The sequence below is a fragment of the Streptomyces sp. NPDC005266 genome, assembly GCF_040607655.1.
GTDB lineage: Bacteria > Actinomycetota > Actinomycetes > Streptomycetales > Streptomycetaceae > Streptomyces.
Map to the genome: position 1 here is coordinate 1 of NZ_JBEXHC010000032.1, position 50,677 is coordinate 50,677.

The 50,677-nt window shown below is 71.7% G+C and carries 33 protein-coding genes; 24 read left to right on the top strand and 9 right to left on the bottom strand.

Annotated features, from left to right (window positions below; all coding sequences use genetic code 11):
- Nucleotides 1-75: 75 nt before the first annotated feature.
- Nucleotides 76-4,710 (top strand): amino acid adenylation domain-containing protein, encoded by a 4,635-nt coding sequence (locus tag ABZU99_RS33475; RefSeq protein WP_356049945.1) that lies wholly within the window; start codon nt 76-78, stop codon nt 4,708-4,710.
- A 110-nt stretch (nt 4,711-4,820) separates the two neighbouring features.
- Nucleotides 4,821-5,444, top strand: coding sequence for a hypothetical protein (locus ABZU99_RS33480; RefSeq protein ID WP_356049943.1), 624 nt, complete (start codon nt 4,821-4,823; stop codon nt 5,442-5,444).
- Between the two features lie 70 nt (nt 5,445-5,514).
- Here the strand turns inward: ABZU99_RS33480 and ABZU99_RS33485 are convergent, their stop codons facing one another.
- Both ABZU99_RS33485 and ABZU99_RS33490 read right to left on the bottom strand, forming a co-directional pair.
- Nucleotides 5,515-6,825, bottom strand: a complete 1,311-nt coding sequence (locus tag ABZU99_RS33485; protein ID WP_355952657.1) for a HAMP domain-containing sensor histidine kinase — start codon at nt 6,823-6,825, stop codon at nt 5,515-5,517.
- Between the two features lie 20 nt (nt 6,826-6,845).
- Nucleotides 6,846-7,499, bottom strand: a complete 654-nt coding sequence (locus tag ABZU99_RS33490) for a response regulator transcription factor (protein WP_355952654.1) — start codon at nt 7,497-7,499, stop codon at nt 6,846-6,848.
- A 331-nt stretch (nt 7,500-7,830) separates the two neighbouring features.
- Between ABZU99_RS33490 and ABZU99_RS33495 the strand changes: the two genes are divergently transcribed.
- The 5 genes from ABZU99_RS33495 (at nt 7,831) to ABZU99_RS33515 (ending at nt 13,051) form a co-directional block, all read left to right on the top strand.
- Nucleotides 7,831-8,985 carry a peptidoglycan-binding protein gene (locus ABZU99_RS33495; protein WP_356049941.1) on the top strand — a complete coding sequence of 385 codons (1,155 nt, stop codon included), beginning with the start codon at nt 7,831-7,833 and terminating at the stop codon, nt 8,983-8,985.
- A complete protein-coding gene (locus ABZU99_RS33500) occupies nt 8,982-9,767 on the top strand; it encodes an ABC transporter ATP-binding protein (protein ID WP_355952648.1) in 786 nt (261 codons plus the stop codon). The genes ABZU99_RS33495 and ABZU99_RS33500 overlap by 4 nt, the downstream gene beginning before the upstream one ends.
- On the top strand, nt 9,764-10,966 hold the full coding sequence (locus ABZU99_RS33505) for an ABC transporter permease (protein ID WP_355952645.1): 1,203 nt from the start codon (nt 9,764-9,766) through the stop codon (nt 10,964-10,966). The genes ABZU99_RS33500 and ABZU99_RS33505 overlap by 4 nt, the downstream gene beginning before the upstream one ends.
- A 374-nt stretch (nt 10,967-11,340) precedes the next feature.
- Complete coding sequence (locus tag ABZU99_RS33510) at nt 11,341-11,565, top strand: hypothetical protein (protein ID WP_355952642.1); 225 nt, start codon at nt 11,341-11,343, stop codon at nt 11,563-11,565.
- Between the two features lie 481 nt (nt 11,566-12,046).
- Nucleotides 12,047-13,051 (top strand): streptomycin biosynthesis protein, encoded by a 1,005-nt coding sequence (locus tag ABZU99_RS33515; protein ID WP_356049938.1) that lies wholly within the window; start codon nt 12,047-12,049, stop codon nt 13,049-13,051.
- Nucleotides 13,052-13,219: 168 nt separating this feature from the next.
- Here the strand turns inward: ABZU99_RS33515 and ABZU99_RS33520 are convergent, their stop codons facing one another.
- Nucleotides 13,220-14,308, bottom strand: coding sequence for an alpha-hydroxy acid oxidase (locus ABZU99_RS33520; RefSeq protein ID WP_356049949.1), 1,089 nt, complete (start codon nt 14,306-14,308; stop codon nt 13,220-13,222).
- A 79-nt stretch (nt 14,309-14,387) separates the two neighbouring features.
- Complete coding sequence (hppD, locus tag ABZU99_RS33525; RefSeq protein WP_356049936.1) at nt 14,388-15,512, bottom strand: 4-hydroxyphenylpyruvate dioxygenase; 1,125 nt, start codon at nt 15,510-15,512, stop codon at nt 14,388-14,390.
- A 234-nt stretch (nt 15,513-15,746) separates the two neighbouring features.
- Here hppD and ABZU99_RS33530 point away from each other — a divergent pair, with 234 nt between their 5' ends.
- From ABZU99_RS33530 to ABZU99_RS33565, 8 genes are all read left to right on the top strand, one after another.
- A complete protein-coding gene (locus tag ABZU99_RS33530) occupies nt 15,747-17,015 on the top strand; it encodes a prephenate dehydrogenase (RefSeq protein ID WP_356049947.1) in 1,269 nt (422 codons plus the stop codon).
- A gap of 241 nt (nt 17,016-17,256) precedes the next feature.
- A complete protein-coding gene (locus ABZU99_RS33535) occupies nt 17,257-20,151 on the top strand; it encodes an AAA family ATPase (protein ID WP_356049934.1) in 2,895 nt (964 codons plus the stop codon).
- A gap of 147 nt (nt 20,152-20,298) precedes the next feature.
- The gene (locus ABZU99_RS33540) at nt 20,299-22,581 is read left to right on the top strand and encodes an aminotransferase class I/II-fold pyridoxal phosphate-dependent enzyme (RefSeq protein ID WP_356049932.1); all 2,283 of its coding nucleotides are present in this window, start codon (nt 20,299-20,301) and stop codon (nt 22,579-22,581) included.
- Nucleotides 22,582-22,705: 124 nt separating this feature from the next.
- Nucleotides 22,706-23,884, top strand: coding sequence for a 3,5-dihydroxyphenylacetyl-CoA synthase DpgA (gene dpgA / locus ABZU99_RS33545; RefSeq protein ID WP_356049930.1), 1,179 nt, complete (start codon nt 22,706-22,708; stop codon nt 23,882-23,884).
- A 17-nt stretch (nt 23,885-23,901) separates the two neighbouring features.
- Nucleotides 23,902-24,570, top strand: a complete 669-nt coding sequence (gene dpgB, locus ABZU99_RS33550) for an enoyl-CoA-hydratase DpgB (protein ID WP_355952624.1) — start codon at nt 23,902-23,904, stop codon at nt 24,568-24,570.
- Complete coding sequence (dpgC, locus tag ABZU99_RS33555) at nt 24,567-25,874, top strand: (3,5-dihydroxyphenyl)acetyl-CoA 1,2-dioxygenase DpgC (protein WP_355952621.1); 1,308 nt, start codon at nt 24,567-24,569, stop codon at nt 25,872-25,874. The genes dpgB and dpgC overlap by 4 nt, the downstream gene beginning before the upstream one ends.
- Nucleotides 25,871-26,689 carry an enoyl-CoA-hydratase DpgD gene (gene dpgD / locus ABZU99_RS33560; protein WP_355952618.1) on the top strand — a complete coding sequence of 273 codons (819 nt, stop codon included), beginning with the start codon at nt 25,871-25,873 and terminating at the stop codon, nt 26,687-26,689. Before dpgC ends, dpgD begins: the two co-directional genes overlap by 4 nt.
- A 100-nt stretch (nt 26,690-26,789) precedes the next feature.
- Nucleotides 26,790-27,590, top strand: a complete 801-nt coding sequence (locus ABZU99_RS33565; protein ID WP_356049927.1) for an alpha/beta hydrolase — start codon at nt 26,790-26,792, stop codon at nt 27,588-27,590.
- A 191-nt stretch (nt 27,591-27,781) separates the two neighbouring features.
- Here the strand turns inward: ABZU99_RS33565 and ABZU99_RS33570 are convergent, their stop codons facing one another.
- Nucleotides 27,782-29,095 carry an MFS transporter gene (locus ABZU99_RS33570; protein ID WP_356049925.1) on the bottom strand — a complete coding sequence of 438 codons (1,314 nt, stop codon included), beginning with the start codon at nt 29,093-29,095 and terminating at the stop codon, nt 27,782-27,784.
- Nucleotides 29,096-29,487: 392 nt separating this feature from the next.
- On the opposite strand from ABZU99_RS33570, the gene ABZU99_RS33575 reads away from it, so the two are divergent.
- Nucleotides 29,488-29,937: a DoxX family protein gene (locus ABZU99_RS33575; RefSeq protein ID WP_355952611.1), complete on the top strand. Its 450-nt coding sequence runs from the start codon at nt 29,488-29,490 to the stop codon at nt 29,935-29,937.
- Between the two features lie 139 nt (nt 29,938-30,076).
- Here the strand turns inward: ABZU99_RS33575 and ABZU99_RS33580 are convergent, their stop codons facing one another.
- From ABZU99_RS33580 to ABZU99_RS33590, 3 genes are all read right to left on the bottom strand, one after another.
- The gene (locus ABZU99_RS33580) at nt 30,077-30,556 is read right to left on the bottom strand and encodes an NUDIX domain-containing protein (protein ID WP_356228127.1); all 480 of its coding nucleotides are present in this window, start codon (nt 30,554-30,556) and stop codon (nt 30,077-30,079) included.
- Nucleotides 30,531-32,972 (bottom strand): HAD-IC family P-type ATPase, encoded by a 2,442-nt coding sequence (locus tag ABZU99_RS33585; RefSeq protein ID WP_355952605.1) that lies wholly within the window; start codon nt 32,970-32,972, stop codon nt 30,531-30,533. Before ABZU99_RS33585 ends, ABZU99_RS33580 begins: the two co-directional genes overlap by 26 nt.
- Nucleotides 32,973-33,172: 200 nt before the next feature.
- On the bottom strand, nt 33,173-34,522 hold the full coding sequence (locus ABZU99_RS33590; RefSeq protein ID WP_355952602.1) for a class II 3-deoxy-7-phosphoheptulonate synthase: 1,350 nt from the start codon (nt 34,520-34,522) through the stop codon (nt 33,173-33,175).
- 435 nt (nt 34,523-34,957) lie between these two features.
- On the opposite strand from ABZU99_RS33590, the gene ABZU99_RS33595 reads away from it, so the two are divergent.
- Both ABZU99_RS33595 and ABZU99_RS33600 read left to right on the top strand, forming a co-directional pair.
- Nucleotides 34,958-36,583 (top strand): anthranilate synthase component I family protein, encoded by a 1,626-nt coding sequence (locus ABZU99_RS33595; protein WP_356049922.1) that lies wholly within the window; start codon nt 34,958-34,960, stop codon nt 36,581-36,583.
- On the top strand, nt 36,580-37,257 hold the full coding sequence (locus ABZU99_RS33600) for an aminodeoxychorismate/anthranilate synthase component II (protein ID WP_355952597.1): 678 nt from the start codon (nt 36,580-36,582) through the stop codon (nt 37,255-37,257). Before ABZU99_RS33595 ends, ABZU99_RS33600 begins: the two co-directional genes overlap by 4 nt.
- Here ABZU99_RS33600 and ABZU99_RS33605 read toward each other — a convergent pair.
- On the bottom strand, nt 37,140-38,582 hold the full coding sequence (locus ABZU99_RS33605) for a PLP-dependent aminotransferase family protein (protein WP_355952595.1): 1,443 nt from the start codon (nt 38,580-38,582) through the stop codon (nt 37,140-37,142). The genes ABZU99_RS33600 and ABZU99_RS33605 overlap by 118 nt on opposite strands.
- A gap of 178 nt (nt 38,583-38,760) precedes the next feature.
- Here ABZU99_RS33605 and trpD point away from each other — a divergent pair, with 178 nt between their 5' ends.
- From trpD to ABZU99_RS33635, 6 genes are all read left to right on the top strand, one after another.
- Entirely contained in the window at nt 38,761-39,840 is a 1,080-nt protein-coding gene (gene trpD / locus ABZU99_RS33610; RefSeq protein ID WP_355952593.1) for an anthranilate phosphoribosyltransferase, read from the top strand.
- 621 nt (nt 39,841-40,461) lie between these two features.
- Complete coding sequence (locus ABZU99_RS33615; RefSeq protein ID WP_356049919.1) at nt 40,462-42,354, top strand: BTAD domain-containing putative transcriptional regulator; 1,893 nt, start codon at nt 40,462-40,464, stop codon at nt 42,352-42,354.
- A 329-nt stretch (nt 42,355-42,683) separates the two neighbouring features.
- Complete coding sequence (locus ABZU99_RS33620; protein ID WP_356049917.1) at nt 42,684-43,643, top strand: winged helix-turn-helix domain-containing protein; 960 nt, start codon at nt 42,684-42,686, stop codon at nt 43,641-43,643.
- Nucleotides 43,644-43,871: 228 nt separating this feature from the next.
- On the top strand, nt 43,872-45,677 hold the full coding sequence (locus ABZU99_RS33625; RefSeq protein WP_356049915.1) for a fatty acyl-AMP ligase: 1,806 nt from the start codon (nt 43,872-43,874) through the stop codon (nt 45,675-45,677).
- Complete coding sequence (locus ABZU99_RS33630) at nt 45,674-45,967, top strand: acyl carrier protein (protein ID WP_355952582.1); 294 nt, start codon at nt 45,674-45,676, stop codon at nt 45,965-45,967. Before ABZU99_RS33625 ends, ABZU99_RS33630 begins: the two co-directional genes overlap by 4 nt.
- Before the next feature lie 68 nt (nt 45,968-46,035).
- Nucleotides 46,036-50,677 (top strand): amino acid adenylation domain-containing protein (locus ABZU99_RS33635; RefSeq protein ID WP_356049913.1); only part of this gene is annotated, 4,642 nt, incomplete at its 3' end.

Below are 50,677 nucleotides of genomic sequence, written 5' to 3' on the forward strand. Positions count from 1 at the left end.
GGTGAGTTGTATGTGGCGGGTGCGGGGTTGGCGCGGGGGTATGACGGCAGGGCGGGGCTGACGGCGGAGCGGTTTGTGGCGGTGCCGTTCGGTGGTGTGGGTGAGCGGATGTATCGCACGGGTGACCTGGCCCGCTGGACAGGCGAGGGTCAGTTGGTGTTCGCGGGGCGTGCGGATGATCAGGTGAAGATCCGTGGTTTCCGGATCGAGCCGGGTGAGGTGGAGGCGGTGCTGGCGGCGCATGAGAGCGTCGGTCAGGTCGCGGTGGTCGTGCGCGAGGACCAGCCGGGGGTGAAGCGGCTGGTGGCGTATGTCGTTGGGGCTCAGGAAGGCGTGGACGCGGAGGCGCTGAGGGAGTACGTGGCGGGCAAGCTGCCGGACTATATGGTTCCGTCCGCGATTCTTCCGCTGGTCACGCTGCCGGTGACGGTGAACGGCAAGCTGGATCGTGCCGCTTTGCCCGCGCCGGAGTTCGAGGCGGGGGGCCGGGCCCCGGCCACTGCGGTGGAGGAGGCTTTGTGCGGGCTGTTCGCCGAGGTGCTGGGGCTGGAGCAGGTGAGCGCGGATGGCTCGTTCTTCGACCTGAGCGGCGACTCGCTGCTGGCCATGCGTCTCATCGCCCGCATCCGCACCACCCTCGACGCCGAACTCACCATCCGGGATGTGTTCGCCGCCCCGACCGTCGCCGGTCTGGCCCGGCTGATCGAGAGCGGGCAGGGCGACGCACGGGCCCGGCTGGCCGTGCGGGAGCGTCCCGAGGTGCTGCCGCTGTCCTTCGGGCAGCAGCGCATGTGGGTCCTGAACCGGCTGGAGGAGGCCGGGGCCGGCGCCGGCTACAACGTGCCGCTGGCGCTGGGCCTGGACGGCGAACTGGACGTGCCAGCCCTCGAGGCGGCGCTGCACGACGTGGCCGACCGGCATGAGACGCTGCGCACCGTCTTCCCGGCGGTCGACGGGATCCCCCGGCAGGAGATCCGCGCGGCGGGCCCCGCCCTCACCCTGCGGAACGTCACGGCCGAGGAACTGCCCGCGGCCCTCGCGGAAGGGGCCCGCAAGGGCTTCGACCTGACCCATGACCTCCCGTGGCGCACCGAGCTGCTGACGGTCTCCCCGACCGAACACGTCCTTGCCATCGTGGCCCACCACATCGCCGTGGACGGCTGGTCGATGGGCGTCCTGCAACGGGACCTCCAGCAGGCCTATATCGCACGGCAGTCCGGCGCCGAGCCGGACTGGACGCCGCTGCCGGTGCAGTACGCGGACTACGCGCTGTGGCAGCGAGAAGTCCTCGGTGACCTGAGCGACCCCGACAGCCTGATCAGCGACCAGCTCGGCTACTGGCGGCAGGCGCTGGCCGGACTGTCCGAGGAGGTGACGCTCCCGGCCGACCGGCCCCGCCCGGCGGTCGCCTCCTTCCGTGGCGGAGACGTCCCGCTGCGGCTCGGCGCGTCGGCCCACGCCGCCCTGGCGGAGGTCGCGCGAAACGGCTCGGCCACCCTGTTCATGGTGGTGCAGGCGGCGCTGGCGATGCTGCTGGCCCGGCTGGGCGCGGGCATCGACATCCCGATCGGCACTGCGGTCGCCGGCCGCACGGACAGCGCGGTGGAGGACCTGGCCGGATTCTTCAGCAACACCCTGGTGCTGCGCACCGACGTCAGCGGCGACCCCACCTTCGAGGACCTGCTGGCCCGGGTCCGCGAAACCGACCTGGCCGCCTACGCCCACCAGGACCTGCCGTTCGAACGGCTCGTGGACGACCTCGGACACGTGCGCTCGCTGGCCCGGCAGCCGCTCTTCCAGATCATGCTGGCACTGCACTCCGGCGGCCCGGCACGGCACTCCGCCTGGCGGCTGCCCGGACTGGAGGTGGCGCAGGTGACCCCGGAGCACGAGGTGACGGCCCGCTTCGACCTCTCGGTCACGCTGGGCGAGTTCCGGGACAACAAGGGCGCGCCGGACGGCATCGGGGGCACCCTTCAGTACGCGGCCGACCTGTTCGACGAGAGCACGGCCCGGTCCCTGTCCGACCGGCTGGTCACGGTGCTGGAGCAGATCGCCGGCGACCCGCGGGTGCGCGTCAGCGACCTCGATGTCATCGCCCCCGCGGAGCAGCGGACGGTGGTCGAGGAGTGGAACGACACCGCCCGGCCGCTGACCGTCCGTACCCTCCCGGAGCTGTTCGAGCGTCAGGTCGCCCGTACCCCCGACGCGATCGCGATCACCGCCCACGACATCACCCTGACCTACGCGGAGGGGGAGGCGCTGGCCAATCGGGTCGCGCACTGGCTGATCGCCCGGGGCATCGGACCCGACGACCGGGTCGCGGTGGTCATGGACCGCTCGGCCGACCTGCTGGTGGTGCTGCTCGGCGTGGTGAAGGCGGGCGCGGTCTATGTGCCAGTCGACCCGGCCTACCCGGCCGAGCGCATCGGGTTCATGCTGGCCGACGTGCGGCCCGCCCTGGTGGTGGCCACCACGACCACCCGGCACGCCGTGCCCGACGGGTTCGAGCAGGCGGTGTGGGAGGAGGCCGTCGTCGAGATGGCACACTGCCCGGCGACCACGCCCGGCGACGCCGACCGGACGGCGGCCCTGCGCCCCGGTCATCTCGCGTATGTGATGTACACCTCCGGGTCGACCGGCACCCCCAAGGGCGTGGCCGTGACGCACCGGAACGTGGTGAGCTTCGCCGAGGACCGCAGCTGGCGCCCAGAGATCACCGAACGCGTCCTCGTCCAGGCCAACCACGCCTTCGACGCCTCCACCTACGAGATCTGGGTGACGCTGGCGCACGGCGGCCGGCTGGTCGTCATGCCATCCGGCGACGCCGGTGTCGCCGAGCGCGGTGCGATGATCGCCGCGCACGGGGTGACGAACGTGCATGCCACCGCGGGGCTGTTCAGGCTGCTGGCCGAGGAGGCGTCCGAGATCTTCGCCGGGGTCCGCGAGGTGTCGACCGGCGGTGACGTGGTCTCCGCCGCGGCGATCCGGACCCTGCTGCGGGCCCAGCCCGGGCTGACCGTCCGTACCACCTACGGGCCCACCGAGACCACGGCCTTCACCACCCAGCTCGCGTACACCGCGGGCGACACCGTCCCCGCGAACGTTCCCATCGGCCGGCCGATGGACAACAGCCGGACCTTCGTCCTGGACGAGTTCCTGCGACCGCTCCCGCCCGGAGCGATCGGAGAGCTCTACATCGCCGGTGCGGGTCTGGCGCGCGGATACGCGGGCCGGGCCGGTCTCACCGCGGAGCGGTTCATCGCCTGCCCGTTCCCCGGTGCCGGCGAACGCATGTACCGCACCGGTGACCTGGCGCGCTGGACCCGCGAGGGAGAACTGGTCTTCGCGGGCCGCGCCGACGACCAGGTGAAGATCCGCGGCTTCCGCATCGAGCCCGGCGAGGTCGAGGCGGTGCTGGCCGGCCAGGAGGGCGTGGCCCAGGCCGCGGTCGTCGTGCACGAGGACACGACGGGGACCAGGCGTCTGGTCGCCTACGTCGTCCCGGCCGACCCGGGCCTGGAAGCGGACGTGCTCCGCGCGTACGCCGTGCGGACGCTGCCCGACTACATGGTCCCGGCCGCCGTGGTGCTGCTGGAGCGTCTGCCCGTGACCGCGAACGGAAAGCTGGACCGGGCCGCGCTGCCCGCGCCCGACACGGGCGGGACGGAAGCCGGCCAGGATCCCCGCACCCCCGTGGAAGCGGTCCTGTGCGGGCTGTTCGCCGAGGTGCTGGGCGCTGACCGGGTCGGTACCGAGGACTCGTTCTTCGATCTGGGCGGCGACTCGCTGCTGGCGATGCGGCTCATCGAGCGGATCCGCACGGCGCTCGACGCCGAGATCGGCATCCGGGACCTGTTCGCCGGGCCGACGGTCTCCGCCATCGCCGCGGTGCTCGACACGGACCCCGAGGTCACGGGCGACTACGACATGCTCCTCCCGCTGCGCACCGCGGGCGACCGGGCACCGCTGTTCTGCCTGCATTCCGGAGGCGGCCTCAGCTGGCACTACGCCGCCCTGGTCAACCATCTGCCGGCCGAATACCCCCTCTACGGCCTCCAGGCGCGTGGCCTCACCGCGACCGGCGCCCTGCCGGAAAGCATCGAGGAAATGGCCGCCGACTACGCGGCACAGATCCGCTCTGTCCAACCGAGCGGCCCCTACCACCTGCTCGGGTGGTCTTTGGGTGGAGTGCTCGCGCACGCGGTCGCGGCACGATTGCAGAGCGAGGGCGACACGGTTGGCATGCTGGCCATTCTGGATGGATATCCGAACCGCGAGATAAAGGCCGACGAGACCCCCGACGGCGAATTCGCGGGATTCGGCGGAATGCGGCCCGGAGACGCACCGGTGCTGCTCATCGACGGTCAGGTGGTGGACGACACTGCCCCAGAGGCCACCATGGACTCCGTCGGCAGCACCCGGCTCGATGAGACGCTGTCGGCCGTGCGGAAGGTCGAGGACAACAATCTGCGACTTCTGCGCACGTACACTCCCGGCCGCTTCGAAGGAGATGTACTGCTTTTCGTCGCCACGCTCGGACGGCCGGAACTGCTCTCGGCACAAGCCGCCCCGGAAGCCTGGCAGCCCTATGTACGGGGCATCGAGACGCACTCCATTGAGACCGACCACCGCCGGATGATTAAGGGGGAACCGCTTGCCCGGATCGCCCGCGTGCTTTCGGAGAAGCTGGCAGACGGGCGTTCGTGAAACCGCGCCGAAACCCTCCGGTCCGTAGCCTTTGATTGAGAGTCATGGCGACCACAGCGCCCGAACGCTGGAACAGCCACCAGGAACCTCAACCAGAAACGGAGAACGACATGCAGGGTGCTTTCGGCCACGGCGGTCCGGGCAGTGGGCGTCCCCTCCGGTCACGGCGGGGAAAGCGGCTGGCCGCGTCCCTCGCCTCGGTGACGGCGATCGTGCTGTTCGCGGGCGCGTGCTCCGACAGCGGCTCGGAGAGCGAAGAGGGGGCGGGTAACAGCGGCGGTTCTGGTTCCTCCAGCAACGACCCGGGTGGGTCCGGCAAGGGCAAGAGCACGCTCGCATACGCCAAGTGCATGCGGGAGAACGGGGTGAAGAACTTCCCCGACCCCAACGCCCAGGGACTCATCGACCTCAACGGCAACCAGGTCGACATGAAGTCCTCGCAGGCCCAGGCCGCCGACAAGAAGTGCCGGTCGCTGCTGCCCCCGGCGGGCAACGGATCGGCGCCCGAAGCGGTGCGCAAGGCCTCGCTGGACTACGCCAAGTGCATGAGGAAGAACGGCGTCAAGAAGTTCCCCGACCCGAACGCCGAGGGCGGCCTCGACGTCAACGGGGAAACCCTTGGCGTCGACCCCAACGGCCAGGTCTTCAAGGACGCCGACAAGGTCTGCCAGCCCATCCTGGAGAAGGCCGCCGACGGCGCGCCCAAGGAGGTCTCCACCGGCCAGCCGAAGTGACCCTGCCCGACCGAGCGCCGTACCGTGCCACCCCGAGAAGGGGTGGCACGGTACGGCGCTTCCCGGCCCGTCATGGGGTGTGCGCCACGGTCGGCACCTGCTGTGGGGAGCGGCGCCGGGAGACCGGCGCGGGCTCGCTGACGGGAGGGAAGGTGACCGTGATGGTCAGGCCGCCCTCGGGCCGGGCGGTGGTGGACAGGGAAGCGTCGTGGGCGGCCGCGATGGCCTGCACGATGGACAGTCCCAGCCCCAGTCCGTCAGGCCGGCCGGTACGGGCGGCGGCGAGGCGCTGAAACGGCTGGAAGAGCCGTTCGACGGCGTCCGGCGGCACCACCGGACCGGTGTTGGAGACGGTGAGGACGGCGCGGCCGTCCACCGTCTTGGTGGTGACGGCCACCTCGCCGTCGGGGACGTTGTAGCGGATCGCGTTGTCCACCAGATTGACGACGAGGCGCTCCGCGAGCGGCCGGTGGCCGGACGCCATGGTATCCGGACCCGACACACTCAGGGTCACACCGCGGAACTGCGCTTCCGCCCTGCGGACGTCGACAGCTTCGTGGACCAGCCGGCCCAGGTCGAACGGCTGGCGCACCTCGATACCCGCATGGCTGCGGGTGAGGGTGAGCAGAGCCTCGATGAGCCGCTCCTGCTCGGCGCCCGCCACCAGGATCCGTTCGTGCGCCGCCCGCAGCGACTCCACCGTGGCCTCCGGGTCCGCGAGCGCGACCTGACCGAGCACCCGCTGCCGGGCCAGCGGGGTGCGCAACTCATGGGAGGCGTTGGCGACGAACTGGCGCTGGGCCTGGAAGGAGCTCTCGAGCCTGCCGAGCAGCCCATCGAAGGTATGGCCCAGCTCCTTGAGCTCGTCGTCGGGGCCGTCCAGGGCCAGGCGCTCGTGCAGATTGGTCGCCGAGATGTTCTGCGCGGCCGCCGTGATCGTCCGCAGGCGGCGCAGAATGCGTCCGGCGACGATCCAGCCGAGGACTATCGAGATCACCGACATGAGGGCGAGCGCGATGCCGGAGTTGACCAGCAACTCGTGCATCATGGTGTCGTTCTGCCGGGCGAGCGCCTTTCTCGCCTGCTCCGAGAGCGTATCCATGGACGAGACCCAGCCGCCGGGCGGGCGGGCCGGTCCCTGGGGGTCGCCCGGGGGAGCGTCGCTGCCGCTCACGGCCGGCTGGGGCAGGGAGTCGGAGACGTTGCTCCGGGGGCCGCCCCCCCAGACGGAGGACTGCACCAGCACATAGGTGATCGCCAGCAGGGCCGCGCCCGAGACGAGGAACAGTCCGCCGTACAGAAGGGTCAGCTTGGCTCGTACCGTACGGCGCGGCAGCTGCGGACGGGCGATACGGCGGGCGAGGGCGGAGATGGCCGACATGTGCCTCCTTCGGGATCCGGTCAGATCCGGTATCCCCGCTTGGCCACGGTCTCGATGATCGGCGGGTCGCCGAGCTTGGCCCGCAGGCGGCTGATCGTGATCTTCACGGCGTTGGTGAACGGATCGGTCGCCTCGTCCCACACCCGTTCGAGGAGTTCCTCGGCGGACACGGCCCGGCCGCGGGACGTCAGCAGCAGCTCCAGTACGCCGAACTCCTTGGGCGCGAGCTTCAGCGGCCGGCCGTCCCGGCTGGCCGTGCGGCGGGCGGTGTCCATCACGAGGTCGCCGTGGCGGACCACGGGCGGCACCGCCGGATGGGAACGGCGGGCCAGCGCGCTGACGCGGGCCACCAGCACCGGGAAGTCGAACGGTTTGGGGAGGTAGTCGTCGGCTCCCAGGCTGAGCCCGTCCACGAGGTCCTCCGTCGCCGCGGCCGCGGTGAGCATCAGCACCCGGCCCCGGCATCCGGAACTGATCAGTTCCGCGCACACCTCGTCGCCGTGCATCCCCGGCAGGTCCCGGTCGAGCACGATCACGTCGTAGTCGTTGCACAGCGCGCGATCGAGCCCGCCGGGCCCGTCGAACGCCACGTCCACGGCCATGTGCGACTGGCGCAGACCGGCTGCCACCGTCTCCGCCATCTCCTTGTCGTCCTCCACGACGAGAACGCGCACCGGAACCCCCTAGATGACTATGTCTCCGACACCAGCACCTTGACAACATGCGCCAGCATGTTGCACCCCCGGTTTCCTCAGCGTTTCATCCAACGCCGTCCACCCCCGGCCGCGGTGGCCATTCTAGCCGCGGCGCGGCACGAAACCTTGGCGAAACCGCTGGTCCCGTAGAAAGAGGCCATGCAGGATTTCGGCGATTAATGGAGGGGGATATGCAAAGCACCGTCGGGCGCGCTGCCGGTCCGCACACGGACGTCAATCGGGCGGCACGTCTCCGCATGAGGTTTCAGCCGCTCGTCAATGCGGCTTCTCTTCGCCCCGGGAGCGGATCGTGAGCAGCACTGCGGAGATTTCCACGGATGACGCGGACGTCACCGAGCCGGACGGGAACGGGCGGCGTCGGCGCTCCGGAGGCCGGCGCGGGCTGACGGCGGCCGTCGTCGTGACCCTGCTGGTCGTGGCCGGTGCCGGGATCGTCATCACCGACCCGTTCGGTCCCAAGGAGGACGACACACCCGCCAGGCCCAGCACCCGCACCGGAGTTGCCGAGGTGGCCCGGGGCACGCTGTCCGCCCGGACGCAGGACAACGGAACCCTGGGATATGCGGGCGACTACAAGGTGGTCAACAAGAACAGCGGCACGGTGACGAAGGCCCCGGGCGTGGGCACAGTTGTCCGCCAGGGCAAAGTGCTCTACCAGGTTGACGGCAAGCCGGTGGTCTTTCTCTACGGCGCGTATGTCCCGGCCTACCGGGCCCTGGAGTGGCGGATGAAGGGGGCCGACGTGCAGCAGCTCAACGCCGCCCTGGTCTCTCTCGGATATGCCAAGAAGAGCGAGCTCGACCCCGATTCCAACTACTTCGGCTGGGGGACGTACTACGCCCTCAGGGAGCTCCAGGACGACCTCGGTCTGAAGACGACCGGCAAACTGCCTCTCGGGCAGGCGGTGTTCCTGTCCGCCAAGGAGGTTCGGGTCACCAAGGTCGGCGCCGTGAGCGGCGCCCCGGCCCAGCCCGGCAGCGTGCTCATGGAGGTGTCCTCGACCCAGCGGCAGGTCACCGTCGCGCTCAACGCCAGTCAGCAGTCCGACGTGGCGGTCGGCGACAAGGTGACCATCACGCTGCCCAACGGCAAGACCACCCCCGGTGTCGTGACGTCGGTCGGCAAGGTGGCGACCAAGACGGACGACAGCATGACCATCGACGTACGCATCAAGCCGCTGAACGCGAAGGCGACCGGTGAGCTCGACCAGGCGCCGGTGCAGGTGTCCATCGTGACCGGCTCGGTGAAGAACGCGTTGACGGTCCCGGTGAACGCACTGCTGGCGCGGGCCGGCGGCGAGTACGCCGTCGAGGTCGTCGGGGCCGGCGGGAAGAACCGTCTGATCCGGGTGACGACCGGCCTGTTCGACGACAGCGCCGGCACGGTCGAGGTCAAGGGTGAGGGTCTGCGGGCCGGCCAGAAGATCGTGGTGCCGTCCTCATGAGCGGGGCGAACACGGACACGCACACGGACACGGTGCCTGCGCAGGCGACCGGTGCCCGGCACACCGGTGAGCCGGTCCTCCAGCTGGAGGAGGTTTCCAAGGTGTACCCCGGCGTGTCGCCCGTGGTGGCCCTGGACAAGGCCAGCTTCACCATCCACCGGGGCGAACTGGTCGCGATCGTGGGCCCGTCCGGTTCGGGGAAGTCGACGCTGCTGCAGGTGATGGGCAGTCTGGACCGGCCCACGTCGGGAACGGTACGGGTCGTCGGCGAGGACGTCGCCAAGATGTCGGACCGGGCCCTGGCCGGATTGCGGGCCACCCGGATCGGCTTTGTGTTCCAGCAGTTCTTCCTGGCACAGCACTCCACCGCCTTGGAGAACGTGGCCGACGGAATGCTGTACTCGGGCGTCAAACACCGCGCGCGGATGAAGGCGGCGGCGGTTGCCCTGCGCCGGGTCGGTCTCGCCCATCGGGCCGATCACCGGGCCCCCGAACTCTCGGGTGGCGAACGGCAGCGGGTCGCGATCGCCCGTGCGCTCGCCAACAACCCGGCGATCGTGCTCGCCGACGAGCCCACCGGCAACCTCGACAGCGTCAACGGTGCCGCGATCTTCAAGCTGCTCCAGGAGCTCAACGCCGAGGGCACCACCATCGTCATGATCACTCACGACCGGGAACTGGCCGCTCAACTGCCCCGCCGCATCGAGGTTCTCGACGGCCGTATCGTCGCCGACGTCGACGCGGAGGAGCAGCCGCTGCCCACGGGGAGGCACCTGCCATGACCACCACGGCTCCGGCTCCCGCCCGGCTGCATCCGGCCGACCTGGCCCGGACCGCCAGCGTGGGGCTGCGCACCCGGCGCATGCGGGCGGCGCTGTCCGCACTGGGCATCGCCATCGGCGTCGCCGCGATGGTGGCGGTGATGGGTCTGTCCGCCTCGTCCCAGGCGGGCCTGCTGGCCGAGCTCGACAAGCTCGGGACCAATCTGCTGACGGTCACCCCGGGCCGGGTCCTGGGCGGCGGAGAGGCCAAGCTCCCCGTCGAGGCACCGTCGATGATCAGCCGGATCGAGAATGTCGAGCAGGTCCAGAGCACCGGAAAGATCAAGGCCGATGTCTTCCGCAGCCCCTACATCCCATCGATCAACACCAACGGCCTCACGGTCCACGCCGCGAGTCTCGGCCTGCCCGCCGCGGTGCGGACCACCGTCGCCGAGGGCCGGTATCTCAACGCGGCCACCGCCAGGGAACCGGTCGCGGTGCTCGGTGCGACCGCCGCGGCCCGCCTGGGCGTCGGGAAGGTCCACCCGGGGGCGCGCATCTGGGTCGGCGGTCAGTGGTTCTACGTCGCGGGGATCCTCAATCCCGCGAAGCTGACCCCCGAGATCGACTCCGCGGTGCTGGTCGGCTACTCGGCCGCTGAGAAGTATCTGCACTTCGACGGCCACCCATCGATGATCTACGTGCGGGCCGACACCGACCATGTCACGGACGTACAGCAACTGCTGGCGGCCACCGCCAACCCGGAGCACGCCGACGAGGCCAGCGTCAGCCAGCCTTCGGAGGCGCTGGAGGCACGGGCCGCGGCCCAGTCGGCACTGAACGGCCTGTTCCTCGGGCTCGGCGCGGTGGCCCTGCTCGTGGGCGGGGTCGGTGTCGCCAACACCATGGTCATCTCCGTCCTGGAGCGCCGCTCCGAGATCGGACTGCGGCGCGCGCTCGGCGCCACCAAGGGCCATATCCGCCTCCAGTTCCTGTGCGAGGCGATCCTGCTCGCCGCGCTCGGCGGCGCGGTGGGCGTGGCCCTGGGAGTGGTCGCCACCATGGTCTACGCCCAGGTCAAGGGATGGGCCACGGTGGTCCCGGTGCTGGCCTGGGGCGGGGGGCTCGGCGCGGCCGTCGCGATCGGCGCCATCGCCGGCCTGCTGCCCGCGCTCCGCGCGGCACGCATGGCGCCGACCGAAGCGCTCCGGACCACCTGACGCTTCCCCCTTCTCCATGCCCGGCACCGCGGACCCCCGACCGCGTGCCGGGCATGGTCATGTTGTGCGTGTGCGTGTGCGGTTGGACAATCGTGGAGTGCGCCCGGCCGTTCCTGCGATGACGAAATCGGTAGGGTCCACGGCGCGGTGATCCACCGCGGCGGGAAAATGATCAGGGCCGCGCAGCCGCATTTCCCGTTGAACGGCCCAGATGATCCGTTGGCCACGACTGCCGTCGGCCGCTGCCGAATTCCAGCAATCAGGAGAGGGGAAATTATGGTCGCGGTGACGGCTCCGGAGGCCAGGCAGGAAGACGCCGACGCCGTCGTCGCGCTGGTGCGCCGGGCCGGTGGCGAGGCTTCGTGAGCCGGGGAGTGTCACCGACGATCGTCGGCCCCGTCGGCGATGTGGACGACTTCGAGGCGCTCAACCTGGGTGGCCGCAGCGGCGTCCTTCAGGTCATGCGGGTCTCCGCCCCGTACAAGCTGGTCAGCCGGGAGCACCACCCGGCCCGGTTTGTGATCAGGGTCGGCGGCGTGCCGATCGGCCCGGACACATCCAGGAACTCGCCGACGCCGTCACCATCCTGTCGCCCCTGATGGGCCGCACCCTCACCATGCCGCTGACCGACCGGGCCACTGCCCGCCGTGGTCCCGACAGGCTGAGCTCCCGCGCGAGCCCTCCACTCCGCGGACACCACCGCACGCCACCTCCAGCGCCCTCACCCCCCCCTACGAGCCGTCTTCCGGGCGCCGTCCCCGCCGGCCCCCGTGCGCCCGGGCAGGGGCCTTCACCTGCTCAAACGCCTCTAGGGGTAGCGGACGTAGGGGTGGGGTGCGGCTCCGGGCAGGGGTTTCTGAATGGAAACCGGGCTGTTAATTTCGCTCATATCTGCCGGAAGGGATTCCATCGCTCGGATGTTCTACTCCTCTGGGGAAGAAGGAGTGGAGGGCATTGCTGACCGTCTGCCTCCCGCAATTACACGAGAAATGCGGGGCATTCGCAGCGGAGGGAAGGATTCGGCAGGAGTTTCTCGCGCGGACGGCGACCGCCGGCCGCGTCAACGGGGGAGGAGCTGGGGTGGAACCCGAGGAGGAGGCAATCAATCAGCAGCCTGTCGTGGAGGTCGACATGGGCTCGTTGAGCCTGGCCGGATCGCCACGACTGGCAGGGGAGAGGCCGGAGCACATCCAGGTCCTGGCCGCGGCCGAAGACCCGCTGCCGCCGATCACGGTGCACCGGCCGACGATGCGGGTCATCGACGGCTTTCACCGGCTGAAGGCGGCCCGGCTGCGCGGCGAGCACACCATCGCCGCCCGCTTCTTCGACGGGGACGAGGCCGCGGCCTTCGTCCTCGCCGTGAAGCTCAATGTCACGCACGGTCTGCCACTGTCGCTCGGGGACCGCAAACGCGCGGCCGAGCGCATCATCGCGACGCATCCGCAGTGGTCCGACCGGCGGGTCGCCTCGACCACCGGGATCTCCCCGGGGACGGTGGGCGACATTCGCACCCGGGTGGTCCGGGAAACCGAGCCGACCGGGAGGCGACTGGGACAGGACGGCCGGCTGCGGCCGGTCGACGGAAGCGTGGGCCGCCTCCTCGCCGGAGAACTGCTCACGGCCGATCCGCAACTGTCGCTGCGTCAGGTGGCCCGTGCGGCCGGCATCTCGCCGGAGACGGCCCGTGACGTGCGCAACCGGCTGCGCAACGGCGAGGACCTGCTGCCCCGGAAGCGGGGCAGGAAGAACGACACCGCACCGGACGAACCCCACGCCCTGCACCAGGAGTTCGGGCCCCTGGGGATCGACCGGCAGGACGCCCGGCCGAGGGGAGCCCCCGTGCCGGACCGTGCCGTGCTCGTGAAACGGCTGAAGGCCGATCCGGCGCTGCGCTTCACGGAGACCGGGCGTAATCTGCTGCGGCTGCTCGCGCTCCACACGGTGCGCAAGGAGGAGTGGGAGGCCATCATCACCAACGTCCCACCGCACTGCAGCGATATCGTCGCGGACCTCGCGCATCAGTTCGCCGCCCTGTGGTCGGAGTTCGCGGTACGGGTGAAGGAGGACGTCGCACAGATCGGCTGAGCCCGTGGCCGGCCGGGCGTCCGAGCGTCGAAAGCGGACGGTTGGACGTTCCCGGTCGACCCGGGCCCCACGCCGACCGGGCATCCCACACACATATGCGGCGGGACCGCCGCGGAGGTTCACCCTCCGCGGCGGTCTCCTCATGCACCGGACCCAACGGGCCGGACCTCACCGCGCGGGGATGCCCCGTACGGTGGCCAGCCGCGCCGCGTCGGCGACGCTCGCACAGCCCGCCAGACCGAGCGCATCCCGCAACTCGTCGGCCAGCAGTTCCAGAACCCGCGCCGCCCCGCTCTCCCCGGCGGCGGACAGACCCCACATGACCGGGCGGCCGACCAGTACTCCGTCGGCACCCAGCGCGAGGGCCCGCAGCACATCGGTGCCACCGCGTACCCCGCTGTCCACAAGGACCTGGCAGCGTCCGGCGACCGCCCCGGCCACCTGCTCCAGCATGTCGATGCTGGGGATGGCGCCGTCGAGCTGACGGCCGCCGTGGTTGGACACCACCACCGCGTCCACGCCCGACTCCGCCGCGCGCACCGCGTCCTCGGGCGCCAGCACCCCCTTGAGCACCAGCGGCAGCCGGGTCCACTCCCGCAGCGCCGCCACGGTCGGCCACGTCAGCGCGGCGGAGAATGCTTGCCGGGTGTGCTCGGCCACGGCGGAGACCTCGTCCCCGGGTCGCCGGTGCGCCACCGACCCCGGGGACGGTGCGCCGCCGCCGGTCAGGTGGACCGCCGTCACCTGACCCGGCAGCGTGAAGCGGTTGCGTACGTCCCGCAGGCGGCGCCCCATCCAGGGCACGTCGACCGTGAGCACGATCGCCTCGCAGCCGGCCTCCTCCGCCCTGCGCACCTGCTCCAGGGAACGCTCGGCCTCGCGCAGCCAGTACAGCTGGAACCACACGGAGCCGCCGAGCGCCGTGACCTCCTCGACGGGAACGCTGCTCATCGTGGAGACGGTGAACGGGACGCCCGCCGTCTTCGCCGCGCGGGCGACCGCGAGTTCACCGTCGGGGTGGAGCAGCCGTTGATACGCCACCGGGGCGACCGCGACCGGCATGCTCACCGGCCGGCCGAGGAGCGTGGCGTCCGTCGTGCACGCCGAGACGTCCCTGAGCACCCTGGGGACCAGGAACACCCGGTCGAAGGCGGCCCGGTTGGCGTCCAGAGTCGTCTCGGCACCGCTGCCGCCGGCGACGAAGTCCCGGATGTCGGCGGGCAGGACGCGCGAGGCGGCCTGTTCGAAGTCGGCCAGGGCGTGGGCCCGGGACGGCGCGAAGGCCTCCCTCCCGGACCCACCCGCCTGACGCGCCCCGTCCGTCGCCGGGCCGGGCTCAGCGCTGGAGCCCACGCTGGCCCGTCCTCTCCAGCTCCACCGCCTCGTACAGCGCCTTGATGTTGGAGCTGCCGAAGGTCCTGGCCCCCTGCCGCTCGATGACCTCGAAGAACAGCGTGTGCCGCGGATGAGTGGAGGCAGTGAAGATCTGGAACAGCTGCCCTCCGTGGTCCTCGTCCGCGAGCACATGGGTCGCCCGCAGGTCCTCCAGCCGCTGCCGGTCCAGGTCGATCCGCTCCCCGAGCAGCTCGTAGTAGGCGGAGGGGGTGGTCAGGAAGGTGACGCCACGGCGGCCCAGCGCCCGCACGGAGCGGACCGCGTCCAACGACGAGAACGCCAGATGCTGCACACCGGAGCCCTGGTGGCCCTTGAGGAACTCGTCGATCTGGCCGGGCTCCGCCTTCGGATCGGGCTGGATGAGCGTCAGCGTGACCGACCCCGAGCGGCTTTGGACGACCTTCGACTCCATCGCCTGCGCACCCACCACGATGCGCTCCTCGAAGATGTCGTGGAAGCCGAGGGTGTTCAGGTAGTAGTCGACCGTGGGCCCCAGATCGCCCGTGTTCAGGCAGACGGCGACGTGGTCGATGTCGGTCAGCCCCACATCGGCGGCCCGTTCCCCGGTGCCCCGCAGGACGGGGACAAAACCCGCCGGCAGCCCCGGGCCCTCGCCGGGGGCGCGCTGCACCAGGGTGTGCACCACGTCGCCGAAGCCCTCGACCGCCGCCGTGACGACGGGGCTGTCGGTGGCGCCCGGACCGCCTGCGGCATGCCGGGTCGGCCGCCGGTGGGCACCGGCTCCGTTGCCGGTCGCCGCGGTGAACGCCGCCTCGACGTCGGCGGTGCGCAGCGCGATGTCGGCCACGCCGTCCCCGTGCGAGGCCACGTATGCGGAGGCGGGATGCTGGTCCGAGATGGCCTGCGTCAGCACGAGCGTGATCCGCCCGTGGCGCAGGGCGATGCTGCGGTGGTCGGCGGAGCCTCCGGTGCCGGCCACCGTGAAGGCGTACCGGTCCACCCAGTCGAATGCGGCCGACTCCAGGTCTTCGACGTACATCTCCACGTAGTCGATGGACAGATCGCGTAGCGGATCCGCGTCCTGGGACTTCGATAAAACCCTCATGTGTCCCCCAAACGGAAAAGGAACGAGATTTCTGCACTGTAGGGCCCGTCGCCTTGATCCGGCCATGAAGGCCCCCGCGACGGTTGGACGCCAAACTCGGCTCGTTAATTGTCTGCTCTCGTAGTCGGTGGGGGGTTCTCCATAAACTCGTCGCGATTTTCGGCCGAACGTCGAGGAACGTCGAGGAACACCGCTGGACAACGAGGGTCTTTCAGGATGGGGTGATGATGCGTGTTGCGCACGATGGCCGTCGTCGGCACCGGTCTGATCGGTACGTCGATCGCGCTCGCCGCGAGCCGCCGGGGGGTGACGGTCTTCCTGTCCGACCGGAACCCCGTGGCCGCGAGGACGGCCGCGGCCCTGGGGGCGGGCCGGGCCGAGGAACCCGCCACGCCTGTGGACCTCGCGGTGCTCGCGGTGCCGCCGAGCGCGGTCGGAGCGGCACTGGTGGAGACGCAGCGGCATGGGCTCGCCCATACGTACACCGATGTGGCCAGTGTGAAAGCGGGGCCGGTGCGGATGGCGCTGAGCCAGGCCCCGGACCCGTCCCGGTACGTCGGGGGGCATCCGATGGCGGGCCGTGAACGGTCCGGTCCGCTGGCCGCCCGGGCCGATCTCTTCCGGGGCCGGCCGTGGGCGCTCACCCCGTCCGGGCGCACCTCGGACGCGACCCTGGCGGCGGCCCGCGAACTGGTGGAGCTCTGCGGCGCTGTCCCGGTGCTGACCCGGAGTCGGGACCACGACGACGCGGTGGCGCTGACCTCTCACGTGCCCCACCTGGTGGCGAGCCTGATGGCCGCGCGGCTGCGGGAGGGGCCGGAGGCGGTGTCCCGCTTCGCGGGCCAGGGGCTGCGGGACGTCACCCGGATCGCCGCCGGCGACTCCCGGCTGTGGGGGGACATCCTCCAGGCCAACGCGGGGGCCGTAACCGGGGTCGTGAAGGAGCTGCACGCGGATCTGTCCCGCCTGGTGACGGCCCTGGAACTGCTCGCCGGGACGGACGGCGGCGAGCCGGACGGCGCCGAACGCGACCGGGCCGTGCGGACGGTGGTGGATCTGCTGGACCGGGGGATCGAGGGTCTGGCCGGGATTCCTCAGATCCGGCCCGCCGGCGCCGGCGCCGGCGCGGGCGCCCGGGTGCGCGTGGTGGTCCGGGGCCGTCCCGGGGAACTGCGGCTGCTGCTGCACGCGGTGGCGGAGCTCGGCGTCAGCGGCGAGGACGCGGTGGTGACCGACGCGGAGGCCGGAGCGGAGGCTGGGGCGGAGGGTGTTGCGGACGGCGGGCTCGTGGTGACCTTCCCACTGCCGCCCGCCGTGGCGGCACCGCTCACGGCCGGGCTGCGGGCCGGGGGATGGGCGGTGCGATGCGAAGGGGACGAGGAAGCCGAGAGGGATCAGAGGGGCCAGCGGTACGAGCGAGACGAGCGAGACGAGGGGGACGAGCGAGACGAGGGGGAAAGCGAAGGGGAAAGGGGGAGCCGGGTTTCCGTGCCCGGCCCATGACGCTCGGAATCGGCTATTCCCTTTCCCGTGGCCGAAATGCGGCACACACCGGCCGGATCGAGCCGCTATCCTGGCTTATGAAGTGCTTCTCTCCTCGGCATCCTACAGGTTCTGCCACCCCCACCTCCGTATCGATGCAGGTCAGAAGCGCTTTTCTTTTTCTTCTCAATTGCTGGACAGTTTGCCAGGCCCTGGCGCGGAATTAACCGGCGCCGTCGGGTCGCGGCACAGGGTACGGGGGGTGCCTGTGAATCTCAGTGAAAGAGACGAAGAACTCCGGCTGCTGGAGAAGCTGTACACCGGGTGCGGGCGGGGGAAGGGCGCCGTCGTCCTCGTGAACGGGCCGGTGGCCTGCGGAAAGACCGCGCTGATCCGGAGCTTCGCCGACTGGGCCACCGAGCGGGGCGGCCGTTTCCTGTCCATGACGGCCTCCGCCAGCGAGCGGTTGGACCGGCTGGGCCTCGTCGACCAGCTGATGAGCGCGATGCGCGCCGCGGGGGCGGCCGCCGCCCCGCTCGCCGGCGCGGACGACGGGTTACCTGGGTCCGGACGGGTACCGCTCGCCGTGCTGCAGCGTATCTGCCGGGCCGTCACCGAGTTCGCCCGTGAACGGACCCTCGTCCTCGGCGTCGACGATGTGCACTTCGCCGACGAGGCCTCGCTCGACTGCCTCCGCTACCTCATACGGCGCATCGATTCCTCGGCCATCCTGGTGCTGCTGGCCGAGAGTTCCTGCCATGAGCGGGAGCTGAGGACGCTGCACGCCGAGACGCTGCACCTTCCCTACTGCCATCGGATCCGCCTGGGCACGCTCGGCGCCGACGGCGTGGCCGGGCAACTGGCCGCTCACCCGGCCACCGGTTCAGCGGCCCGGGAAACCGCCGAGGTGTGGGCCGAGACGAGCGGCGGCAACCCGCTGCTGCTGCACGCCCTCATCGAGGACGCCGAAGACGCCCCGTACGCCGGGGAGCCGAGTGAGCGAGCCGAGGCGGACGCACAGGACACGCTGCCGGCCGGGCCGGAATCGGCCGCTCCGCGCGCTCCGCTGCCCGGCGAGTCCTTCCGGCACGCCTATCTGCGCTGCCTGCACCGCTGCGAGCCGGCCATGCTCGCGACCGCGCGCGCCATCGCGGTGCTCGGCGAACCGGTCGCACCCGACCTGATCGGTGACTTCCTCGGCGACGACCTCACCTCGGTCCGGCGCAGCATCGCCGAACTGAACACGGCCGGCCTGCTGTCCGGCGTCCGGTTCCGCCACGAACGGGCCCGGCTGGCGGTCCTGGCGGACATCCCCGTCAGGGACCTCTTCGCGATGCGCGCCCGGGCCGCCGAACTCCTGCACGAGAGCGGCGCCCCGGCCGCCGCGGTGGCCGACCAGCTCATGGCCACCCATGAGTCGGTCAGGGCCCCGTGGCATCCTCATATCCTCCGCGAGGCCGCACGGGAGGCCATCGACGCCGGAGACATCGACGCCGGGATCACCTATCTGCGCCACGCCGCCGCGGTCGCCACCGACGCCACCCAGCAGGCCGAGGCGACGGCCGCCCTCGCCCAGGCCCAGTGGCTCGTCGACCCGGTGAAGGCGGCTCGGCACCTGGCCCAGCTCAGCCGTATGGTCCGCGCCGGACTGCTCACCGGGCCCGACGCCCTGGTCGTGGTCGGGCAGCACACCTGGCTGGGCGAGTTGGCGCAGGCCGACGCCCTGCTGCGGACCATCGAGGCCCGTGCGGCCACGGAGGGGGCGGACGCCTGGGACGGCGCGGGGACGCCACCGGCCGCCGTACACTCCGACCTCGTCCTGGCACGGCTCTGGCTGTCCTTCTGCCGCCCCGGGCCGGGACGCGACACCGGTGAGGCCGCCCCCGGAGTCCGGGCCGACGCCCCCGGCCTCAAGGCGCCGGGGTCCATGTCGCCGCGCACCTTCCTCACCCTCGCCACTGGCCTCACCGGCGACGACGAGTGCGACCGGATGGCCCACCGGGTGCTGCGCGGCGCCCGTACGGGCAGCACCTTCGAGGCCACACTGTGCGCGCTGGTTCTCCTGATCGAGTGCTACCGGCTGGACGAGGCGGTGGCCTGGTCGGAGCGGCTTCTGGAGGAGCCGTGGAACCGGCACGTCCCCATGCGGCGAGCGCTGCTGGAGACGATCCGGGCGGCTGCGGCCCTGCGCAGCGGGGACCTGAAGGTGGCGGGCGAGGCCGCTCAGACCGCGCTCGGCCTCGCCGCGCCCGAGGCCTGGGGCATCGCGCTCGGTCTGCCGCTGTCCCTCGCCGCGCGGGCGGGCACCGAACTGGGCGATTTCGACACGGCCATGTCGTACCTCAATCTGCCGGTACCCATGGTCATGTTCGACACGCCGTTCGCGCTGCCCTATCTCCACGCAGTCGGCCGCTACCACCTCGCCATCGGCCGGCCGCGCACCGCGCTGCGGAACTTCGAGTCGTGCGGGGAGCTGATGGTGGAGTGGCGGCTGGACGTCCCGGAACTCGTGGACTGGCGCAACGACGCGGCTGCCGCCCTCCTCGCCATGGGCGAGAACCGGCGGGCACGGGCCCTGCTCGAGGAGCACCCGTCCCTGCTCGGTGAGGCACCCACCCGCGCCCGCGGCGTCGCGCTGCGCCTGCTCGCGGCGGCCGGCCCGCCCCAGGGCCGGCTGCCGCGGCTCCAGGAGGCGATACGGATCCTCCGCGCCTGCGGCGACCGGCTGGAACTGGGCCATGCGCTGGCCGACGCCGAGGCCGCGCGCTCGGCGGCGGAGCGCAGGACCGCCCCGGCCGAGCCGCCGCGTCCGCAGGCCGCGCCGTGGACGTATGTGGAGGATGCCCGGGACCACTCCAGGCTGCCGTGGCACGAGGAGCCCGAGCCGCGCGGCAAGCTGCCCGCGGGCCCGGCCTCCGGATCGCCGGAGGTTCCCGAATCGCTGACCGCACTCACCGAAGCGGAACGCCGGGTCGGCGCGCTCGCCGCCTACGGCTGCACCAACCGGGAGATCGCCGGCCGGCTCTTCATCACGGTGAGCACCGTGGAACAGCACCTGACCAAAATCTATAAGAAGTTGAAAGTGCGCAGCCGGGCGGACCTGCCGGAGTCACTCATACGCTTCGCCGACGTCCCATGCTCGCCGAATGGGCGGTAAAAGGGAAGGCAACCCGGTTCCGCCCGTCAACTCCCCGTCCAAGTGCGCATTCTGGCGTGTTGGACAGCGTTGTGAGGCCCATCGGATTCGTGTGATCCTGGCCGCCGAAATCAGCATGCCGCATTCGATTCCGCCGGGGGGATATCCATGGCCGGACGGATCCTGGACGACTATGGCCGACAGGCACGAGAAGGCATGGAACCCTCTCTTGCGGAATTCCTGGCAGCGGAGGAGGAGGCCGCGGCCGAGAACCGGGCCGCCTTCGAGCGGGCAGGGCTGAAACAGGGGCGGTCCGCGCGCCCCCGCCCGCCCGACACCGCCGTCAAGATCCTCGACCGCGGCTGGAGCGCGCCGCTCGTCGTCGGCCCGCTCGCCGGACTCGCCCATCCCGAGGGCACGCCGGCCGTGGTCCGGGCGGCCGGGGCGGCCGTACTCCCCGCCGTCGTGGACGCGTCCACCCCCCACCCACTGGCCGATCTGGCCGCGGCCGGGGGCGGCCCGCTGTGGCTGCGGACGTACGCCGCCGGAGACCCCGGCGCCACCCCGCGCCCGGTGGCCGAGGCGGAGGAGGCCGGATTCGCCGCCCTCGTCCTGACCCTGCGGCCCCAAGACGGCGTCCGGCCGCCGCGGGCCGCGGACGTCGGCTGGACCGACCTGGAGCGGCTGCGCGCGAGCTCCCCGCTGCCGCTGATCGTCGCCGGTGCCGACACGGCGGCCGATGCCCGGCGTGCCGTGGACGCGGGAGCCGACGGCCTGGTCACCGGGTCCCTGCGGGGGCTGCCCGCCCTCGCCGACGCCGTGGCCGGGCGCTGTTCCGTGCTGCTCGACGGCGGCGTGCGCGGCGGCGCCGACGTGCTCGTCGCGCTCGCCTCGGGCGCCGACGCCGTCCTCGTCGGGCGGCCCGTGCTGGACGGACTTCTCGCCGGCGGTGAGGCCGGCGTCACCGAGGTGCTGGACGGCCTCGTCCGGGAGCTGGCGGACGCGATGAGGTTCACCGCGACCCCGTCCGTGGCCGAGGCGCACCGCGCCGCGATCGCGGCCGGCCCCGGCCCGGCCCCCGCCGCGCGGCAGGCGCACCGCGGCGCGCCGGAGCCGCAGGACTCGGGTACGGGCGGCGCGCGCTCGGCCGACCTGCGCAAGACGGACCTCCACCCCAGCCTCTCCGACCCCGTCCTGGACACGATGAACTTCCTGAACGAGGTCACCCATCGCTACCCGGACGCCATCTCCTTCGCCCCGGGACGGCCCTACGACGGGTTCTTCGACACCGAGCAGATCTTCACCCACCTGCGCCGCTACCTCGACCACCTCGCCGCACAGGGCCGTACCCCGCAGGAAATCCGCACGGCCATGTACCAGTACGGGCCCACCGCCGGCCAGATCCGTGAGATCGTCGCCGACTCGTTGCGTGCGGACGAGGACATCGACGTCCCGGCCGAGTCCATCGTCGTCACGGTCGGTGCGCAGGAGGCCATGCTGCTGGTGCTGCGCGCCCTCATCAGCGGCCCCGACGATGTCCTTCTGGTGGCGAGCCCCTGCTACGTCGGCATCACGGGCGCGGCACGGCTGCTCGATGTGGCGGTGACCCCCGTTCAGGAGGGCGAGGACGGGTTCTCCTGCGCCGAGTTGGAGGCAGCGATCCTGCGGGAGCGGGCCCGCGGCCGGCGGCCGCGCGCCCTGTATGTGATCCCCGACCACTCCAACCCGTCCGGCACCACGATGGACGCACCGACCCGGGACGCGCTGCTGGAGCTGGCGGAGCGGCACGGCATCCTCCTCATCGAGGACAGCCCCTACCGCAGGGTGAGCCCGGGCGTGCCGCTGCCGGCCCTGAAGTCCCTGGACCGCTCGCGCACGGTCATCCACCTGGGCTCCTTCGCCAAGACGGTGTTCCCCGGCGCCCGGGTCGGGTTCGCCGTCGCCGACCAGAGGGTCGTCGACGACACCGGCCGGACGGGACTGCTCGCCGACGAACTCGCCAGGATCAAGAGCATGGTGACGGTGAACACCTCGTCGCTCAGCCAGGCCGCCGTGGCCGGCACCCTGTTGGCCGCCGAGGGCCGGATCTCCGTCCTGAACGCCGACGCGGCGACGTACTACGGCAACGCCATGCAGACCACCCTCCGCAATCTGGACGCACGCCTTCCGGCCGCTCGGCGGGCAGCCCTCGGCGTGCGGTGGAACGAGCCCACCGGAGGTTTCTTCCTCACGGTGCACGTCCCCTTCCAGGCGGACAACGCGGCCCTGACCCGGTCCGCACAGGAATTCGACGTCATCTGGACGCCGATGAACTACTTCTATCCGCAGGGCGGCGGCCACCAGGCCCTGCGTCTGTCCACGAGTTATCTGACGACCGCGGACATCGAAAAGGGCACCGCGCGACTCGCGCGCTTCATCGAGGCGCAGAGCGCGGCGCGGAAAACGTCGTAAAACACGGAGCGCGGCGCCGGATTGTCCGGCGCCCCGGCACCTATCCCGGGAAGGCGAAGCACGTGACCGGCAGCAATACTCAAAAGCCGCGCAGCAAACCGCGCATGTGGGGGTGGACGTTCCGATGACCATCAATCTCGACCCTCCGGAGGGCCTTCGGACGACGGCCCTGCCAGCCGACTTGGAGGCCGACGCCTTCGAGACCGCCGTCCTGACCGGAGACGGCGTCCTGAAGACGCCGTACCGGCCGCGGATCCTGGGGGTGGGCACCGCCGCGTCGTCCACCGTCTACTCCCAGCAGGAAGTGCTCGACGCGTTCGCCATCACCGATCCCAGGATCAGCTCCGTCTTCCGCAACAGCGCCATCGAACGACGCCACCTGACCCTGCCCGAGCCGGACGCGGACGGCGTCCGTCACCCGGAGCCGCAGGGCGACCTGCTGGACAAGCACAAGGCCATGGCGGTCGAGATGGGCGCCGAGGCGTTGCGCGCCTGCCTGAAGCGGGCCGGTGCCGAACTCTCCGACCTGCGCCACCTGTGCTGTGTGTCCTCCACCGGCTTCCTCACCCCCGGCCTGAGCGCCCTGATGATCCGCGAGCTGGGCATCGACCGGCACTGCAGCCGCAGCGACATCGTCGGCATGGGCTGCAACGCGGGGCTCAACGCCCTGAATGTGGTGGCCGGCTGGTCCGCCGCCCACCCCGGCGAACTCGCCGTCGTCCTGTGCACCGAGGCCTGCTCCGCCGCGTACGCGATGGACTCCTCGATGCGCACCGCAGTCGTCAACAGCCTCTTCGGCGACGGTGCCGGGGCCATCGCCCTGATGTCCGGGCCCGGCGACGAGGCGTCGGCTCCCTGCGAGGGCCCGACCGTGCTGAAGTTCGCCAGTTGCATCATCCCCGACGCGATCGACGCGATGCGCTACGACTGGGACCGTGACCTGGACCGGTTCAGCTTCTACCTCGACCCGCAGATCCCGTACGTCGTCGGCGCCCACGCCGAGATCGTGGTCGACCGGCTGCTGACGGACACCGGGCTGCGCCGCAGCGACATCCGCCACTGGCTGGTGCACTCCGGCGGCAAGAAGGTCATCGACGCGGTCACCGTCAACCTGGGGCTGACCCGGTACGACCTGCGGCACACCGTCGGCGTCCTGCGGGACCACGGCAATGTGTCGAGCGGGTCGTTCCTCTTCTCGTACGAACGACTTCTCGACGAGCGGGTGACCCGGCCCGGTGACTACGGGGTGCTCATGACGATGGGTCCGGGGTCCACGCTCGAGACGGCCCTGGTCCAGTGGTGACGACGGGGGAGAACACCGTGCGAGATGTGAGTGATGTGCTGATGATGAGCATCGACGGCACCCGGCCGCTGTCGATCGGTGCCGTAAGCGAACTGACCGTGCTGTGCGACCGGGCCGAGGGCCGGAGCACGGGCGGAGTTGTCACCCTGTGCGTCACCGGCGCGCCCGGACCGGGGTGGGCCGACGGACTCAACACCGCCCTGGTCACCAAGTGGGAGCGGGCCCTGCGGCGGCTCGAGCGGCTGCCCGCGGCGACCATCGCACTCGCCACCGGCGACTGCGGGGGCGTGGGCCTCGACGCCTTCCTCGTCGCCGACATTCGCATCGCGACCCCGGGCACCCGGCTGCTCATGCCCTTCGACGGAGAGGCCACCTGGCCCGGCATGTCCGCCTTCCGGCTCGTCCGGCTGGCCGGCGCGGCCCGCGTCCGGCGCAGTGTGCTTTTCGGGCACCCCATCTCCGGGCCCGAGGCACTGGCGTTCGGCATCGCCGATGAACTGACCGACAGCCCCGAAGCCGCGGCGGCCACCACCGCGCAGTTGATCGAGGAGGTGTCCGGCAAGGAGCTCGCCATCCGGCGCCAGCTGCTCTTCGACGCGGAGACCACCACCTTCGAGGACGCCCTCGGCTCCCACCTGGCGGCCTGTGACCGCGCCCTGCGGCGTGGCGCCGAGGAGGCCGCATGACGGCCGTGCCACCCCGTCAGGAGCCTGCCCCCGACGGATGGCAGGCCCTGACCGAGGCCGCCGAGCAGGCCGAGAAGGTCCTGGCCGCACTGCCCGGCCCGGTGCGGCGCACCGCCGAGCAGCGGGCCGAGGCCGAGGCGGCGAAGAACGCGGCCCGCGCCCATCGGGCCCGCTTCCTGGACGAGCATGCCGACACCGTCTACGACCGGCTCACCGAGGGGCGCACCCGCCATCTGCGGATCGACGAACTGGTCGCCGCCGCGGCGAGCGCGTTCCCCGGCCTGGTGCCGACCGAGGAGCGGCTCGCCCGGGAGCGGAGCCGCCCGCAGGCGGACAAGGAAGGCCACGAGATCGACCAGGGCATCTTCCTGCGGGCCGTCCTCCGCTCGCCCTCCGCCGGCCCGCACCTGCTCGACGCCATGCTCCGGCCCACGGCCCGCGCGCGGCGGCTGCTGCCGGAGTTCCTGCGGACCGGCGTGGTGGAGATGGAGGCCGTACGGCTGGAGCGCCGCGAGGGGGTGGCCCGGCTGACGATGTGCCGTGACGACCGCCTCAACGCCGAAGACGATCAGCAGGTCGATGACATGGAGACCGCCGTCGACCTGGCCCTGCTCGACCCGGGCGTGCGGGTGGGCCTGGTGCGCGGCGGCGAGATGAACCACCCCCGCTACCGTGGAAAGCGGGTGTTCAGCGCCGGGATCAATCTCAAGTACCTCAGCTCGGGCGACATCCCCCTGGTCGACTTCCTGCTCCGCCGTGAACTGGGCTATCTCCACAAGCTGGTCCGGGGGGTGCGCGCCGAGGACACCGGCCTGTGGCACACCCGGCACATCGAGAAACCCTGGCTCGCCGCCGTCGACGGTTTCGCGATCGGCGGCGGCACTCAGTTGCTGCTGGTCTTCGACCACGTCATCGCCGCGTCCGACGCCTACCTCAGCCTTCCGGCCGCCAAGGAGGGGATCATCCCCGGCGTGGCCAACTTCCGGTTCAGCCGGTACGCCGGGCCGAGGCTGTCCCGCCAGGTGATCCTGGAGGGCCGTCGGATCTGGGCGTCGGAACCCCAGGCCCGGCTGCTGGTGGACGAGGTCGTGGAGCCACGGGAGATGGACGCCGCCATCGAACGGAGCCTGGAGCGGCTCGACGGCGAGGCGGTGCTCGTCAACCGGCGCATGCTCAACCTCGCGGAGGAGCCGGTGGACGCGTTCCGCGCGTACATGGCGGAGTTCGCCCTCCAGCAGGCGCTGCGGCTGTACGGCGCCGACGTGATCCACAAGGTGGGCAAGTTCGCGGCGGGCGAGCCGTGACGGCCGGACGCGGGGGCGCCGACCGGCCCCGGGTGCGCTACGAGAAGAAGGACGGCGTCGCTCACGTCACCCTCGACCGCCCCGAGGTGCTGAACGCGATGGACCAGCGCATGCACGAGGAACTCGCGGCCGTCTGGGACGATGTGGAGGCGGATGACGAGGTGCGGGTCGCGGTCCTGACCGGCGCGGGCGAGCGGGCCTTCTCCGTCGGGCAGGACCTCAAGGAGCGGGCCCGCCTCACCGCCGAAGGGACCGCGGCGACGACGTTCGGCAGCCGCGGCCTGCCCGGCTGGCCCCGGCTCACCGAACGGTTCACCCTGTCCAAACCTGTGCTGGCGCGGGTGAACGGCTATGCGCTCGGCGGCGGCTTCGAGCTGGTGCTCGCCTGCGATCTCGTCATCGCCTCGCACGACGCGGTGTTCGCCCTCCCGGAGGCGCGGCTCGGACTGGTCCCCGGCGCGGGCGGGGCCTTCCGGCTCGCCCGGCAGCTGCCCCTGAAGACGGCCATGGGGTACCTGCTCACCGGAGACCGGATGGACGCGGCGACCGCCCTGGGCTTCGGGCTGGTCAACGAGGTCGCCGACCGCGAGGAGCTGGACGACCGGGTCGCCGCCTGGACGGACGCCCTGGTCCGCAGCGCGCCCCTGTCGGTGCGGGCCATCAAGGAGTCGGTCATGCGGTCGCTGGACCGGCCGCTGGAGGAGGCGTTCTCCACCCGCTACGTGTGGGAGGAACGCCGTATGCACAGCCGGGACGCCGCGGAGGGCCCCCGGGCCTTCGCGGAGGGGCGCGACCCGGTCTGGACCGGCAGCTGACCGGCAGCCGAGCCGAGGCCGGTCATCACACCGGGCCCGTCGGCGGGGCGACCCGCCGACGGGCCCGCAGGCATACCAATACGGGGGAAGGAGACCACCGATGCCGGTGGCGCACGTCAACGGAGTCGATGTCAGCTTCGAGGAGCACGGCCGCGGAGAGCCGGTGGTGATGGTGGCCGGAACCGGCGCGCCGGGCCGCGTCTGGCGCGCCCATCAGGTGCCCGCGCTGCGCAGGGCCGGCTACCGGGTGGTCGCCCTCGACAACCGGGGGAGCGGAGCCCATCCTGGGGAGCCCGGGGACTTCACCCTCGCCGACATGGTCGCGGACGTGGCCGGTCTCATCGAACACCTCGGGCAGGGCCCCTGCCGGGTCGTGGGCCACTCACTGGGCGGGATCATCGCGCAGGAACTCGTCCTGGCCCGGCCCGAACTCGTCACCCAGGCCGTCCTGATGTCGAGCAGCGGGCGCGCGGACGCGCTGCTGAGGGCCATGGCGGCGGCCGACCTCGAGCAGGCCGACAGCGGCGTCAAACTCCCGCCCGCCGTGTCGGCGTACCAGCTCGCGATCCAGAACCTCTCCCCGCGCACGCTCAACGACGAGGATAAACTCCGGGACTGGCTCGGTGTCCTGGAGATGTCCCCGCCCGACCCCTCGGCGGTCCGCGCGCAACTGGGCATCGAGGTCATTCCCAATCGCCTCGCCCACTACCGGAAGATCGCCCGCCGCTGCCTCGTCATCGGCTTCCAGGACGACCTGATCGTTCGCCCGCACCTGTCCCGTGAACTGGCCGAGGCCATCCCGTCGGCCCGCTACACCGAGATCCCCGGCTGCGGCCACTACGGTTACCTGGAGCGTCCGGAGGCCGTGAACGTGGCGCTGACCGACTTCTTCGCGGTGTAGCTGGGGTCGGCCGCGATCCCTTCCGCCGGTTCCGCGTAGGTCGCCGAGTGCCCTGAGGCTTCTCTCGTGGCGAAGTCCCGGTACTGCCGTTTCGTGTACATCGGTACGGCAGCATAGGCGGGCACCCGGCCGACGGGGGCGGCCCAGAGCTCGCCGGGCGGCAGGAAGGACAGGTGGCGCGGCGGCGTTGGTCAGGTGGTCACGTCGACACGAGGGCGCCGCTGGAACACCCGAGTGGTCTGGGCGCGCGGTGCGATCCGTCCGCGCAGGGCCACCACCGTCACCAGCGCCAGCGCCGTGCCGGCCAGCGGCACAGTGAAGGCGGCGCTCGCACCGAAGCCGTCCGCCAGCTGTCCGGCCGCCGTGACCGCCGCGGCCTGTCCCAGCGCGACCGAGCCGGTCAGCCAGGTGAACGCCTCCGTGCGGGACGTGGCCGGGACCAGGGCCTCCACCAGGGTGTATCCGGTGATCAGTGTCGGTGCGATGCACAGGCCGACCAGCAGCCCGAGCCCGCCCAGCGGCAGCGGGGCGTGCACCGTCCACAGGGCCGAGCAGGTCAGCGCCAGCGCGGTGTAGGAGACCAGCAGCCGCCGCTGCGGCGAGGTGCGCCAGGCGATGGCTCCGCAGGCCACGCCCGCGAGCATGTTCCCCGCGGCGAAGACCCCGTAGAGCAAACCGTTCAGGCCCGGTTGACCGTGCTCCTGGGTGAAGGCGGTCAGGGCGACCTGCATGCCGCCGAAGACCGAGCCGATGCCCAGGAAGGCCACGGCCAGGACACGCACGCCCGGTATGGAGAGGGCCGAGGCGCGCTGACCGCGTGTGTCCGACGGCGCCGGATCGGTGGGCGGTGCGGTACGGCGCCGGGACGCGAACAGCAGACCGCCCGCCAGTGTCAGGGCGGCCTCCGCGAGCAGGCCGCACGCCGGGTGCAGGCCGGTGCTCAGGGCGGTGGCGAGCACAGGGCCGATGACGAAGGTCAGCTCGTCCGTCACCGACTCGAACGCGGCCGCGGTTGCCATCAGTGGGTTGTGTCCCCCGACCGTCCCGGACCCGCCCGAGGTGCCGTGCCCGAGCGTCGCGGCCCAGCGTGCCCGCGCCATGGGTCCGATCTGCGGGACGGAGGCGCCCGTCGGTACCGCGGCGGCGAACAGCGACCACAGGGGCGCGTGCCCCAGCGCGAGCGCTGTCAGCAGCGTCACGGACGCCGTGTGGATCAGGACGCCCGGCACCAGCACCGCGCTCTGCCCGTAGCGGTCGGCGAGCTTGCCGCTCCGGGGCGCGAACAGCGCCATGGAGACGCCGGTGACGGCCGCGACCGCACCGGCGACGCCGTACGAGCCGGTGGTGGGGCGGAGCAGGAGCACGATGCTGATCGTCAGCATCGCGAATGGCAGCCGGGCGGCGAAGCCGGGCAGCAGGAACGTCCATGCGCCAGGTGTACGCAGCAGCCGCCCGTAGCCGGCACGCTCGACGGGAGGGGTGGTCGTGGTGACCGCGGATGCCACGGCCGTGCCTTTCTGCCGCCTGGTAGCGCACCCGGGTGAACGCCACGGAGTGCGCCGAGAGCTGTCCTCTCGCGCAGGACCGGGGTAGATACCGGGTCCGCGCCGATCCAGGAGGCAGGAGGACCGCGGCCGCCGAGCGGTCGCGCCAGCTCTGCGTCAGGCAGAGTTGTTCGTTGCTTGCCGCGTCATAGTACAGGTAATCGAGCAGCCGGACGCCCCCTTGCCGGCAAAAAAAGTGTGCCAAGCAGACGTCGACGGCGGCCGCGCACCGCCCTCCGCCGCTCAGCGGAGGGCGGATAAGCATTGCGGACGACGGATGCGATGAGTTCCGGGGCCCGGACCGGTCTGACTCTGTGACAGCGCACCACCACCTGTGCACCGAGGAGACCACCATGTCCGAGAGCACCGTCCCCGCCGAGCGAGCCACCGCAACCACCCCGGCCAGGGGCCGGGGCCGGCGCGCCCATCTGGCGCTGCGCGGCCTGCAGGTGCTGCTGGCCCTGTTCTTCGGGGTCGCGAGCGCGCTGCCCAAGCTGATCGCCCATTCTTCGGCGGTCGAGTCGTTCGACCGGATGGGGTGGGGCGCCGGGGGAATGTACACCGTCGGAGCGCTGGAGCTGGCGGGGGCCGTGGCCCTGCTTGTCCCGGTGCTGTCGTCGGTGGCGGCCATCTCCCTGATCGGGCTGATGATCGGCGCCTTCATCACGCAGTTGGCCGTCTTCGACGGACAGTACGCGGCCACACCGCTCATCCTGATCGTACCGCTCGCCCTCATCGCCTGGGGCCGTCGGCACCACAACGCCGAGCTGCTGCGCCTGGTGCGGCGACGCGCTCGGGGGTGAGGGCGACCTATCGCCTACGGACGGGCCCGTTGGCGACATATCCGAGCTCGATCGGCGTCAGTGGCGGCCCGTCTCTGCGCACGCCGGCCAGAATTCCGGTAGCTGCGGCGGCCACAACGGCTCCTTGTCACCGGACAGGTCATCCGGCGACCACCATGGCCAACGGAGAATCGAGTCCGTGGCATGTGCGGCGGCGAGGTCGCCGACCGGGTCTCGACGGGGGCCACGGGCAAGGAAGATGTGCTCGTGCTGCCGCACGGGGACACCGGCCCTGGTGAAGTCGTGCTCCCACAGACACAGCACCGTGCCGCCGGGCTCGATGTCCGTCCACCCCCGTCTCCTCGCGCACCTCGCGCTCGGCCGCCTGCAGCGGCGTTTCGTCCGGGTCCAGGCCACCGCCGGGCATCGCCCAGTGGACACCGACCTCCTCGTTGTCATACCGGAACAGGAAGACCGGCCCTGAAGGGTCCAGCACCGCGACTCCGGCTGCTTGTCCGGGTATCCGCATCAGGTGACACTGCCAGAGTGCGCCACCACGGGAGGGGCCGCCCGGCAACTGTGCCGGGCGGCCCCCTTGTCGGGCGGCGCGGGGGTCACCGCCCCGGGTGAGGGCCGTCATCCGCTGCCTTGCGGCGGCTTCGGGCCCACACGATTTCCAGAGCCAGCCCGGCGACCGCCGCCGAGGCGACTGCCGTCCACGGCGCCGCGACGCCGACCAGCTCGAGCTGAAAGAACTCCTGCAGATATGGCACGCTCAGCGTGAGGGCGAACGCCCCGGCCATCGTGAGCACCAGCAGGATCCGCCACCAGGTATAGGGGCGGGCGATGATGGCGAGCGCCCACAGCGCGGTGAGGAAGAGCGCGAGCGTCGCCGCGGAGGTCTCCGCGTCCAGGTTGTCGTCATAGATGGACCGGGCGACCAGATACGCCACGGTGGTCGCCGCAGCGGCCAGCGAGCCGGCCGGAACCGCGAACCGCAGGACGCGGCCGACGAAGTTCGGCTTGGCCCGCTCGGAGTTGGGCGCGAGGGCCAGGAAGAAGGCGGGGATGCCGATGGTGAGGGACCCAACGAGTGTGATGTGGCGGGGCAGGAAGGGGTAGGGCGCCTGGGCCAGGACGATGACGACGGCCAGCAGCACCGAGTACACGGTCTTGGTGAGGAACAGATTCGCCACGCGCTCGATGTTGCCGATGACCCGGCGGCCCTCGGCCACGACCGACGGCAGGGTGGCGAAGCTGTTGTTGAGGAGCACGATCTGGGCGACGGCGCGGGTGGCGGGGCTGCCCGAGCCCATTGCCACGCCTATGTCGGCGTCCTTGAGGGCGAGCACATCGTTGACTCCGTCCCCGGTCATCGCCACCGTGTGGCCCCGGGACTGCAGGGCGCCCACCATGTCCCGCTTCTGCTGCGGCCCGACCCGCCCGAAGATGGTGTTCTTCTCGACGGAGTCGGCCAGTTCGCTGGGCGTGTGGGGGAGGAAGCGGGCGTCGACCGGTTGCTCAGCGCCAGGGAGCCCCAGACTCGTGGCGACGGCCCCGACCGAGACGGCGTTGTCGCCCGAGATCACCTTGGCCGAGACGTTCTGGTCGGCAAAGTACCGCAGGGTGGCGGGGGCCTCCTGCCGGATGCGCTGCTTGATGACGACGAGCGCGCAGGGCGTCACCGCCCCGGCCATGGCCGATACGGCGGATGGATCGTCCAGGAGCTCGTCGAGCGGCCGGGATGACCGCGCCAGCAGCAGGACGCGCAGACCCCTGGCCCCGTAGGTGTCGGCGGCCACGAGCACCGTGTGTCCGGCGGGAAGTATCGCCTCGGGCGCCCCGAGCAGCCAGGTCGACTCCTCTCCCGACGGCTGGAAAAAGGTGGCGCCGCTCCACCGGCGGGCCGAGGAGAACGGTGTGCTGCGCCGCCGCTCCCAGCCCTCGGGGGCCGGATGCACCTCGATGATCGCCTGCATGCTGGCGTTGGGGCGGTCGTCGGCGGCGCCGAGGGCGCCGAGCACCTCCGCGACGGGCACCCCCGGCTCCAGGCGCTGCACCTCGTCCACGTCCATCGACGCCTCGGTGAGCGTGCCCGTCTTGTCCAGGCACACGGTGTCCACCCGTGCCAGCCCCTCGATCGCGGGTAACTCCTGGACCAGGCACTTCTGTTTGCCCAGCCGGACCACTCCCACCGCGAACGCCAGCGAGGTGAGCAGCACCAGACCCTCGGGCACCATCGGCACCAGCCCGCCGACCATGCGCCGGATCGCCTCCGGAAGGTCGTCGTCATTCACCACGAGCTGCGTGATGATCAGCGCGATGCCCGCGGGGATGATCGCGTACGTGACGAACTTCAGGATGCGGTCGATGCCGTTGCGCAGCTCGGAGTTGACGAGGCTGAAGCGGCGCGCCTCCTCGGCCAGCTGGGCAGCGTATGCCTCGCGGCCCACCCGGGTGGCGGTGAAGGTGCCGGAACCGGCCACGACGAAGCTGCCGGACATGACCGGGGCGCCGGGCCGCTTGAGGACCGGATCGGCCTCGCCCGTAAGCAGCGACTCATCGACCTCCAGGCCCTCGGCCGCGCCGACCGTGCCATCCACCACGACCTTGTCGCCCGGCCCCAGTTCCACCGTGTCGTCGAGGACGATCTCGGAGGCGGCGAGCGTGACGGGAGCGCCGTCGCGCCACACCCGCGACCGGCTCTCGCCGACGATCGCGAGCTGGTCCAAAGTGCGCTTGGCACGGACCTCCTGGATGATGCCGATCAGGGTGTTGGCGAGGATGACGCCGCCGAACAGCGCGTCCTGGACCGGTCCGACGATCAGGATGATGACGAAGAGCACGCCGATGATCGCGTTGATACGGGTGAAGAGATTGGCCCGGACGATCTCGCTGATGCTGCGGCTGGACCGGACCGGTACGTCGTTGATGCGACCGGCCGAGACCCTCTCCGCGACCTCGGCCGCGGTGAGCCCAGCCGGTGGCCCGGCCGACCCGGCGGGCCCGGAAGCCCGGTCGGCCCGCGCGCCGGGCGCTTCCAGCCGCTTCTCCATCTCCCGGTGCCCTCCGTGATCGTGATTCGCCGACGCCGCCCGAACACGGAACCGTCCCGTTGTCTTCACGATTCGACCGTAGGAGTCGGCCCCACGGCGCCACCAGGTACGAACGGCCGCCCTTCACCCCGACTTTCGATGAGGACACGTGGGTACGGCTACGGCGCCCATCGGAGGGAATCAGCCGGGGCTACCCGGCCCTACCGTCCCTCGCGGAGCATTTCCGCGACGAGGAACGCCAGGTCCAGCGCCTGGGCACGGCTCAGCCGCGGGTCACAGGCGGTGTTGTAACGCCTCGGCAGATCGCTCACCCCGACCTTCGGACTGCCTCCCAGGCACTCGGTGACGTCGTCGCCGGTCAGCTCCGCGTGGATGCCCCCGGGGTGGCTGCCCAGCGCCCGGTGCACCTCGAAGAAGCCCTTGACCTCGTCGACGATGTCGTCCAGTCGGCGCGTCTTGTGGCCGCTGTCCGCCGTGAACGTATTGCCGTGCATCGGATCCGTCATCCAGCAGGCCTGGACACCGTTGGCCACGCTCTTCTCGAGCAGCGCCGGCAGCCGCTCCCGGATGTGTCGCGCGCCCATGCGCACCACGAACGTGAGCCGTCCGGGCTCGCGGTGCGGGTCGAGCCGGTCGGCGTAGGCGAGCACGTCGTCGGGCGTGGCCTCCGGGCCCAGCTTGACGGCCACGGGGTTGGCGATGCCGGAGAAGTAACCGACGTGCGCGCCACCGGGATCGCGAGTGCGCTCACCGATCCACAGCAGATGGCCGCTCGTGGCGTACGGGCGTCCCGACGCGGGATCGTCGTGGGTCAGCGCCGCCTCGTAGTCGAGCAGCAGTCCCTCGTGCGAGGTGAAGAACTCGGCCGCGCCCAGCCGCCGGGGATCCGCCCCGCAAGCGCGCATGAAGCTCAGCGCACGGCCGATCTCATCGGCCAGCCGCCGGTAGCGTCCGGCGGCTGCCGACTCCGTCAGGAACCCCTGGTTCCAGGAGTGCACGCGGTGCAGGTCGGCGAAGCCGCCTCCGGTGAAGGCCCGGATGAGGTTGAGCGTCGCGGCCGAGGCATCGTACGCGCGGCGCAGCCGGCGCGGGTCCGGGCGGCGGGCCTCGGCGGTGAAGTCACACCCGTTGACCGCGTCGCCGAAGTACGACGGCAGGCTCACCGCGTCGCGGCTCTCCACCGGACTCGAGCGCGGCTTGGCGAACTGCCCGGCCATCCGTCCCACCTTGACCACCGGGACCGACCCCGCGTAGGAGAGCACGACGGCCATCTGCAGGAGCGTGGTGACGTTGCCTTGCACCACGTCGGCGGTGACCCGGTCGAAGGTCTCCGCGCAGTCGCCGCCCTGAAGTACGAAGGCCTCGCCGCGGGCCGCCGCGGCGAGGTGTGAGCGCAGCCGGTCGCACTCCGCCGGGAAGATCAGGGGCGGCGCGGCCGAGAGCTCGTCGGTCACCTCGCGCAGCGCGGCCCGGTCGGGCCAGTCGGGCTGGTGCGCGGCCGGCAGAGCGCGCCATGTAGGGGTGTCGGACGGCTTCGCTTTGCGATTCATCAGGGCCTTCCAGCTGTACGGACAGAGGGAAACGAGGAACCGAACGAAGGGCGGGGAACGATGAAATGAGGAAAAGAGGCGGGGGAATGGCGATGTGATGTGGCGCGCTTCCCCGGCAGCGGCCCGGATATTTCGTGCCGGGATCGGTCCCGGCCATTCAAATCAGCGGGCGGCGACAGGGGCAAGCCACCCCGGCAGTGGACCGCAGCCGCACCCGGGAATTGGTCTGGTTCGCGCGGAGCGCGGGCTGCTTGGCTGACCGCACCGTCCGCAGCGGCCCGCACCGTCCGCAGCGGCCCGCACCGTCCGCAGCGGCCCGCACCGTCCGCACGGCCCGCACGGGCCGCACGGGCCGTACCGGCCGCACGGGCCGTACCGGCCGCACGGGCCGCACCGCCCGCACCGCCCGCCGATCGCATTCAGATGAGGGGCCTCATGTCCGTGAGCACAGCGCAGAGCGAACTCCATCCGGAGGCGCGGAAAGAGCCGGAACCGCAGAGCGCGGCCCCCGCCGCCGAGCCCATCGGCGTGCGGGTCACCTCGGCCGAACTGCCCGCGCACGCGCCGCTCGACCTCTGTCTGCGCCTGCGCGAGCAGCTGGGGGCCGAGGAGGTGTTCCTCACTGAGAGCCCCGTCGCACCGGAACAGGACCGCCGGCCCGCCGTCGTCGGCTGCGGACGCCTGGCCGAACTGCGGGTGTACGCGGGGCACGTCGAGATCGAGGGCCTTTCGGCGGTGCGGGCGGGCCTGACGGCGGCCGCCGACCAGGCCGGCATGGTGCCGGGCTCCGCCGACCCGGACACCGCCGCCGCCGACCTGGACACCGCCGACACCGGCACCGTCGGCGTGACCGTACGCAGGGCGTTCCGGACCTCCGCCCAGCTGTGGGACCTGCTGGGCCGGGCCCGGCACCTCTTCGCGCTGGACACCGACCTTCCCGAGACCGCCTACGCGTTCGGCTTCCTCGTCACCTTCGCCTACGAAGCCGCCTGGCACATGGAGGACCTGCCGCCGCGGGCCGCGGACCCCGCCACTCCCGACATCACCCTCACCCTCTTCCGCGACACCGTCTGGTACGTCCCGGCCCACGAGTCGGCCCCCCGACTGCTCACCGCCGCGGGCCCGGGCTTCCCCGAAGGCGGCACCTCGCCCGTGCCCCCGCTGGCCGCCCTGGCGGGCAGCGCGGCGCTGTGCGCGGGCGCGGGCGCCGCCCCCGACGCTCCGCCACCGCTCTCCGTGCATGACAGCGTGGACCGGGACACGTTCCTCGCCTGGGCCAAGCGCTGTCTGGAGCACATCCGGGTGGGGGACATCTACCAGATCCAGATCGGGCACCGGATCGACGTGCGGACGGAGCTGACGCCCGTCGACGTCTACCGCCGGCTGCGCGGCCGCAATCCGTCGCCGTACATGTTCCTCCTGCCGTGGGCGGGCAGGACGCTCATCGGGGCCAGCCCGGAGCTGTTCTTCCGCATCGAGGGCGACCGCATCGTCATGCGGCCCATCGCCGGCACCACCCGCCGGGGGCCCGACCGGGACGAGAACGAGCGCCGGATCGCGGAGATGGTGGCCAGCCGCAAGGAGCGGGCCGAGCACATCATGCTGGTCGACCTGTGCCGGAACGACATCGGCCGGATCAGCCTGCCGGGCACGCTGCCGGTGGATCGGCTGATGTCCGTGGAGACCTTCAGCCACGTCTTCCACCTGGTCTCCACCGTCACCGGTCGGCTCGATCCGGCGGCCGACGTCTGGGCGGCGACGCGCGCGGCCTTCCCGGCCGGGACCATGAGCGGCGCGCCCAAGCTGCGCGCCATGGAGATCATCCATGAGCTGGAGGAGGAGCCGCGTGGCGCCTATGCGGGCGCGGTGGGCCTGCTCGACGTGCGCGGCTGGAGCGAACTGGCGCTGTGCATCCGCACCATCGTGCACCAAGGGGATACGTACGCGACGCAGAGCTCGGCGGGTGTGGTCGCCGACTCGGTGCCCGAAGCGGAGTGGGCGGAGACGCTGGCCAAGATGGGCGCCGCCTACTGGGCGCTCACCGGGGAGGAGCTGTCGTGAAGGTGCTGCTGGTGGACGCGTTCGACAGCTTCGTCCACATCATCGACCGCTATCTGCGGCTGCTGGGCGCCGACACCGAGGTCGTACGGTCCGGCGCCGGCACGGCCGGGCTGGTGGCCTCCGGCCCCGACGCGGTCGTCCTCGGCCCCGGGCCCGGACATCCCGAGGACTCCGGACACGTCGAGCTGGTCCATGCCTTCGCGGACCGTGGGACGCCGCTGCTGGGGGTGTGTCTGGGGCACCAGGCGATCGTGCTGGCCTTCGGCGGACGGGTGCGGGTCGCGGACCACATCATGCACGGGCGCACCAGCGTCGTACGCCATGACGGCCTGGGCGTCTTCCGGGGCGCCGAGGAGGGTCTCGTGGTGACGCGCTATCACTCCATCGTGGCGGCCGAACCGCTCCCGGCGGACCTGGCGGTCACCGCCCGGTCGGTGGACGACGACTATGTCATGGGGCTGCGGCACCGTACCCTGCCCATCGAGGGCGTGCAGTTCCACCCCGAGTCCATCGCCACCGACGGCGGCCTCGCCATGCTGGAGAACTTCCTGGCCGGTCAGGCGATCCGGCTCCGTGAGGCGCCGGTGGGCGATGGCCCCGCGGCCAGGTCCGTCGCGGCCGTGCCCAGTTCCCGTAACCCCTCCACCAGGGCCGTGTTGGGCAGCGAGGTGTAGCCCACCACCAGCGCGGGGCGGGCCCCCTCGGGGCGGCTGCGGAACTCGCGGCCGCCCCGCACCAGTACGGATTTGACCAGCGCGGAGGCGACCAGCGCCGACTCGTCGATGTGCCGCGGCAGGTGCAGATAGGCGTGAAGCCCCGCGGCTGAGCCACCGATGTGCGCCTGCGGCAGAAACCTGCGCACCGCGTCGGCCAGCGTCGCCCGCCGCAGCCGGTACCGCAGCCGCAGCCGGCGCATATGGCGGTCGAAGGACCCTGAGGCCAGCAGCTCGGCGAAGGCGAGCTGGGTCAGGCTGTCGGAGCCCAGATCCCGCCGGGCCCGGACCCGTTCCAACGGCGCCAGCAGCTCGTGGGGGACCGCCAGCCAGCCCAGCCGCAGCCCCGGCACCAGCGACTTGGACGTCGTACCCGCGTAGATCACATGGTCGGGGGCGAGGCGTTGCAGCGCCGGCGGGCGGGACGCGCGGTCGAACCAGAAGTCGCCGTCGTAGTCGTCCTCCACCACATAGCCGCCGACGTCCTGGGCCCAGCGCACCAGCGCCGCCCGCCGTTCCGCGGACAGCGTCACCCCGGTCGGGAACTGGTGGAAGGGCGTCACGATCACCGCGCGTGCCCCGGTCCGGACCAGCGCCTGCACATCCACGCCCTCCGCGTCCACCGGCACGGTGCAGGTGCGCATGCTCGCCTCGCGGACGAACTGCCGCTGGCGCAGCAGCCCCGGCTCCTCCATCGCCACCGTGTCGATGCCCATCCCGGGCAGCACGGCGCACAGCAGACCCAGCCCGTGCGCGAATCCGGACACCACCATCACCTGCCCCGGCGTGGTGCGCACGGCCCGCACCCGGCCCAGGTAGCGGGCCAGCTCCTCGCGCAAGGCCGGCACCCCGGACAGTGGCGGATAGTCCAGGTCGCTGCGGCGCGCCGACTGCAGGACCCGCTGGTAGCAGGCGAGCCACTCGCGGTACGGGAAGTGCGCGGTGCTGGCCGTGCCGGTCCGCAGATCCCAGCGCACGTCCGGAAGCCGGCCCTCGTCCAGCAGGGTGGGGACGACCGTCGCGTGGGCGGTGGTCAGATGGCGTGCCACGCGCGTGCCGGATCCCTGCACGGCCTCCAGATAGCCCTCGGCGATCAGCTGCGCGTACGCCTCCACGACGACGCTGCGCGACACGTCGAGGTCATCGGCGAGCCGGCGGCTGGCCGGCAGCCGGGTCCCCGGATGTAGCACCCCTTCACGGATGTCCCTCTTGATGACGCGCTGGATCTGCGTGGTGAGGGATTCTCCGGAATGCCGGGAGACTTCGATGGCCGCCTGCCAGCTCATGTCAGCCGGTCCCTTTCTTGTTCCGTATTCCGCATTCCGTCATTGGACCGCACCGATGGGGCGAATTGGTCTGGTGCGGCGTGCCCCGGGACTCGGAGACTGAGCCCGGCGGCGAAAGTCGTGCCACCGGTGTGCCGAACGCCGCTTCGGCAGTGCCCCAGGAGCCGAGGGAGAACGCGTGACCGGAATTCCGCCGGAGCGAGGCTGGAGCGGCCTGCTCGCCGCACTGCTGGCAGGCCGGGACCTGACCGCGCGGGATACCGAGTGGGCCATGGACGAGGTGATGCGCGGCGAAGCGGGCGCCGCCCGGATCGCGGGATTCCTGATCGCTCTGCGGGCCAAGGGGGAGACCGTCGACGAGATCACCGGTCTGGTCACTGCCATGCGGGCGCACGCGCACCCGATCGACGTTCCCGGGCCCACTTTGGACATCGTCGGGACCGGCGGCGACGGGGCCGGCACGGTCAATGTCTCCACGATGTCGGCGATCGTGGCGGCCGGCTGCGGGGCACGCGTGGTCAAGCACGGGAACCGCTCGGCGTCTTCGGCGTCCGGCTCGGCCGACGTCGTCGAGGAGCTCGGCATCACCCTCGGCCTGGCCCCGGAGGACGTCGCCGACGTCGCCCGCCAGGTGGGCATCACCTTCTGCTTCGCCCCGGTCTTCCACCCCGCGATGCGCCACGCCGCCTTGCCGCGGCGCGAACTGGGGGTGCCAACCGTGTTCAACGTGCTCGGACCGCTCACCAACCCGGCGACCCCCACCGCCCAGGCGGTCGGCGTCGCCGACCCCCGGATGGCCCCGCTCATCGCCGGGGTGCTCGCCCGCCGCTCCACCCAGGGCCTGGTCTTCCGCGGCGATGACGGACTCGACGAGATCACGCTGAGCACCACCTCCACCATCTGGTCGGTACGCGACGGGCAGGTCCGCACGGAGACCTTCGATCCGCGTGACATCGGCATGGCCCTGGCCCCGGTCGAGGCGCTGCGCGGTGGCGACCGCACCCACAACGCCGTTGTCGCCCGACGCGTCTTCGCCGGGGAGGAGCGCGGCCCGATCCGGGACGCCGTCCTGCTGTCGGCTGCCGCCGGCCTCGCCGCAGCCGAGACCGCACCCGCCGCGGCCCGCCGCCCGATCGCAGAGCGGCTGGCCGCGGGCGTGCAGCGCGCGGCAAGGGCGCTCGACTCCGGAGCGGCGGCGGAGGTACTGGACGACTGGATCACGCAGGCCACCAAACTGGCCGCCGCGGGCTGCCCCTGAGACCCGTACGGCCCCCCGGGCTCACCTTGCGGAGGCGCCGGAAGTCTGGACCTGCGCGCGGTCGCGGGCGAACCAGCCCTCGCCCACCCGATGCCGCCCGGCGGCGGCCGGGTCCGGCAGGCAGGACCGGGCCGCGGCGCGCATATCATCCGGAACGGACAACGCGGCCGAAGTGCGGACGAGTTCCTTCGTGGATCCGGTGCCGGGGCGGCGTGAGGTCGTAAGCGGAGGGCGGTGCACGGGAGCCTCCTGCGGCCTTCAAGGGGCGTTCGGGTCTCTTTCGGAGCATGGAGCCCGCAGATATGTGCTGCCCATGGGTCCGTTATCCGCTCGATAATCCCGGCTGGTGGCAGCCGTCCTTCGGCGGCAGGCGCGCTCCCGCAGCCTCCCGGCCCGGCCCTCGCCGGTGATTCTTTGCGTGGGGAAACCTTGCGGCCTGATAGCGATGTCATGCAAAGATCTCATTGCCGTCTAGGCGTATCAGGGGGAAGCGCTCCCACTTGTCTCGAGAGCACGAGGGAGGGGTGTTACGCGATGGCGCCTGCATCGCCGGGAAGCAACTCGACACTCACGGTCGGCCGTCCGGACGGCCGGGAAACGGGGGATGGCGCTCCGAAGGGTTTGGAGTTCAAGCTGCTCGGGCCGCTGGAGGTGTATGTCGACAGGTCACCGCTTCAGGTGCGCGGGGTGCGCCAGCGGGCGGTACTGGCCCGGCTGCTGCTGGCCCAGGGACGTGTGGTGTCGGTCGACACCCTGATCGCGGAGGTGTGGGACGGAAGGCCGCCCAACACCGCCCGTACTCAGGTGTCGATCTGTGTGGCCGCGCTGCGCAAGGCCTTTCGGGCCGCGGGCCGCGCGGAAGAGGTGATCCGTACGGTGGCCCCCGGCTACCAGCTGTGCCTTTCCCGCGGCCATGTCGACAGTGTCGAGTTCACCCGCGAGGTCGAGCGCGGCCAGGGGCTCGCCCGGCAGGGGCGCGCCCTTGAGGCGGCTCAGGTGCTGAAGCAGGCGCTGAGCCTGTGGCGCGGTCCCGCGCTGGGCGGCGTCTCCGCACAGTTCGCCGAGCTGGAGGCGGAGCGCCTGTCCGAGCAGCGGTTGCTCGCCACCGAGCAGTTACTCACCCTGCGGCTGAACCTGGGCGAACACCGCACGCTCATCGGGGAGTTATCCGCGCTGGTCCGCGCGCATCCGTTGCGCGAGCGACTGAGGGCCACGCTTATGCTGGCCCAGTATCGCGCGGGCCGGCGAGCCGAAGCACTGCTCACCTTCCGGGAGGGGCGCGACCTCTCCATCGACGAACTCGGCCTTGAGCCCGGTGTGGAACTCCAGGCCATGCACGACTCCATCCTCAAGAACGCCTCGCTCGCGCCGGCCCACGACGCCGAAGTTGCGGCGGAGGCCGAAGGCGTCCGCATTCCCTCGCAACTTCCTTCCATCGCAGGGGAGTTCGTAGGGAGGGAAACCGAGCTGCGGATGCTGGACGCGCTGCTGTCGACCGGCGCCGAGCAGCACTCCGCGGCGGCGTGCTTCATCAGCGGCAGCCCGGGCAGCGGCAAGACAGCGCTCGCTGTGCACTGGGGCCGCACGGTGGCCCGGCACTTCCCGGACGGGCAGCTCTTCTCGGACCTGGGCCAGATCACCTCCGACGGCCCTGAGGAGACGGCGCTGCTCGTCCTGCAGCGCTTCCTGCGCGCCCTCGGCACACCGGCCGCCGACATCCCCCGCGACCTGGAGGAATGCTCCGCCCTCTACCGCAGCGTCCTCGCCGGGCGGCGGGTGCTGATCGTCATGGACAACGCCACGAGCTTCAAGGAGGTCGAGCCGCTGTTCCCGGGCGGCGGCGGGTGCTGCGTGCTGGTCACCGGCCTGGACCGGTTCATGGACAGCCGCGGGGCCGCGGGCATCCGGCTCGGGCCCGTCAGCCGTGCGGAGGCCATCGAGATGCTCGGCACGATCGTGGGCCAGAGGCGGATCGCCGAGGAGCAGCCCGACGCGGTGGACCGGCTGGTCGAGCTGTGCGACCGGCTGCCACTCGCCATCCGGGCCGCGGGAGCCCGGCTGGAGAGCAAACCGCACTGGTTCGTGGAGGACCTGGTGGCGCGCCTGGCCGACTACCGCCGCCGCCTGGACGTGCTCAGCCACGGGGAGCACTCGCTGCGCGCCTGCTTCGACCGGGCGGTGTGCCAATTGCCGCTGAGCGCGGCGGCGGCGTACCGGGCGCTGAGTGTGACCGGCAGCAGGGAGTTCGACGCGCAGACTGCCGCGGAACTGCTGCATATGGCGCTACCGAACACCGAGGACCTGCTGGAGCGGCTGGTCGATCTCAATCTCCTCGAGGCGCGCCGCCGGCTGCGCCGCGACTGCCTGCGCTACCGCTACGGCAGCCTGTTCCATCTGCACGCGGCCGAGCAGCTGGCCACGGAGAGCTCGTTGGAGCAGTCGACGCTGCGACTGACCCGGTGGCGGCGGCACGGCCGCTCCACTGCCGACTCCATCTCCATGACGTGCTCGTAAGGCGGGCTGATGCGTCAGGAAGCCGCGGCATAGGGGTTCGATAAACCATCCATATCCGCTTGGCGGAGACTGTTCACCAAGGAAGTGGGGCGCTTCCCGGCATCCTCGAGCGATTGGCCGTCGTCGTTTATGAGGGTTGTGAAGCGGGTGCGCGACGCCGTTGACCGCGGTGAATCGCGCACCGATGAGTGAAAGTCCCGCCACGGTCAATGACGAGGCGGGCAGCCCCATTGGCCGAGCCGGCGCGCCGGTGTGCGGAAAAACGTTACGTTCGCAGGGAGAGTTGCCTCGGTACGGGCATCGCTGCCTGTATCGGGAGGGAACGGACAGTGCAGAGGATTCATTTCACCGGCGAGGACTTGGCAAGGACCAGACTGAGCCCCACCCTCGGCCCGCTCGCCGAGACCGTTCTCGCGCTCGGCCTGCTCGGCGGCGGGGCCGGCAGCCCGTCGCACGCGCGGTGGCGCAACCGCCTCACCCTGCATCTGCGGCAGCGGACCGCGGCGTCCGGTCTGCTGGCCGCGCTCCGGCGCAGGAACCGCACGGCGGACGAGGGCCTGCTGTGTCTGCTCGACGCCTCGCCGGAGGCGGACGACGGCGTGCTGCGCGACCTGGGGCTGACGCAGGAGGAGGCCATCGGCCGGGTGCGGGACGTCTGGCGGTCGGCGCTGGCCCCGTACTGGAACGGAATCCTCAACCACCTGGAATCCGAGTGCAACGCACGTGGCCGGATCGTCATGACCGGCGGCGTCGACCGGCTGCTCGCCACCCTGCACTCGAAGATCCAGTGGTCCGCGCCGGTGCTTCAGGTGCCCGGCCCGGACCGGGATGTGCATCTGGGAGGCCGCGGGCTGCTGCTCGCGCCCTCCTTCTTCCTCGCCCACTGCCCCGGCCTGCTGATCGGCACCGGGCAGGAGGGCGGGCAGGCCGCGCTCGCGTTCGCGGTCTCCCCGGACACCCCCGAGGCCGCTGACGCGTGGGACGCGCCGGACAACACCGTGCGGGCGCTCGGGGCGCTGGTCGGCCGCACCCGCGCCGCGGCGCTGCGCGCGCTCACCGCGTCCTGTACGACGACGGAACTCGCCGGGCGGCTCGGTATTTCCTCGGCCGGCGCCAGCCAGCACGCGGCCGTTCTGCGCGATTCGGGACTCATCACCACCCATCGCAGCCGCAATACCGTGCTGCATTCCGTGACGCCTCTGGGAATGGCGTTGCTGGGTGTGAAGAGCCGGTGCACGGAGTTCCAGGGGTGGCCGTCGGGCAGCGCATCGCGGATGCCCGCCGCGTGACCCCTCCGCCCCTGATCATTTCCGTCCGGATCATGGGCCCCGCCGGATCGGGAACCGTCATTCAGGCAGCAGCGAAACACGCAGTTGACGTGTGAACGGGGCCCGCGTGGGCGCCATTTGCAGGCCATAACTTTCTTGACGGCCGAATGGCCGCGTGGCTAGCGTCACGCAGCGTTGCCGGTCGCGAATCCGTGCGAGGCAGGCGGAGAATTGAGGAATCGACCAGCCATGTCTGATGTCACAACCCACTCCAGCGCGACGGAAATTCTGCGGAATTGGGCTGCGCGGCGCCCCGGAAACGACGCGCTCATCTGGGTCCGTGACCCCGAGAAAGAGGACGCGACACACCTGACCTATGCCGGGCTCGACGAGGCCGCACGGCGCATCGCGGGGTGGCTTCTCGAACGGTACCCGGTGGGTTCGCGCATTCTGCTGCTGTGCCCTGCCGCCGAGTTCATCGTGCCGTTCGTGGGCTGCCTTTACGCGGGCATGGTGGCCGTACCCGCGCCGCTTCCCGGCCGCTTCCCGCACGAGCGCCGCCGAGTGCGGGCCATCGCGGCCGACTCGCGGGCCGCGGCCGCGCTGACCGACAGCGCCAACCTGGCGGCGGTGACGGAGTGGGCCGGTGAGGAGGGCCTGTCGGCGCTGCCCCTCGCGGCCGCCGACACCATCGCGCCGGCCGCTGCCGCCGCCTTCTCGCCGCCGGAGGCCGGCCACGACACGCTCGCCCTGCTGCAGTACACCTCCGGCTCCACCGGCACCCCCAAGGGCGTGATGATCAGCCACGGCAATCTGCTGGTGAACGCCGGGACCATGTGCCGCACCCTGGACATCCCCGAGCAGGCCCGGTTCGGCGGCTGGGCCCCGCAGTACCACGACATGGGCCTGATGGCGCAGACCCTGCCGGCGCTGTTCCTCGGCAACACCTGCGTGCTGATGGAGCCGACCGCCTTCCTCAAGCGGCCGCACAACTGGCTGATGATGATCGACACCTACGACATCACCTGGTCCGCCGCCCCCAACTTCGGCTACGACTACTGCTGCCGCAAGGTCACCGACGAGCAGATCGGCCGCCTCGACCTGTCCCGCTGGGCCTATGCGGTCAACGGCTCCGAGCCCGTACAGGCGGGCACCATGACGGAGTTCGCCAAGCGGTTCTCCGCGGCCGGCTTCCGGCCGGAGGCGGCGGCCCCCTGCTACGGCCTGGCGGAGTCCACCGTCTTCGTCTCCGGAGCCCCGCCCCGCGAGCCCGTCGTCACCCGCGTCGGCACCGACGCCCTGGCCGACGGCGAATTCCGCCCCGCCGCCTTCCCCGGGGAAGGCCGCGAACTGCTCAGCAACGGCACCGCAACCGGCTTCGAGGTGGCCGTGGTCGACCCGGACACCCTGCGCAGGGTGCCGGCGGGCGGCATCGGCGAACTCTGGTTGCGTGGCCCCAGCGTGGCCCGCGGCTACTGGAACAACGAGGCAGCGACGGAGGCCACCTTCCACGCCACCACCGCCGACGGCGACGCCGGCTATCTGCGCACCGGTGACCTGGGCACGGTCCACGAGGGCGAGCTCTACGTGACCGGCCGCCTCAAAGACATGATGATCTTCCGCGGCCGCAATCTGTACCCGCAGGACATCGAGCACGAACTGCGTGCGGCCCATCCCGGACTGGGCACCGTCGGCGCGGCCTTCGCCGTCCGGGTCCCCGCCGCCGACCCCGCCGATGTCGAGGAGGTCCTCGTCATCGCCCACGAGGTGATGGCGGGCCTGGACGAGGCCGCCCTGGCGGATCTCGCCACCCAAATGAAACAGCTCGTGGCACGGGACTTCGGGGTCGTACCGGACGCCATCTGCCTGCTGCGGCGCGGCGGGGTGCGCCGCACCACCAGCGGAAAGATCCAGCGCTCCGCCATGCGCGAGCTGTTCTGCGCCGGCGAGCTGAGCAGTACGTACGCCCACCTGACGCCGGGACTCGCCGCGTCGGTCGCGGCCGGGACGGCGACACCCATCACCGGCACCGTCGTACGGGAGGACCGATCATGAACGAGCCCACCCTGCCCACCGAGCTGCCCGGCCAACTGCCCGCGGCCGAGATAAGGCAGTGGCTGACCGAGCGTCTGAGCGCCCACCTGGGCATGGCATCCGAGCTGATCGAACCGGACGTCCTGCTGGCCGAGTACGGCCTGGACTCCCTGCACGCGATCGCCCTGATCACCGACATCGAGGACCACTGGGGCCTATCCCTGGACGCCACCGTGGCGTGGGAGTTCCCCACCGTGGACCGGCTGGCGGAGCACCTCACCGGCCGGATCCCGGACGCCATCGCGGGCTGACCCGCTGCCCCTGCCGCGGAACCGCGCGGACACCAGAGCGAGCCGATTTCAGAAAGGGTCACACGAGTATGTGCGAGCGCGGATCCCTCCGGCACAGCGCGTCGGCGGCACAGCTGGGCGTGTGGGTCGCGCAGCAGCTCCAGCCGCGCAGCCCGCTCTACAACTGCGGCGTCTGCTTCGAGCTCCCCGGCCACGTGGACCCTGCCCTCCTGGACCGGGCCGTGGAGATCGCGGTCCGGGACACCGAGGCGCTGCGGGTGCGGTTCGCCGAGGACGCGGAGGGGGTGTGGCAGCTGCCCGTCGACGGCACCGAACCGGTGCGCCACATCGACGTCAGCGCCCACCCCGACCCGCGCGCCGCCGCGCTGGCCTGGCTCCGCGCTGACCTGTCCGAACCGGTCGAGCTGACCGAGGGCCCGGCGTACGGCCACGCCCTGCTCGAACTCTCCCCCGACCTCCACCTGCTGGGCTTCCGCTACCACCACATCCTGCTCGACGGCTGGGGCCAGACCCTGCACTGCCGCCGCATCGCCGAGGTCTACACCGCCCTCGCCGGGGGAACGACCCCGCCCGCCGCCAACTTCGGCAGCCTGCGCGACCTCCTGGACGAGGACTCCGCGTACCGCACCTCGGCGGCACACGACCGCGACCGCGCCTACTGGCTCGACGCCCTCGCCGACCCGCCCGAGCCCGCCCGCCTCGCCCCCGGAACCGCCGCCCCCGCACACAGCGACCTGCGGCACACCGTATGGCTCCCGCAGCGGCAGACGGACGCCCTGCTGGCCGCCGCCCGTAAGGCCGGCACCCGCTGGAGCGTGGTGCTGACCGCGGCCATCGCCGCCTACACGCAGCGCATGACCTCCGTACGGGACATCGTGCTCGGCCTCCCGGCCGCCGCCCGCCTCGGACGCGCCGCCCTGAAGACCCCCGGCATGCTCGCCAACGAGGTGCCGCTGCGCCTCGACGTCCGGCCGACGGCCTGCCTCTCCGACCTCACCGACCAGGTGGCCAAGGCGACGCTGCGGGCGGTCGCACACCAGCGGTACCGGGGCGAGGACCTCCACCACGAGCTGGGACGCACCGGCGACCATCCGCTCACCGGGCCCGTGGTCAACCTCGTCAGCTTCGACCAAACGGTCGACTTCGCCGGGCACACCGCGACCGCACGGCAACTGTCGACCGGACGCATCAAGGACCTGTCCGTCCACGCCTACGGCGCCCCCGACGGCTCCGGCGGCCTGCGCATCGACATCGACGGCCACCCGGAGCTGTACTCGGACGCCGAACTGGCCGGCCACCGCGACCGGTTCCTCGCCTTCCTCTCCCAGCTGCTGGCGGACACCTCGCTGTCCATCGGCCGCGCCGATCTGCTGGACCCGGTAGAGCGCCGTCGCTCCCTCGTGGACTGGAACGCCACCGCCCGGGACGACGTGCCCGCGTCCCTGCTGCCCGAGCTGTGGGCCGCGCAGGCACACGCCACGCCGGACAGCCCCGCCGTCACCGCGGAGGGCGAAACCCTCAGCTACGCGCAGCTCGACGCGCACTCCGACCGGCTCGCCCGGCGGCTCATCGCGGCCGGAGCGGGCCCCGAGTCCTTCGTGGCGCTCGTACTGCCGCGTTCCGCGCGGCTGGCCGTCGCCCTGCTCGCGGTCCTGAAGTCGGGGGCGGCGTACGTCCCCGTCGACCCCGAGTACCCCGATGACCGCATCCGCTACATGCTCGAGGACTCCGACCCGTCGCTCGTGGTGACCCTCTCCTCGATCGCGGACCGCGTCCCCGGTCCCGCCGTCCGCCGCATCCTGCTCGACGCGGAGGAACCGGAGACCGCGGGCGCCGGCGACGCGGGGGCCGACGGCGGCCCGTCCGGGCCGGTCACCGACGCGGAGCGGCTCGCGCCCCTGTCGCCGCACCACCCCGCGTACGTCATCTACACCTCCGGATCGACGGGTCGCCCCAAGGGCGTCGTCGTCGAACACCGGTCCCTGGCCGCCTATCTCCACCGCGCCCGGCGGGTCTACCCGGCCGCGGCCGGCGCCTCGCTGCTGCACTCCCCGGTGGCCTTCGACCTGACCGTCACCGCCCTCTACACGCCCCTGGTCAGCGGCGGCTGCGTGCACCTGGGCGAGCTCACGGCGGAGACCGTACGCACCACCGGGCGGCCCAGCTTCATGAAGGTCACCCCCAGCCACTTGGAGATCCTCGACACCCTGCCCGACACGGCATCCCCCAGCGAGATGCTGATCATCGGCGGTGAGGAGCTGCACGGCACCGTCCTCGACGGCTGGCGCCGCCGCCACCCCCAGGCCGTCGTCTGCAACGCCTATGGACCGACCGAGGCCACCGTCAACTGCCTCGACCACCGCATCGAACCGGGAGAGCCCACCCCCGACGGACCCGTCCCCATCGGCCGGCCCTTCTGGAACACCCGCGCCTACGTCCTCGACAGTGCCCTGCAGCCGGTCCCCGTGGGCGTACCCGGCGAGCTGTACATCGCCGGTACCGGTCTGGCGCGCGGCTACTGGAAGCGCCACGACCTCACCGCGGAGCGGTTCGTCGCCGACCCCTTCGGCCACCTCCACAGTGCGCCCGGCGCCCGCATGTACCGCACCGGCGATGTTGTACGCCAACTCGCGGACAGTTCGATGGAGTTCGTCGGCAGAGCGGATGGCCAGATCAAGATCCGCGGCCACCGCATAGAGCTGGGCGAGATCCAGGCCCGGCTGGCCGGCCTGCCCGAGGTCGTGCGGGCAGCCGTCATCGCCCGTGAGGACCGGCCGGGCGAGCGCGTCCTCGTCGGCTACGCCGTTACGGCGGGCGGCGTCCACCCCGACGCGCTGCGCGAGCAACTGGCCGACGCCCTGCCCGAGTACATGGTCCCCGCCGCGATCGTGCTCCTCGACGTGCTGCCGCTCACCCCCAACGGCAAGCTGGACCGGGCCGCCCTGCCCGCCCCCGAGCACACCGGCGGCACCACGGGCCGCGTCCCCCGCACGCCCCAGGAGGACATCCTGTGCGGGCTGTTCGCGCAGGTGCTGGGTCTGCCGCAGGTCGGCCCCGACGACGACTTCTTCGCTCTCGGCGGTCACTCCCTGCTCGCCACCCGCGTCATCTCCCGCGCCCGTGCGGCGTTCGGTGCGGACCTCTCCGTCCGCCAGCTCTTCGACACCCCGACCGCTGCCGGTCTGGCCCGAGTCCTGGGCGCGGCGGCCGCCGCCGTACCGCTCGCGCCAGCCGACCCGCGGCCCGAGCGGCTGCCCGCATCCCACGCCCAGCGCCGCTGGTGGCTGCTGAACCGGGTGGACGGCGCGGACGCCCCCGCGATGTACAACATCCCCGCGGCCATTCGGCTCTCCGGCACCCTGGACCGGGCCGCACTCCACGCGGCCCTGGCCGACGTCGTCGCCCGCCACGAACCGCTGCGCACGGTATTCACCGAGGACACCGCGGATGCCGGTACGACCGGCCTGCGCCAGATCGTGCTCACCCCCGAGAGAGCCCGCCCCGAACTGCCCGTGACGGACACCGACCGGGAACACCTGGACGCCGACCTCACCCGAGCGGCCCGCGAGCCCTTCGACCTGTCCGTCGACACCCCCCTTCGGGCCCGCCTGTTCGCGCTGGACCGGACCGAGCATGTGCTGCTGCTCGTCGTGCACCACGTCGCCGCGGACGGCTGGTCGATGGAGCGCCTCGTACGAGACCTCGCCACCGCATGCGCCGCCCGCCAGGCCGGGCACGCCCCCGACTGGGCGCCCCTGGCCGCCCAGTACGCCGACTACGCGCTCTGGCAGCGCGAACTCCTCGGCTCGCCCGACGACCCCGACAGCCTCGCCGGACGCCAGCTCAACTACTGGAAGACCGCGCTGGCGGGCCTGCCCGACGAACTGACCCTCCCCACCGACCGGCCGCGACCCGCGGTCTCCTCCGGCACGGGCGAGCGCTTCGAGTTCGACGTCCCCGCCGAACTGCACTCCGCGGTGGTGGCCCTGGCCCGCACCCACAACGCGAGCGTGTTCATGGTGGTGCAGGCGGCGTTCGCGGCGTTGCTGTCGCGGCTCGGCGCGGGAGACGACATTCCGATCGGCTCGCCCATCGCCGGCCGCACGGACGAGGCCGTCGAGGACATGGTCGGCGTCTTCGTCAACACGTTGGTGCTGCGGACCCAGGTGTCCGGGAACCCGACCTTCGAGACACTGCTCGCGCGGGTCCGCGAGACCGACCTGGCCGCGTACGCCCACCAGGACGTCCCCTTCGAGCACGTCGTCGGCACCCTCAACCCGGACCGCTCACTCGCCCGCCACCCCCTGTTCCAGGTGATGCTGGCCTTCCAGAACACCTACCGGCACGACGGCATCAACGCGATGAACGCCGTCCCCGGCCTCGACGCCGAACTGCTGCCCAGCCACACCGGCACCGCGGAATTCGACCTCTCCATCGACCTCGGCGAACGCTTCACCACCGATGGCCGGCCGGCCGGAATGTACGGCGGCATGGAATACGGCGCTGATCTCTTTGATGAGGGGACGGCGCGGGGGTTGGTTGATCGGTTGTTGCGGGTGTTGGCGCAGGTGGGTGGGGATGTGTCGGTTCGGGTGGGTGAGTTGGATGTGCTGGGCGCCGAGGAGTGGCGTCGTGTGGTGGTGGGGTGGAATGGGTCGGGGCGGGTGGTGGGGTCGGGGTTGACGTTGCCGGGGTTGTTTGCTGAGCAGG

Bases quoted from the DNA above. Each gene is read 5' to 3' on its own strand.
- ABZU99_RS33480 (WP_356049943.1), top strand. From the start codon at position 4,821: ATGCAGGGTGCTTTCGGCCACGGCGGTCCGGGCAGTGGGCGTCCCCTC.
- ABZU99_RS33485 (WP_355952657.1), bottom strand. From the start codon at position 6,825: ATGTCGGCCATCTCCGCCCTCGCCCGCCGTATCGCCCGTCCGCAGCTG.
- ABZU99_RS33500 (WP_355952648.1), top strand. From the start codon at position 8,982: ATGAGCGGGGCGAACACGGACACGCACACGGACACGGTGCCTGCGCAG.
- ABZU99_RS33505 (WP_355952645.1), top strand. From the start codon at position 9,764: ATGACCACCACGGCTCCGGCTCCCGCCCGGCTGCATCCGGCCGACCTG.
- hppD (WP_356049936.1), bottom strand. From the start codon at position 15,512: ATGAGGGTTTTATCGAAGTCCCAGGACGCGGATCCGCTACGCGATCTG.
- ABZU99_RS33540 (WP_356049932.1), top strand. From the start codon at position 20,299: ATGGCCGGACGGATCCTGGACGACTATGGCCGACAGGCACGAGAAGGC.
- dpgA (WP_356049930.1), top strand. From the start codon at position 22,706: ATGACCATCAATCTCGACCCTCCGGAGGGCCTTCGGACGACGGCCCTG.
- dpgC (WP_355952621.1), top strand. From the start codon at position 24,567: ATGACGGCCGTGCCACCCCGTCAGGAGCCTGCCCCCGACGGATGGCAG.
- ABZU99_RS33565 (WP_356049927.1), top strand. From the start codon at position 26,790: ATGCCGGTGGCGCACGTCAACGGAGTCGATGTCAGCTTCGAGGAGCAC.
- ABZU99_RS33575 (WP_355952611.1), top strand. From the start codon at position 29,488: ATGTCCGAGAGCACCGTCCCCGCCGAGCGAGCCACCGCAACCACCCCG.
- ABZU99_RS33580 (WP_356228127.1), bottom strand. From the start codon at position 30,556: ATGACGGCCCTCACCCGGGGCGGTGACCCCCGCGCCGCCCGACAAGGG.
- ABZU99_RS33585 (WP_355952605.1), bottom strand. From the start codon at position 32,972: ATGGAGAAGCGGCTGGAAGCGCCCGGCGCGCGGGCCGACCGGGCTTCC.
- ABZU99_RS33590 (WP_355952602.1), bottom strand. From the start codon at position 34,522: ATGAATCGCAAAGCGAAGCCGTCCGACACCCCTACATGGCGCGCTCTG.
- ABZU99_RS33595 (WP_356049922.1), top strand. From the start codon at position 34,958: ATGTCCGTGAGCACAGCGCAGAGCGAACTCCATCCGGAGGCGCGGAAA.
- ABZU99_RS33605 (WP_355952595.1), bottom strand. From the start codon at position 38,582: ATGAGCTGGCAGGCGGCCATCGAAGTCTCCCGGCATTCCGGAGAATCC.
- ABZU99_RS33625 (WP_356049915.1), top strand. From the start codon at position 43,872: ATGTCTGATGTCACAACCCACTCCAGCGCGACGGAAATTCTGCGGAAT.
- ABZU99_RS33630 (WP_355952582.1), top strand. From the start codon at position 45,674: ATGAACGAGCCCACCCTGCCCACCGAGCTGCCCGGCCAACTGCCCGCG.